Here is a 56155-nt window from a genome sequence, read left to right as displayed (position 1 = left end):
TCGCCATGATCGGGGGCATGCTCCCGCTCTTCCTGGCGCTGGGTGCCGGGGCCGAGATGCGCGCTCCCATGGCCCGCGCCGTGGTGGGCGGCCTCATCACCTCGACCCTGCTCACGCTCATCGTGGTGCCGGTGTTCTTCGAGATCATCGAAGACTTCACCCTGGCCAAAGTCTGGGCCTGGATCCGGCGGCGACTGGGGCGCACGGAATCGGAGCCCGAGGCCATCCGCCCGCTGGCGGAGGCGCCCGATGCCTGAGCCGCCGTTCTACGCGGCGGTGGAGGCCCGGCGCACGGTGCGGGATTTTCTTCCCGACCCGGTGCCCCAGGAGGTGCTGGACCGCTGCCTCGACGCCGCCCGGCTCGCGCCCAGCTCCAGCAACCTCCAGCCCTGGGAGTTCGTGATCATCCGGGATCCTCGGGTCCGGCAGGCGGCCAACGCCGCCTGCCTGGACCAGCTGCCGGCCAAGACCGCGCCCGTGCTCATCGCCCTGGTCACCCACCGCGACACCTGGCGGCGGAATCGGGACGAAATTTTGCGCGTCTTTGCCAGCCGGGGGCCTCTCCGCCCAAGCCAGGTGTCCTACTACCGGCGCATCATCCCCGTGATCTACACCGCCGGGCCCTTCGGCGTGCTGGGGCCGCTGAAGCGGGCCTTCAGCCGGATCACCTCCCTGTTCAAGCCCACGCCGAACCTCATGGCGCGGGAGGATGTCCGCATCATGGCCCACAAGAGCACGGCCCTGGCCGCCGCCACCTTCATGCTGGCCCTCCGGGCCGAAGGCTTCGACAGCTGCCCCATGGAGGGCTTCGACCCCTGGCGGGCCAAGGCCCTGCTGGGCCTGCCCCGGGGCGCCGAGGTGAACATGTTCCTGGCCGTGGGGAAGCGCAGCGAGAAGGGCGTGTGGTGGGACCGGGTGCTCATGCCGCGGGACTGGATGATCCGGGAAATCTGAGCGCTCGTCTCCGGGCCCCGCTTCAGGCACTCTGAAGAACGCCATGAATGTTGTCAGCCCCGACCTGAAGGATCTGCTGCGCCTCGCCGAGGCCCCCGCCGAGGTCCTCATCGCCTCCGGAGCGCGCCTCCGCTGGACCTCCCCGCCGGCGCTGGCGCTGGTGCTGGCCCGCTGGATCACGCGCGAAGGCCGCGTCCAGTCGCTTTGGGTGGACGCCCCCTCGGAGGCCGAGGCCCGCACCCTGGCCCAGGATCTCCAGGCCCTGCTCCCCGGGGCGGGCGTGGCTCATTTCCCCGGCTTCGCGGCCTACGCCGGAGGCGAGAGCAGCCCGCCGGGCATGGTGCTGCGGGACCGGCTCTCCACCCTGGTGGGGCTGCTGGAACGCCGCGTCCAGGTGCTGGTGACGGGGCCCCTGGCCGCCTGCGAGCGGCTGCCCCATCCCACCTGGTTCCAGAAGCAGAAGCTGGAGCTGCGCGTGGGTGCCGAGGTGCCCCGGGAGCTGCTGCTGGAGACCCTGGTGGCCCTGGGCTACCGGCGCACGGAGATGGCCGCGGCGCCGGGGGAGTTCAGCTCCCGCGGCATGGTGGTGGATCTCTGGCCCGACCACCTGGACCAGCCCCTGCGCCTGGAGACCTTCGGCGACGAGCTGGAGCGCCTGTCGCCCTTCGATCCCGACACCCAGCGCCGCACGGGCGAGGCCCTGGAATCGCTCACGCTCTATCCCCGCTTCGAGGGCGAGCGGGGCGATGGCCAGGCCCTGCTGGATGCGGTGGCTTCCCGCGCCGACCGCACCCTGGAGCCGGAGGACGACCAGGCCTTCCGCCGGGCCCGGCTGGCCACGCACGGGCACTTCCCCGGTGAGGAGCTGTTCCATCCCCTGCTGGCCCAGCCGAAGGGCCAGCTGATCCACTGGGTGCCCCCCTGCCTGCGGGTGCGCCTGGACGGGGCCTGGGAGGAGGCGCTGCGAGAGGCCGAGCGGGCCCGCATCGAGGAGGGCCTGGCGACCCTCCGCCGCGGCGGGGTGGTGTGTCCCGACTTCGAGGATCGCTTCCTGCCCACGGACCCCAGCCGCCCCACCCTCCACCTCACGGAATGGCAGAGCGAGGCCACGGTCCCCCTGGCGGCCCTGCCCCTGCGGGAATTCCAGGGCCGGCTCCTCGACCTCGCCACGCACGTGCAGGAGCTGGCGCTCACGGGTCACCGGGTGTTCCTCGCAGGCTCAACCCCCGGCATGAAGGGCCGCTTCGCGGAGTTCCTCCGCGACTACGACCTGCCCCAGGCCTATGGCACGGAAACGGGCTGCCGCGCCATCCAGCTGTCCCTGAGCGCCGGCGTCCATCTCAAGGAGCCGGGCCTCGTCGTCTTCACCGAGCGCGAGATCTTCGGCCGCAAGGCCATCCAGGCGGCGCCCAAGAAATCCCGCAGCGCAGCCTTCCTGTCGGACCTGCGGGACCTGAAGCCCGGCGACCGCGTGGTGCACCTGGACCACGGCATCGGCGAGTTCGTGGGCTTCGCCACCCTCACCGTGGGCGGCGAGGAGCAGGAGGTGCTCCAGCTGCGCTACGCCGACGGCGGCCAGCTCAACGTGAGCCTGGAGCGGGCGGACCTCGTCCAGCGCTACACCGGTGCGGAGGGTCACCTGCCGCCCCTGGACAAGCTGGGCGGCGCCTCCTGGGCCAAGGTCAAGCGCAAGGCCAAGAAGGCCATCCGGGACATGGCCGACGAGCTGCTGAAGCTCTACGCCCAGCGCAAGCTGGAGAAGGGCCATGCCTACCCGCCGGACGGGCCGGACATGGCCGCCTTCGATGCCAGCTTCCCCTTCACCCCCACACCGGACCAGATCGAGGCCATCGAGGCCGTGAAGGCGGACCTGGAGTCGCCGCGCCCCATGGACCGGCTGCTGGTGGGCGACGTGGGCTTCGGCAAGACGGAGGTGGCCATGCGCGCCGCCGCCAAGGTGGCGCTGGAAGGCCGCCAGGTGGCCGTGCTCTGCCCCACGACCGTGCTCTGCTTCCAGCATTTCCGGACCTTCCAGGAGCGCTTCGCGGGCTTCCCCATCCGCATCGAGATGCTGAACCGCTTCGTCGATCCCGCCGAGCAGAAGCGCATCCTCCAGGAGGTGGCCGACGGCAAGGTGGAGATCGTCATCGGCACCCACCAGCTGCTGGGTGCCCGCGTGAAGTTCGCGGACCTGGGCCTGGTGGTGATCGACGAGGAGCAACGCTTCGGCGTGGGCCACAAGGAGAAGCTGAAGAAGCTCCGCCTCAACGTGGACCAGCTGGCGCTTTCCGCCACACCCATTCCCCGCACGCTGCACATGAGCCTCACCGGGCTCCGCGAAATCAGCCTCATCGAGACGCCCCCCAAGGACCGCCTGGCCATCGAGACCGTGGTGGCTCCCTGGAGCGACGAGCTGGTGCAGACGGCCATCCAGTTCGAGCTGCGCCGCGGCGGCCAGGTCTATCTGGTGCACAACCGGGTGGAGTCCATCGTCTCCATCGCTGCCCGGGTGCGGGAGCTGGTGCCGGACGCCCGGGTGGGCGTGGGCCACGGCCAGCTGACGGACGAGGGGCTGGAGCAGGTGATGCTCGGCTTCATGGAGGGCCGCATCGACGTGCTGGTGGCGACCACCATCGTGGAGAACGGGCTCGACGTGCCCAATGCCAACACGCTCATCGTCCACCGGGCCGACGCCTTCGGTCTGAGTCAGCTCTACCAGCTGCGGGGGCGTGTGGGCCGCAGCGACGTGCCGGCCTACGCCTACCTGATGATCCCGCCCAAGCACGAGATCAGCGAAGACGCCCGCAAGCGCCTCCAGGCCCTCGAGGATTTCTCGGAACTGGGCTCCGGCTTCCGCGTGGCGGCCATGGACCTGGAGCTGCGCGGCGCAGGCAACCTGCTGGGCGGCGAGCAGTCCGGCCACATCCACGACATCGGCTTCGAACTCTACGTGAAGCTGCTGGAGGAGACGCTCCAGGAGCTGCAGGGCCAGCCCAGCACCGCCTTCGAAGTCAAGGTGGACGGCCTGGCGCCGGGCGCCCAGCTCAGCCGCCGCTGGATCGACCAGGCCGCCGAGCGGCTGGTGGCCTACAAGCGCCTCTCGCGGCTGCGCGAGGAGAAGGACCTGGAACTGTACCGCCTGGACTTGGAGGATCGCTTCGGCCATGTGCCCGAAGACGACGCGGACACCCAGCGCTTCTTCGAGGTGCTCAAGGTGAAGCTGCGGGCCCAGGCTTTGGCGGTCTCCGAAGTGGCCGTGGACAAGGGCCAGCTCAAGCTGCGCCTCAGCCCCCAGACTTCCGTGGACCCCGCGAAGCTCCTGGCCTGGGTGGGCGCCCAGAAGGGCGCCTCCCTCAGCCCCGACGGCGCGGTGCGCCTGCCCCTGCTGGGCGCCCAGGACGGCCCGGTGCTCCAGGCCCAGCGGGTGCTGGCGGAGTGGGCTTCGCTCGGCTAGATGGGCGGGCCGTCCACCGGCGCATCGCGTCCGTTGGCCGGTTCCCCGGGACTTCCGGTACCCGGCGCCCTACCTTGGTGGGGTGCCGCCCGGGGGTCCCCATGTCGTCCTTCCTGATGTCCGAATCGATCGCGCTGGTCCGCACGATCCAGGCGGTGGTGGCCTTCATCCTCTTCTCGCTCTTCGCACCCCTGGCTCTGCGCGGGGGCCAGGCAAAGCCGGAACCCCGCATCGTCTCCCTCAAGGGCTTCGAGGCCGCGGAGGTCCGTCAGCAGGGCTTCACCCTGCCGAGGGCCATGAAAGTCCACGTCTATGCCCGGGGCGGGGGGCTCCGGCGCGTGCTGCACGCCCAGGGCGACAGCCCGCTCTTCGCGTACGGCTGGATCCTCAACGCCGCCACTCGGGAGGTGGTCTGGCAGATGGACGGAGCCAACACCCGGCGCGACTGGGACTACCGGGTGGCCGACCAGTACCTCGACCTCCCCGCCGGCAGCTACGAAGCCTACTTCGCCAACCACGGCTTCGGCCAGAGCCTGCTCTTCGCGCAGTGGGCCCGCAACATCGACCGGCGCTCCCTCCAGGCGGAGCAGACCGAACGGCCCCGGGGCTTCCTGGCGGCCTTCGGCGCGGACCGGGCCAGCCTGCTGCGCCACTGGCGGGAGCAGGTGGGGAACTACGGCCTGGAGATCTACCTGCCGGGCGGCGACCCCGCGGAGGTGGCGACCTTCGAGGCCCCGCTGCGCTGGAGGAACATCGCCGTGTCCCTGGCCGCCACCACCGACAACGGCCACTGGGTGCAGGCCTTCCATGTCCGGAAGCCCGTGGCGCTCCACATCTACGCGGAGGGCGAGGGCAGCGGCCGGCGCATGCACGACTATGGCTGGATCACGGACGCCCGCACCCGCACCCGGGTGTGGGAGATGACCATGGACAAGGCCCGGTTCGCCGGGGGGGCACAGAAGAACCGCCGCCAGGTGGAGACGATCCAGCTGCCGGCGGGTGACTATGAGGCGGTCTTTGTCACGGATGATTCCCATGACCCGGCGGACTGGAACGCTGCGCCGCCCTGCGATCCGGGACTGTACGGCCTGACGCTCGCCGTGCCGTCGGATGCCGACCTGGCCGCGGTCTCCCTGACGAAGCCGCTGGCCTGGTCGGTGCTCGCCGAGCTGGTGCGGGTCGGGAACGACCAGGATCGCAGCGCGCCCTTCACCCTCGCCGCGGCCCATGCGGTGCGGGTCTATGCGATCGCCGAGGGGAGCGGCGAAGGCATGGCCGATGAGGCCTGGATCGAAGACGCGGCCGGGAAGCGCGTGTGGACCATGGAGCATGGCCGCACGCAGCCTGCCGGCGGGGCCGCCAAGAACCGCCTGGCCGACGAGGTGGTCAGCCTGCCCAAGGGTGCCTACACCCTGCGGTTCAGGACCGACGACAGCCACGCCTACGGCCATTGGAACAGCGATGCGCCCTGGGACCCCGAGCACTATGGCGTGACGGTGTACCGGCTGAACTGAGCCGAGGCGGCAGGGACCGGTCGGGACCGGGTTCCCTGCCGCCTCGGTGCGCGGGAAGGTCTAGGCGCGGAAATCGTCGGCCAGCTTGGCGATCACGGAGTTGATCTTGAGCTTGGCCATGCCGATGGAGGAGTCGCTCTTCAGGATGAGGACCAGGTGGATGTGGGCCTTGCCGGGCTGGGAGCGGAGGGGATCCGTGCCTTCGTTGAGGCAGCGCACGAGGATGTGGGCGTGTTCCGCTTCCACGTGCACCTGCTGGCCCCGGCCGGTGCCCATGTCCAGGGAGGCCTTCTGGGCGTTCATCAGCACGTTGTTGGCCAGAACCCCGATGTCCTTGAGGTTGACGCCTTCGGCACCGAGCATGGCGAGCGCCTCGCCGGTGGGGGTGAACAGGCCGCAGCCCGCGAACCCGTCGATCTGGGCCAGTTCTTTCAGTTTGTCAGCAGCAGCCATGGTGGGCTCCTTGTGGGAAGTGAGGGTGGGTGGAGGTGGTTGAGGGGACGGGGAATCTTCCAGATCCTCGGGGGAGAGGGGGACCGCTCCCGAAGTCGGATGGCTGGTGCCGTGAGGCCTGTGGGACTCGTCCTTGAGCCGGTAGGCCTCCATGAGCAGGGCCTGCAGGGGCTGCATGGCCTGTCCGGGCACGGTGGTGCGGACTTTCAGGAACTCGATGACGGGCTCGCCCCAGGCGAGGATGGCCAGGGCCGCGGCGTCCCCGGAGGTTTCGCCGGTCTCGGCCTGGATCAACTGGCCATCCCTGAAGTGGAGGAGCCCCTGGCCTTCCCGGGAACCCACGCGGACCGCGCAGGTCTTCCGCTCGATCTGGATCATCTGGAGGAAGGTGGCCAGGCTGATGCCGGTGAGGTGGCCGCTGGCCATGGCCGAGAGGCTGTCGGTGATCGCCTTCCGGAGCCGGGGGAAATCGAAGGGCTTGTCGAGCACACTGGTGACCCCCTGCTCGCGCAGGCGGCTTTCGATCTCCGGCGTTCCGAAGGCGGTCATGACGATGGCGGGAACGCCCGGGTGGTGCCGGCTCATGTGCGAAAGGAGCCCGTAGCCGTCCATCTCGGGCATCTTCAGATCGGTCACCACCAGGTCCACGTGGCGGGTATCGAGGATCTGGGCCGCCAGCCGGCCGTTCTTGGCCGTGAGCACCGTCATGTCGGAGGTCGAGTCTGCAAAGCCGTCCAGGGCCGTCCGCAGGAACAGCTCTTCGTCATCCACGACCAGTACGGTGGGAGGGGGGGTCATCGCAATCCATCCATGCCCCTCTCAATGCATGGGTGATGCCAAGGTGCTTTTTGATATAAGTTTATTAATGTCAATACGCAAAATGACGTACGGGAAAACGCCGGTTCAAAATGAACCAGTCGATTCGACCCGATCGGGTCAATCTGGACCGGTGACTGGAGGCCGCTTCACCCGTCGCTTCAAGGTGGACAGGGAGATCCCGAGGGCCCCGGCCGCCCGGGTGTAGTTGCCCTGGTACAGCCGAAGAGCCCGGTGCAGGTGGGCCTGCTCCACTTCCTCCAGGGTCGGGAAGGAGGCCGCCCCCGGCGTCCCAGCCTCCGGGCCGGGGTCTCCGCCCCCATCGCTCAGCAGGAAGGTGGAAGGCGGCGTTCCAAGCAGGTAGGCCCGCTCCAGGACGTTCTTCAGTTCGCGGACGTTTCCCGGCCAGCCGTAGGCCGCCAGCCGCGCCAGTTCCGGGTGGGCCAGGGGCTGGGGGACGCCGTGGCCGGTCAGGTGGGACTGGAGGAAGGCGCTGAGCTCGGGCAGATCTTCGAGGTGGTCGCGGAGCGGCGGCATCCCGATGCGCAGCACGTTGAGGCGGAAGAAGAGGTCCGCGCGGAACTGGCGGGCCTTGATGGCCTCTTCCAGCTGGGCATTGGTCGCCGCCACGATCCGCACATCGATCCGCTTCCCCACTCGGCCGCCCAAGGGGGTGACCATGCGGTCCTCGAGCACCGACAGGAGCTTGGACTGGAGGTGCAGGGGCATCTCCCCGATCTCATCCAGGAACAGCGTGCCGCCCTCGGCCATCTCCAGGAGGCCTTCCCGGGAGGCCACGGCCCCCGTGAAGGCCCCGCGCGTCCAGCCGAACAGCTCCGCCTCGATGAGGTTCTCGGGCAGGGCCGCGCAGTTGAGCGTCACGAAGGGGGCCTGCCCTCTGGGGCTGGCGTGGTGGATGGTCCGCGCCACCAGGTTCTTCCCGGTTCCCGTCTCCCCGGTGATGAGCACGGAGGCGTCGGATCCACCCGCGAGATGGACGACCCGCCGGACCTCCGCCATGCGCGGGGACGCTCCCACCAGGATCGCGCTGTGGCTGTCCGCCTCGGTGCGCCAGGCCTCCAGGCGGCCCGCCCGCTCGAGCACCGAGACCGACATCAGCCGGTCGACGGCATGGCCCAGGGCGGCCACCTCGAAGGGTTTCGACAAGTAGTCGTGGGCCCCGGCCTTCAGCGCCTTGACCGCATGCTCGAAGGAGGGATACGCGGTGACGTAGATGATCTTGGCGAAGGGATGAGCCTGCAGCAGGTGGCGGCAGAGGTCGAGCCCGCTGCCATCCGGCAGGCGCTCGTCGAGAATGGCCAGGTCGATGGCCTCCTGCCCCACGAACGCCTGCCCCTGGGCACAGGATCCCGCCTCCAGGACCTTGAACCGGTCGCCGAAGAAGTCGGAGGTCACCTTCCTGAACAGGGGATTGTCATCGACGACCAGCAGCTGCTTCCGGGGCTCCATGTCACGCGCCTCCGAGCGTAAAGGACACGCTGGTGCCCCGGGGCCGGACGGGCTCCATCCAGATCGTCCCGTTCATCCCCGTCACCATCTTCTTCACGATGATGAGGCCCAGCCCCGTGCCGTGTTCCTTGGTGGTGAAGAAGGGCGTGAAGATCCGCGGCAGGAGGTGGCGGGGGACTCCGGGGCCGTTGTCCTCCACGGTCACGGTGGCCCCTCCCGCGCTGGAGGCCACGCGGACATGGATGCGGGGATCCGCTTCCCCCTCCAGGGCCTCGGCCGCGTTCGCCACCAGGTTGATCAGGATCTGGTGCAGCGCGCGCACATCGGCGCTCACGAGCGGGAGCCCCAGACTGACCTCGATGTCGAACCCGATCCCCCGCGTGCGGAGATCCGGTTCGACCAGGGGCTTCAGCTGCGCGAAGAACGAGGCCAGATCCACAGCCTTCATCTCGGGCTGCTCGAAGAGCGAGAAGTTCCTCAGGGAGCGCAGGAGGTTCTCGGCGCGTCCCAGTTCGCTTTCGATGCTTTCGAGATAGTCGGCGACAGTCTCCTTCGGAAACCGGTCGAGGCCGTTCCGGAGCACACTCACCGCGGCCTTGATGGAATGGATGGGGTTGCCGAGTTCATGGCGCACGGCCGAGAAGATGAAGCCCAGGCTGTTCATCTGCTCCACGGATTCGGCGATGGCTTCCAGGCGCTGGCGCTCCGTGATGTCGAGCAGGAAGATCCAGACGAACCCGTCCGACCGGTAGAACGAGTACCCATAGAGCCGGCACCCCACCCGGACGGAGTCCCCCTCCACGTGATCGCCCAGCAGGCCTTCGAAGGTGCCGCCCCCCTTCATCAGGAGGGAGGCCAACCCCTGGTAGGAGTGGTCCCCCACCATATCGAGCAGCTGCCGGGCGACCTGGTTCTCGAACACGACCATGTGGCGCGACACGTCGAGGACGAGGATCCCGAGATGCATGGACTGCATCCCGTCGGCGAAGACACAGACCCCCGGGCAGGGCGCCTTGGAGAATGGACAGGAGTGGCTGTGCGCGCAGGGGAACTGGGTGAAGGAGAGTTCGCTCGGCATGGCTTCATCTTCCAGAAAAGGTCGCACCCGACGGGCCTCGGCCCAGTGTCTCCCGGTTCGGCAGCGGGGTCCCCGGACTTGATGGTAGGGCCATCGCCGTTCCTTCCGGCCTACCCTTCCTGGTTCTCCGTGGAGCCCAGGGTGCCGGGATCGTGGGGCAGGTTGCCCCGCGGCGAGCGGAAGTAGGCAAAGGGCGTGGCGTGCAGGAAGTTCGACACGCGGCTGGTATAGATGTCCGCATAGCGCTCGATCTGGCGGGTGAGGTGGCTCTTGTCGTTGCCGGCGCGGGTGAGCAGACCCCAGCGCGGATTCACCAGTTCGGTGCCGGCTTTGGCGAGAGGGCCGATCTCCGCATCGAGGGCCATCAGCTGGCCCCGGAGGTCATGGATGCGCGCCTCCAGGGTGGCCGCGTCCGCCGCGGGAGCAGGGCCGTAGCCCGCATGGAGGCGTTGGAGGCCCAGGCGGGCCTGGGAGAGCCGGGCCTCCAGCGCCTCCTTCTCCCGCATCCTGGCCATGAGTCGCAGTTCCGTCTCCCGGAAGGCCTCCAGGGCAGCCACCTCGGCATCCAGTTCGCGCAGCACCAGGGCCGTGCGCCAGCTGAGGGAGCGCTTGCTCACATGCACGTCGCCGAACATGTGGTCGCCCACGTAGAGAAGCTCGTCGCCGGCGATGCCCAGATCCCGCTCCACCTGGGCCGCACAGCCGCCCAGGTAGAGGCCGCCGGGGCGCAGGGGGCCCATGAGCGGACGCAGCAGGCCGGTCTCGTCCACCACTTCGAAGAAGGGCCCCCGCTCCGTGAAGAAGTCCGGCTTGCGGGCGGCCACGATCACCAGGTCGAAGAGCTGGCGCCAGGTCATGCCCTCCGGCAGGTGCCGGTCGTAGGCATGGGCCATCATCTTGGCGGTGAAACTCCACTCCGAATTGGTGATGAGCAGCAGCTTCTTCCCCGCGGCCTTCTGGTCCAGCAGGGCCAGGGCCGCCTCGGGATCCTGCACGACGTAACGCTCCGGCGCGGCGGCGATCTCGGCCTTCAGGTGGCCCTCAATGTGCTGGGCGTCCACCCGGGCCCGCACGTGGCGGTAGAGGCTGACGTATTCGAAGGGGCGGGGCAGGGCGCCGCGATCCAGCAGGTCCACGGCCTGCGCGAAGAGGCAGCCTTCCGACAGGGAGAACAGGGTGTTGAGGAACACCCAGCGAGGGTCGCTCAGATCCACCAGCGTCTGGGCGTAGGCGTCCCGCTGCTCGGCGTGTTCGAGCATCCGCGTGCCGTGCATGGCCCGCTTCACGAAGCCGAAGCGGTTGGCCTTCACGAGGTTGCCGAGCTCCGTGTCGATCACCAGGCCCCGGGCCACCATCCGCGGATCAAACGCCATGCCCTCCACGGGCCAGCCCTCCGAGGCGAGCCGCTCCCGGGCCTGGGCGTAGACCATCTGCTCGAAGGCCGCCACCCGGTAGTCCACCAGGGTGTAGTCCATGTCGTAGCCGATGGCCCGCACGGACCGCAGGTTCAGCGTCCGGTTGCAGTAGATACCGCGGCCGGGGGGAGGAATGCGGAGGCTGTCCAGGGTTTCCATGTCCAGGGCAGGATACCAAGGCGCGCCGTCAGCGGCGTACGGCCGCCAGAATCTGCTTGGCGTTGGCGAGGATGGCCGACACGATGGCCTTGCGCTGGTCCAGCAGATCCATCAGCTCCGGGGTGGCGGTGGCGGTACGGCCATCGTCCTCGCCCAGTTCCCTCAGCTCCGCTGGCAGGAGGAACCGGCGGCGGGATTCGCCCTGCTGCAGCCGCTGGACGCCATCCGCCGCCTGACGGCTCAAGGCGTCCCGCTCCTGGGATTCCCGGGTCTGCCGCAGGCGCCGAATGTCCATGTCCATCCTCAGCAGGGTCTTCTCCAGCCGGGCCAGGAAGTCCCCGGCCGCAGCCTCGTCGATGTTCCGCACATGCGAGGCGAGGGACTTCACCTTCCAGTCCACCAGCGCATCGTTGAGGACCAGCGCGGAACTCTCCGGCGCCATGGCTTCGGACTTCCCCGACATGAGGAAGGCCAAGGCGTCGGGCGCATAGGGCTCCAGTTCGAGACGGGTCAGGCGCCCTGCGCCGGGATCCCATGCCGCTTCGCGGATGCGGGCCGTCTGGCCCCCGAGAGAGAGGATCGCGCCGACGGCGCTGGAAGCCCCTGGAAGATCGCAGGTGGCCTCTGGTTTCGAACCCCTGGAATCAGGATTGAGAGCCTCCGCCCAGAATTCGAGCTGGAGGGGGCGCCCGGAACGGGAGGGACCCACCACCGCCCACTTCCGGCCGGCCCAGTCGACAACGAGGGGCTGGTAGGCCGGGTGGGCTGCGCGGAGGAAGAGGAGGCGCGCGGGGGCTTGTTTGAGCCACGCGCTAGCCTCGATGGGGATCGGTCCGTCCGGGTTGAAGGTGGCTGGCAGCTGGGCTGGCGTCTCAGTGCGAGCCACGCTCTGGACCCCACCGGTACCTCGTTTTTCGAAGAGCCGGTTCGGCACATACACAGGGAACACGGAGGCCGCCATATTCGACATCCGGTAATGGAACATGAAGACCCCAAGGGACAGGTCGGGGAGGACGGGATTGTAATGGTATTTGGCAGGGTCCTCGATGAAGTCCCCGACACCCCAGGAATGACTCCGGTCAATGCCCAGGTCGTCTCGGATGGCCGTGATCCGGGCCATGCCCTGGGTGTCCCCGGGCTCGGAGACCATCTCCAGAGACAGGCCGTGTTCGTAGGGACCCAGGCCGGCCGGGCCTTCCACCCGCAGCGCCCGCCAGCGCAGGCGTCCCTGGACATCGAAGCGCGTGGGATAGATGGCGAAGCGACCGAGGTAGGTCGTGAGCATGGCCCCGGTGAGGGGCGCCTCCGGGAGTTGAGATCCCCAGTGGGCTGGCATGGGTTCCTCACGGAAGTCATCCGCTTTCACCACAGCGGGGTAGCGCGGGATGGGCTGCTTCCACCCCGCCAGGAGCGGGAGGGAGAGACTGGCGACGAGCAGGAAGGCGGAGGTGCGGGTCATGTCAGCCTCAAAGCGGGGTTACATTGGAACCCAGCCCCTTGGGCCGGGCCTGGGCGGGGATCAGGTCCTCGGGTTTCACGCCCAGCTGGGCGGCGATCTGGGCGCGGGAGGCCTGGAGGTCGCGGATCATGGCCTCGAGGGGTCTCTTGAGGGCCTTCTGCTTCTGGAGGATCAGCGACACATCGCCCTGGCGTTCCAGGATGGCGCCCCAGCCATCCAGCTCCGCCGCCAGGTCCACGCTGGTGCCGATGATGGTCTTGCCCAGATTCCAAGTCGTGCTCACGGGCTTGAAGACCGGCGAGACGTTCTGAAGATTGGAAGCGATGAAGTCGACATTCTCCATGAGGGTGTGTTTGGCCTTGGGCCAGTCCAGGGCCTGCCCTGCGGCATCGTAGCGGTCCCCCAGGGTGGTCGTGAACTCGGTGTAGTCGTTGAGGTGCGAGCAGGCCTGGATGAGCCGGTTGAAGGTCTTGGGATTCTTCTTGAGGCGGGCCAGCCCAGCGCTGTTGCCTTCCGGAATGATGATGTCGGTGAGCAGGCTCGTGCCCCGCTCCATGCAGGCCTGGGTCGCCTGATCGATTCTCCAGCCCCAGAAGTCCATGTCCCGCTGGATGGCGCGGCCCTCGGAGCCAAGGCTGGCGGCCTGCCGCTTCAGCCGTTCCAATTGGGCTTCCAGCTCGTAGAACCGCTGGCCCAGCACGCGCAGGTCCCTGTTCTCCGCCATCATGGTCTTGAGCCTGGCCTGGGCGGCCTCCCGGCGCTTCAACAGATCGTCCGCCGAAATGGGCTTGGTGCGCTTGGTGCCATTGGCCTCTCGGAGGAGGCTGGGTGTGAAGGTCTGGCTCTGGCTCAGGTCCACCGCGGGTGCAGGATCGCTGAGGGCCCCAGCCAGGCCGCCCCCGGCAGCGGAATCGAAGCCGTCGGAAAGGGAAGCCCGAAGCCCCTCCAGGCTCTCCTTGTTCTGGGTCGTGCGCTCCTGTCGCTGGTGCGCGATGAGCCCATTCATCCGGGTGGCATAACTGTTGGTCCAGGCACGCAGCTCGGCTTGCTCCCGCTGAAGCGCGGCCTGCCGCTCGGCCTCGATGCGGGCGAGCTCCGCGGGACTGGGGCCAGTGGGCGACGTGGGCGCAAGGGCCTGACTCAGGAGGTTGCCAAAGATGCCCACCAGCATCGTGGTGGTCTGGCCGCTGGTCGTGTTGATCCACGGAACTGGTTTCAGCTTCGGGATCGCAGTCTTCTGGACCTTGAAGGAGGTCCCGACCTTGCTGCGGTCCACCTTGGTTTGGGTGAGTGACTCCAGAAGGCTGAGGGAATCCCCGCCCTGACTGCTTTGGGGTTTGGGGGGAGGGGCCTCATTGTGGAGACCGATCTGGGCCTGGAGCAGGGCCGGGAGGGAGATGGCGATGAGCGAAAGGGCGGGTCGGCGCATGCATCACCTCCGCAAGGTCGCAAGCGACTGCTTCGCGCTGCCCAGGATGGCCATGAGGATGGCCTTGCGCTGCTCCAGCAGATCCGCGAGACGCTCGCTCTCCGCAGCCGGAGTTGCCTGCGCCTGGGGTGCGGGCTGCCCGCCCTTGGCCGCGAGTTCCGCCTGGGCCTTGCGTTCGGCCTCGGCGCGGGCGGCGGCGTCCAGGCGGGCGCGGATGCCCTTGGCCTCGAGATCGAGTGCGAGGACGCCCTTTTCGATCCGGATCACAAGATCCTCCGCCGGTCCGAGGTTCTGTGCGGCCAGCAGGCCCGGCAGGGTGCGCGTCTTCCATTCCACCAGGGACTCATTGGCCAGGAGCTCGATGGATTCCTGGAGGGGAGGGGCGTTCAGCCCGCCCAGGTCCTTCGCCAGGGTGGCGCCACCCAGCAGCGCAGCGATGTCAGGCTCCCAGGAACGGAGCTCCAGACGGTCGAGGCGTCCGGTTGCAGGGTCCTGGCCGCTGGCCAGGATCCGATACCAGTGATCCTCGATCCGGATGGCCCTGCCAGGTCGGAGGCCATCCGGGGGCTCAGGCCAGAGGTCGAGGAGCCCGGTATCCCAAGCGCCGGTGAGCGGATCCTCCCGCCAGAATTCGACCACCTGGGATGCACCGGAGGATGGCTGCCCGGAGTTGCGGACCACCCAGATCCTGTGGCCAGCCAGATCGATGGGAAGCGGCGCGAATCGCGCCTGCCGTGACCGCAGGATGAGGAGGTCGCGCCAAGTCTGCCTGCCGTTCAACCATTCCTGGATCTCACTGTTGGCCTGGACGGGTTCGAGGGTCCCCTCGCCAGGATCCGCCGGTCTGTCCACCTTGCGCGTGGTGATCCGGAAGGTCTTCCGCGACGGCCCTCCGAACATCGGCAACTTCGCGGCGTCCACATTGATGACGGGGTTGTTGGAGATATGGAAGATGAGGGCACCCAGATCCCATCCGAAGTTGCTTCCATCGATGCCTTCAATGACCCAGCGCCCCTCCAGACCGGCTTCCTTCGCCGGGAATCCGTCCTGGGCGTTCAGGATGGCGAAATAGTTGGCGAACCAGATCGGATGGAGGACATCGTTCGGGGGTTGTTGTTGTGGATGGAATTGCAACTGGACTCCGAGCCGGTAGGGCCCCATGCCCGCCGGCCCGAGAATCCGGTAGAGCTGCGCCTGCACCTTGTGCGTGACGGGATGGAACCGGAGGCCGGTGAGCAGGATCTTGCCCGAGCGGGTGGTGGTCTGGAGGCCATAACCCGGAGCGCCCGGCGCCTTGGCCGCCAAGGCCGGCGCGGAGGGCTCGTACCCGCGGGAGACTGGCTGCGCGGGGGGTGGTTGGGCCTGCAGCAGACCCAGGAAGAGCGCAGCGATCAGCATGGTGCCTCCGGCACGGCGGATGGGTCGGCTGGAAAGATGAGTGCCCCCATGGTAGCCCCGCGCAAATCGAACATGATCACAAGGTCATCAGTTTCTTCTATGCGATGCTGAAGGGCTCCTTTGGAGGTTTTGTGCGCCTTTTTTGCCTCGTCCCAGCCACCGCCCTGCTGCTTGCGTTGCCCCTGAGGGCCGCTGAGAAGCGCGCCTTCACCATCGAGGATCTCTACCGTCTCAAGGGCGTGCAGCACCTGGCGTTGAGTCCGGATGGATCGAAGCTGGCCTTCGAGGTGTCCAGCCAGGACTTGAAGGCCTCGACGCGCAACACGCAGATCTGGCTGCTGGAAACCGCCACGGGCGCCACGCGGCAGCTCACCTTCTCGGGCAAATCGGATACGGCCCCTCAGTGGTCCAAGGATGGGAAGACGCTCTACTTCCTCTCCAGCCGTGCCGAGGGCAGCCAGCTCTGGGCGCTCGACCTGGCGGGCGGCGAGGCCCGCAAGGTGACCGCCTTCGAGGCGGGCGTCGGATCGCCCAAGGTGGTGCCGGGGGGGAACCAGGTGGTGTTCCAGGCGACGGTCTTCCCCGAGGCCCTGGCCGACGGGGCGAAGCAGAAGGAGCTGGCGGACAAGCTGGAGAAGGGGCCCGTGCAGGCGCACCTGGCGGACACGCTCCTCTACCGCCACTGGACCGAGTGGCGCGACTTCCAGTACAGCCACCTCTTCACCGCCACCTTCGAAGGCAAGGTGGAGGCGCTCACCTCCGGGAAGCAGGACTATCCGGCGGACGCCACGACGCCGAGCTCCCAGAGCTTCGACCTCAGCCCGGATGGCAAGGAGGTCTGCGTGGTCACCAACACGGATCCCGTGCCGGCCCGCTCGACCAACCAGGACCTCTTCCTGATCTCCCTGGCGGGCGACCACACGCCCCGCCGCATCACCGACAACCCGGCCTACGATGGCGATCCCAAGTATTCGCCGGACGGTCGCTACATCGCCTACAAGTTCCAGACCCGCCCTGCCGTGGAGTCCGACCGCTTCCGTCTTGCCGTCTACGATCGCCAGACGAAGGCGCGGAAGGTGCTGACCGAGGCCGTCGACAACTGGGTGGACAGCTTCCAGTGGTCTGAGGACGGCAAGGCCCTCTGGTTCACCGTGCAGGAGAAGGGCCGCTGGCCACTGTTCCGTGTGGAGGTGGCCACCGGGAAGACGGCCCGCATGCTCGAGGGCCAGAGCATCCGCGAGTTCGTGGTGAGTCCCGACCAGAAGGCCGTCTACCTGGCCAAGACCCGCGTGGGAGAGCCCGTGGAGATCTGGCGCTACGCCTTCGAGACGAAGGCGTTGAAGCGCCTCACGGCCTTCAACCAAGCCCTGGCCGACGAGGTGGACATCCGGCCCGCCGAGGAACAGTGGGTGAAGGGTGCCGACGGCAGGGACATCCACGTGTTCCTGGTGAAGCCGCACAACTTCGACCCCGCGAAGAAATATCCCCTCATCCTCAACGTCCACGGCGGCCCCCAGATGATGTGGTCCGACACCCTGCGCGGCGACTGGCAGGTGTATCCCGGCGCGGGCTACATCGTGGCCTTCCCGAACCCGCACGGCTCCACGGGCTACGGCCAGGCCTTCACGGACGCCATCAGCGGCGACTGGGACGGCAAGGTCCAGACGGACATCGCGAAGGTGGCCGACCACCTCGCGGCGCTGCCCTACGTGGACAAGGACCGCATGGGTGCCATGGGCTGGAGCTGGGGCGGCTACGCCATGATGTGGCTGGAGGGCCACACCACCCGCTTCAAGGCCATCGCCGCCATGATGGGCGTCTACGACCTGCGTTCCATGCACGGCGCCACCGAGGAGCTGTGGTTCCCCGAGCACGACCTCACGGGCACCCCCTGGGACAAGGCCGCCGCCTACGACCGCATGAACCCCAGCAGCCACGTGAAGGCCTTCAAGACACCCTGCCTCGTCATCACCGGCGAGCGGGACTACCGCGTGCCCTACACCCAGAGCCTCCAGTTCTTCACGGGGCTGCAGGAGATGGGCGTCCCCAGCCGCCTCATCGTGTTCAAGAACGACGGCCACTGGCCCGACGGCCTGAAGTCCATGCCCGTCTACTACAACGCCCACCTCGAGTGGTTCCAGAAATACCTGGGCGGCGGCGGCGCCCCCTGGAAGACCGAGGACCTGGTGCGGAACCTGGCGTTCGGAACAGCCGGGAAGTAGCATCAGGTCCATTCCCGGAGGCTCCATGCGTCGATCGGCCCTGCCTGCCCTGATGCTCGCCTGCCTGCTGGCCTGCGCCGAGAAGGAGACGCCAGCGCCAGCGCCAGCCACAGCTCCGGCGGCTGGCACCCCCGCGGCCCAGCCAGCCGCGGCTGCGACCAAGGCAGAGCCCGCCGCTGCCCCGGCCCCCGCCCAGGCGCCCAAGGCTGCTGAGACCACGGCCGCCAAGCCGGCCGTTCCGTCCACGACGGTCACCCCACCGGCTCCGACTCCCGCGGCTTTACCCGTGCCTGCGCCTGCGCCCACGCCGGTGGCGACTCCGGCGCCCGCCCCCGCGCCAGCGCCATCCGTGGGGCCCATGCCCACCCTGGCCAACAACGGCCACGCCGCGGTGGGGGCCGGAGCCTGCCGGATGTGCCACCGCATCCAGCACGACTCATGGTCGGCTTCAGCCCACGCGAAGAAAGGGCTCGACTGCGAGGCCTGCCATGGCAACGGCGCCGACTACAAGGCCATGCCCGTCATGAAGAACCTGGCGGCGGCGAAGGCCGCAGGCCTGGTCATGCCCGGCCCCGACTTCTGCCGGAAGTGCCACGGTGCCAAGGCGGACGCCGCGCTCCTGCCCCGGGCGCACGCGCACAAGGCTTAGAGCGGTTGGCAGAGCCGCCTGGCTGGGCCGATGGACAGACTATTTCTTCTTCTTGGCCGGAGTGAAACCCGCCGGCGCCACGGGCGCGGTCAAGCGGCTGGACAATTCCGAACCTCGGGAGGTGGCTCCATGCACGACGGGAGGCTTGGCCTTCTTGGGTTTCTTGTCGTTGGACATACATCCTCGTTTCGGGGGTCCCGGGCAGGTCGAGCCGGGATCCGTCGCGAGCATGGGCGCAATACCTGGAATCCCTTGAATTATTTTCGTCAGGGCCTCGCGGCCTTCAGCTTCCAGTAGCTTCCAGTTCCGGCGACATGCGGCTCCAGGCCGCGGCGGGCCGCCCGGAGGCCGTCCAGGAGCACCCGGCGGATGTCGCTGATCACCGGTGGGGCCGTGGCGAAATACGAGTGTTCGAGGAAGCTGGTGTCGAGCCCCGAGGCGTCGATGGTCTCGATTCCGGGCACCACGACGATGCCCTCGGCGGTGTCGCCGGCCCGGGGATAGCCGTGGACCTTCTTGGAGGCCAGGAGGGCGTTGTCCCCATCCGAGGCATAGAGGGTGATGCGGTTGCAGCCGGCCGCGAGGGCCGGGGCGATGTCCCGCTTGAAGATCTCTGCATCGATGTCCGGGGCGGTGAGGATGATCTCCTTGAAGCGGCCCTTGAGCCCCGGCCGCTCCGCGAAGAGCTGCCGCAGGGCGCCGGTGAGGGCGCGGTTCCCCATGGAGTGGGCGATGAGGTAGATATCCTTCACGCCGCTCTTCTGGGCGAAGTCCGTCAGGAACCGCTTCAGGTTCGCTTCGCTCCACTGCACGTTGTTCTCGTCGGTGGTGTAGCCCTGGAGGGTGCCCTGGGAGGGCCAGCTGTAGAACACGGGCACGCCGCGGTAGTCGAGGTCGTAGGTGATCTGCGCCGTGCGCCGGGCCGCATCGCTGAAGGACACGTTGTAGCCGTGGACGAACACGAAGCTGGAACCGGAGGAACCCTGCGCCTGGACCTTGGCCTTCACGCGGTTCAGGAATCCCAGCCGGGTGTGCGGGGTCCAATCCAGGATGGTCATGTGCTTGCGGGGATCCTCGCGGAATTCCAGCTTCCAGAGGGACGGGGCCTCCATCTCACCTGTCTTGTGCCCATGCGGGACGCTGACGATGACCTCGCCGTAGGAGATCCCGGTCCCCCGGCCGCCCCCGAAGCTTCCGGTGCGGGGGTCCAGCTTCCGGTCGGTGCCGAACATCACCGACACCCGCGCGTAGGCCGCCTCGCGCTCGACATTGGGATTGGCCCCCACGGGCGTCGGGCGTGGCGCCAGGGGAGGACGGGATGAGGTCTCCCTCCGCGGCATCTCAGCCCTTTCCTCCATCCGGGGAGCCTCGCGCTCCCGGGGTGGCTCCAGATCCGCCGGTGGCCGGGGAGGCGGGGCAGGGGCGGGAGGCACGGATGCCGCCGGTGCCGGGGGTGGCGGCGCCGGCTGGGCCACCGGCGGGCGGGTGGAGCAGGCCGCCAGGAGCCCGGCGAACACCGCTGGCCACAAGCCCCGGAAAGACATCGGTCGGTGCTGGGGAAGGAGCATGGCATCCTCGGCGCGGATCGCTCTGGCATCAGGGAAGGGAATTCCAGACTTTCTCGGGATGACCGGATTCTACGACCTGGGCTTTGGTTTGGACCAGGTTTGTCCGGTCCGCCGGGAGGGCCTGAAATCCCTGTTCACACAGGTGCAGGGGGGCCATGATGGAGGTCCTTCCAGGCCGATCAGTCCTTTCGCCGTTCTGACGGCCCGCCCATCCGTTCCTCACCACGCCTGCAGGGAGGTGGCATGCCGAGCCCCATGGATCCAGGCCGCGACAGGGACTTCATCCGGGTCCGGCCCTCGGGCATCCACGGCACCGGCGTCTTCGCCAAGCGGCCGATCCCGAGGGGGACCCGGATCATCGAGTACGCGGGCCGGCGCCTGATCAAGGTCGAGCTGCTGGAGGCGGCGGCGCGGGGCGAGCGGGAGCTGACGTATGTCCTGAACCTGGACGAGGACCTGGCCATCGACGGCGCGGAGCAGGGCAACGACGCCCGCTTCGTCAACCACAGCTGCGAGCCGAACTGCGAGATCTACATCTTCGACGGGACGCCCTACCTCTACGCCATGCAGGAGATCGCCGCCGGGGTGGAACTGACCTTCGACTACAAGCTGCAGTCCGCCGGTGCCCTCCGCATCTCCCGTGCCCTGAGCCGCGAGCTCTTCCCCTGCCACTGCGGAGCCCCGATGTGCCGGGGCACGCTGGTGGCCCTGCCCAAGCGGCGCGCCAGGACCGGGCGCGCCACCCCCGCTCAGCTTTCCCCGCCGCAGGATTGATGCGGCATCACCCCAGAAGGAGGACCCATGAAGCGGAAACCCAGCAGCAAGTCGCAGTCTCCGGCGGTCGCCATGCTTTCCGCCGGGATGCTCCTGACCACCGGGGCTGCGGCCCAGGCCCCCAGGCCCCAGCCCACAGGCGCCAAGGCTCCCGGGCCGGCCCAGGCGCTGCCGGCCGTCCAGCAGCCCCCGACCCACCGTGAGGCTGCGGCCTTCACCATCAAGTTCGCCGGCACCTTCATCAAGTGGCGGGGCAGCCTGTCCGTGGCGGGGATGCTGAATGGCCGGCCGGTCTTCAAGACGCCCCAGGGCGAGTACTTCCAGGTGGAGCCGAACACCGGCGACCTCCAGTACCACAGCGCCGAGTCCCTGGGCTACCTCAAGCTCGCGCCCGCCCCGGGCCGGGCCATGGCGACAGGCCGGGCGGGCTACCTCAAGTTCGACGGCATCAAGGGCGAGCAGCGCGTCTCTGTGGCGGGCGTCGACGCCCAGGGCCATGTGATCCAGGAGAATGCCCGGGGGGAGCGCTTCTACCTCAACCCCATGGGCGACATGGTGTTCGTGAAATAGGCCCGTTCAGGGCCGCTGGCTGGCGGGGGCCGCACCGGAGGTGTGTGCGGCCACCCACCGGTCGATGGCCTGGCGGACGGCAGGCAGGGCCTGCTGGGCGGCGACGATGCCTGCCTCCATGCAGCGCTTCTTCTGGGTGAAGTCCAGGGTGCCGACATCGCCGATGGCAGGCGAGATGAGGACGTCCGCATCCTTCTTCGAGTGCTCCACATTGAGGGCGAACATGATGTTGGCCGCCTGGAGGCTCACGCCCAGCAGGTTGGTGATGTCCGTGTTTCCCACATTGGCGCTGATGTCCACGGCGATGACGATGTCGGCGCCCTTGGCCCGGGCCACGGAGATGGGGATGTTGTCCACCACGCCGCCGTCCACCAGGATCTTCCCCTGGTGCTGTACGGGCTGGAACACACCGGGGATGGCGGAACTCGCGCGAACGGCGCGGGCGACGGAGCCCCGGTCGAGCACGACCTTCTGCCCCCAGTTGAGGTCGGTGGCCACGGCGGCGAAGGGGATCTTCAGCTGCTCGATGTTGGCCGGCTTGATGTGCCCCTTGACCCAGGTCTCGAGCTTGTCGCCCTTGGCGAAGCCCATGCCCGCCACGGTGGAGAGGACGCCGAAGTCGAAGAGGTCCTCCTTCTGCAGCTGGAAGGCGGTCCACTCCAGCTCGAAGCTGTTGCGGTCCGCGGCGTAGATGGCGCCGATGAGGCTGCCCACGCTGGTGCCCACCACGAGATCGACGGGGATCTTCTCCTGCTCCAGCGTGCGGATGACGCCGATGTGCGCGAAGCCCCGGGCGGCGCCGCCGCCCAGGACCAGGGCGATCTTCGGTTTCGGCGGGGGGCCCTGCGGCTTCGGCGCCACCACCACCGGGGGCGGCGGCACCACCAGGGGCGCCGGCGGCTGGCAGGCCAGGAGCAGGCCAAGGCCCAGCAGGGCGCCAAGTCGAGCCATCCGGATGGTCAGGGACTGGGTCATGCTCTGAGAATACCCGAGGCCCTGGGCCCTGGATCCAGTCTGCCTCGTATTATGATGATAGGGTAGACAATGAACCTCCAGGAGCCCCCATGCGCACCGCTTCCGCTCTGGCCGCCCTCATGACCCTGCCCGCGCTCGCCGCCGATCCGGCCCCTGCCGCCAACCCGTTCTTTGCGGAGTGGAAGACGCCCTTCGGCGTGCCGCCTTTCGCGGAGATCAAGGAGGAGCACTTCCTTCCGGCCTTCCGGGAGGGCATGGCCCGCCAGAAGGCGGAGGTGGCGGTCATCGCGGACGCGAAGGAAGCCCCCACCTTCGCCAACACCATCCTGGCCCTGGACCTGTCCGGCCAGTTCATGGACCGGGTGGGCTCCGTGTTCTTCAACCTCACGGGCGCAGAGACCAATCCCAAGCTCCAGGCCGTGAACCGGGACGTCATGCCCCTGATGGCCGCGCACCGCGATGACATCAACCTGAACCCGAAACTCTTCGGACGGGTGAAGGCCGTGTGGGACGCCCGCGCCACCCTGAAGCTCGACTCCGACCAGGCCCGCCTGCTGGAGCGCACCTACAAGGGCTTCGTCCGCTCGGGGGCTGCGCTCACGGCGGATCAGCAGACCCGCATGCGCGCCATCAATGCCGAACAGTCGAAGCTGGGCGTGGACTTCGGGGATCGCCTCCTCAAGGCCACCAAGGCCTTCCAGCTGCTGGTGGAGAAGCCCGCGGACCTCGCCGGGCTGCCCGAGGGCGTGCGCATGGCAGCGGCGGCCGCCGCCAAGAAGGCGGGCAAGGACGGCCAGTGGCTGTTCACCCTCGACGGTCCCAGCATCTGGCCCTTCCTGGAATACGCCCAGAACCGCGAGCTGCGGAAGCGGATCCTCACCGGCTATCTGGAACGCTGCAACCAGGGCGGCGACACTGACACCAACGCCATCGTGGCCAAGGTCGCGGCGCTGCGCGTCGAGAAGGCCCAGCTGCTGGGCTACCGCACCTGGGCCGACTTCGTGCTGGAAGAGAACATGGCCAAGGACCCCAAGGGGGTCTACGGCCTGCTGGACCAGATCTGGAAACCCGCGCTGGAGGTGGCCAAGAAGGAGCGGGCCGAGTTGCAGGCCATGATGGCCAAGGATCTCCCGGGGCAGAAGCTGGAGCCTTGGGACTGGCGCTACTACGCGGAGAAGGTGAAGCAGGCCAAGTACGACTTCGACGAGGAATCGGTGAAGCCCTACTTCGCCATCGACGCCGTGCGCCAGGGCGCCTTCACCCTCGCGGGCCGGCTCTACGGCATCACCTTCACGGAGCTGAAGGACATGCCCGTCTACCAGAAGGACGTGCGCTGCTTCGAGGTGAAGGAGCAGGATGGCCGCCATCTGGGCCTGATCTACGTGGACTACCACCCGCGCCCCGGCAAGCGCGGCGGCGCCTGGATGAGCAGCTACCGGCCCGCCTGGGTCAAGGACGGGAAGCAGGTGGATCCCGTGGTGGTGAACGTCTGCAACTTCACGGCCCCGGCCGGCGACCGGCCCGCGCTGCTGACCTCGGACGAGGTGCGCACCCTCTTCCACGAGTTCGGCCACGGCCTGCACGGCCTCTTCTACAAGGGCCGCTACCGCGGCACCGCCGGCACCCCGCGGGACTTCGTGGAGCTGCCCAGCCAGGTCATGGAGAACTGGTCCATGGAGCCGGAGATGCTGAAGCTCTACGCGAAGCACTACCGGACCGGCGAGGTCATCCCCGATGCCCTGGTGGCCAAGATGAAGAAGGCCGCCACCTTCGGCCAGGGCTTCGCCACGGTGGAGTACATGGCGGCCTCCCTGCTGGACATGGACTGGCACACCCTCACCACCCCCAAGCCCCAGGACACCGCCGCCTTCGAGAAGGCCTCCCTGGCCAAGTGGGGGCTCATCGCCGAGATCCCGCCCCGCTACCGCAGCCCCTACTTCAACCACATCATGGGCGGCTACGCGGCGGGCTACTACAGCTACATCTGGAGCGCCGTGCTGGACAGCGACGCCTTCCAGGCCTTCAAGGAGAAGGGCAACCTCTTCGATCCCGCCACCGCGGCCGCGTTCCGCGCCGAGGTGCTCTCCAAGGGCGGCATGACCGATCCGGCCCAGCTCTACCGGAACTTCCGCGGCCGCGATCCCAAGGTCGAGCCGCTGCTGGAGAAGCGGGGCCTGAAGTAGCTGAATGCCTCGGGACCGGCGGGCCCACCACCCTTGCAATCCTGAAGGGCATCATCCGTCCATCGCCAAGGAGGGCCGTATGGCCGAAGTCACCAAGTTCCAGGAAATGAACGGCTGCTCCGCCTGCATGCACGCGGCAGAAGCCGATCCCGCCGGAACGCCCGCCAGCGTCCACGGGAAGGGCTTCTGGTGCAAGCCGCTCGCCCGGGCCGTGGATTCCAAGGACGGCAGCCACTGCGACAAGTGGGCGTACGAAGCCTAGGGGCCTCCGCCTAGTACTTGTCCACGATCCCGGCCCAGCGACCCTGGGCCTTGAGGATCCGTTCGGCGACCTGGCGCAGCACGCCGTGGCCGCCCTGGACGGGTACGGTCCACTGGCAGGCGGCCTTCACCTCGTCCACCGCATCGATGGGACAGCAGGCCAGGCCCACGCGCCGGAGCAGGGCCAGGTCCGGCAGGTCGTCGCCCAGGTGGGCCACCTGGTCGTAGGTGAGGCCGTACTTGGCACAGAGCTGGTCCAGGACCGGCAGCTTCTCCAGGTGGCCCGCGAAGCAGTCCTCCACCTCCAGATCCCGGGCCCGGTTCACGGTGGCGCCGGCGTCCAGGCCCGAGATGAAGGCCACGGGGATGCCGGCCCGCTGCAGGTGCTTGATGGCGGCTCCGTCCCGCACGTGGAAGGCCTTGGTGTGGCCGGGCTCGGGGCCATAGTGCAGGGCGCCGGTGGTCAGGACCCCGTCGATGTCGGTGCAGAGCAGGCGGATCTTGGCAGCGCGCAGGTCCAGGTCGTCCACGGGAATCTCCATCGCCTGCCAGCCTAGCAACATTGCGCGGCAGGATGACGCTGGTCACGATCCCCCCCGGAACGGGGTGAATCGCGGAATGTCGGGTTGCCGGATGCTCCGATAGGTATACAGTTTCCTGGGGCTGGTCATTTTCCGGTTGACAGCAGTTGAAACTGGATGATCATAGTCGCATGGAGTTGATTCCGTGAACCACCAGCTCAGCAATCCGATGATCGACGAAGTGAGCGGCCTCTTCAGCGCCCTGGGGGACGCCTCCAGGCTGAAGATCCTGCGCTCTCTCCTCGACAGCAAGGCCCCTCTGAGCCAGGGCGCCGTGGCCGAGGCCTCCGGCCTGTCCCAGGCCAATGCCTCCAAGCACCTGGCCTGTCTGGTGCGGGTGGGCCTCGTGAGCCGCGACCCCGAAGGCAACGCGGTGTACTTCACGCCCGTCATGCCCCTGGTGGGCGAGCTCTGCGACCTGGTCTGCGGCCATGTGAGCGATCGTGCAAAGATGACCTACAAGGCGCTTAAATGAACGAATGCTTCTATATGTAGTTGCTTTTTTTTGCCTAGGAGTATTCCTTTATGAACATTAAAGCCATAACGGGGTTGAGTTTGGCGCTGCTCTCCGGGGGAAATCTCCTGGCGCAGGATGGCTTGTCCGTGGCCGACAGCATCCGGAAGGCCTGGCGGGATCAGGCCGGCCTTCGCGCCGGCCAGGCCATGGTGGAAGCCCGCCAGGCGGAAGCCGAGGGCTACCGTGACCTCCGCCTGCCGAGCCTCACGCTCCAGGCCCAGGGCGTCCGTACCAACGAGCCGATGATGGCCTTCGGCATCAAGCTGAACCAGGCCCGCATCGGCATGGCGGACTTCAACCCCGACAGCCTGAACCACCCGGATGCCATCGGCGCCTATGGCGGCTCGGCCGTTCTCCAGCAGCCCCTCTACACCGGCGGGCGGATCACCTCGGCCCGGCGGGCCGGGGACTTCATGGCCCAGGCGGAGGTGGCCAGCCAGGCGCGCCGGAAGCAGGAGACCGCCCAGGCGGTGGTGGAGGCCTACTTCGGCACCCAGGTGGCCGAGCAGGCCCTCAGGTGGGTGGAGGACTCCCGGACCTGGATCCAGGGCATGGAGGACTTCGTGGGGGCCCGCGTGAAGCAGGGCCTGATGCTGGAATCTGAACTCCAGCGCCTGAAGGCCTTCCACGCCCAGATCGACGCGCAGAAGGCCGAGGTCACCAAGCAGGTGCATTCCGCCCGCTCGGGTCTGGGTCTCCTCACCGGCACGGGCCCCGTGGAGGGCCCCCTGGCCACGCCGCTGATCCTAGATTTCGAGGGGCGCATCCGCCCCTTGAAGGAGCCCACGGACCCGGAGGCTGGGTTGCCCTCCGGCCGGCGGGGCGACCTGCTGGCGGCCGACCTCCAGGCCAAGGCTGCGACGGAAGGCGCCAAGGCCGCCAAGGGCAGCCTGCTTCCCGAAGTGGGCCTGGAGCTGGGCGCGGGGACCCTCCATCATTCCTGGTCCGAGAAGGGCAACTGGACCTGGGCCGGCGTGGGAGTGAAGTGGAAGGTGTTCTCCGCCCCCGACCAGGCCAAGGCCCGGGCCGCCCGCGCCCAGGAACGCGCCGCCCGCGAGATGCGGGACTTCAAGCAGCAGCAGGCCGAGCACGAGATCCGCGTGGCCAGGGAAGGCGTTCTCGCCGCCCGGGCCCGCTACGCGGCGGCGAAGGAATCCCTGGCCGCCGCCGAGGAATCCAAGCGCCTGCGGGAAGCCCGTCACAAGGAAGGCCTCGCCCCCCTCATCGAAGTCCTCGACGCGGAAGCCGCCGTCCAGGGCGCCCGCACCCTCATTCTCCAGAGCCTGTTCGATCTTCGCGTGAGCCGCGCCAGCCTTGATCTCGCGACCGGCACCCCCATCGAAGGAGTGAAGCCATGAAGACCACCCTCTCCGCCCTGGCCCTGTCGGGCGCGCTCCTGGGGACGCTGGCCTGCAGCCACAAGGAGGCCCGCCCCGAGGCGAAGGATCTGCCCAAGGTGGCCGTCTCCCTGGTGGCCGATGGCGGCCCCGAGGGCGGCGCGTGGGTGGCCGCCACCCTCCAGTCCACCCGCACGGCCATGATGTCCACCCGCATGGCCGCCCAGGTCAAGCGCGTGCTCGTCCAGGAGGGCCAGCGGGTGTCCGCCGGTACGCTGCTCATCGCCCTGGGCGACGAGGACCTCCAGGGCCAGCTGAAGGCCGCTGAAACCGGGCTCGCCACCGTCCAGGCGTATCACCGCCGCATCCAGGCCCTCCAGGCCCAGAAGGCCAGCACGGCCGTCGAACTCGAGCAGGTGGAGGCCCAGGTGGCCCAGGCCCAGGCTGGCGTTTCCTCGCTGAAGGCCAACATCGCCTACACGCAGATCCGCGCACCGTTCTCCGGCGTGGTGCAGTCCCGCAAGGTGAGCGAGGGCGACTTCGTCGGGCCCGGCATGCCCCTGCTGGAGCTGGTGGGCGATGGCGAGCAGGAGCTGGTCGCCACCGTGTCCGAGGAGGAGGCCAAGGGCCTCAAGGCCGGCTCGAAGGTGACGTTCGAATCAGAGGGCGCCGAAGGCGAGGCCCAGATCACGGGCCTTGCGCCCGGCGGCGACCCGTACAGCCACAAGGGCACCCTGCGCGCCAAGGTGCTCAAGCCGAAAGGCCTCCGGCAGGGCTCCTTCGCCCGCATCCTGGTGCCGGGGCGGAAAGCCGATCCTCTGGGCTTCTCCGTGCCCCGCAGCGCCCTCGTCCATCGGGGCGAGCTCACGGGTGTCTTCATCGCCAGGGACGGCCATGCCGAACTCCGCTGGCTCTCCCTGGGCGAGGGCGAGGGCAGCTACCTGCCCGTGCGCTCGGGCCTGAAGGCGGGCGAGAAGGTCATCGACCACCCCGGCGCGCTCCAGGACGGCCAGCCCGTCGAGGTCTCCAGCGGGGTGAGCCATGGCAAGTGAGCCCAAGCTGGGATTGGCCGGCCGCCTGGCGAAGGGCTTCCTCCGCAGCAAGCTGACGCCACTCATCGTCCTGGCGTCGCTGCTGCTGGGCATCCTCGCCGTGGTGCTCACGCCGCGGGAGGAGGAGCCCCAGATCATCGTGCCGATGGTCGATCTCTACGTGCCCTATCCCGGCGCGAGCCCCAAGGAGATCGAGAGCCAGGTCACCACACCCCTGGAGCGCCGCCTCTGGGGCATTCCGGGCGTGGAGTACCTCTACAGCATGAGCACGCCGGGCATGGCGCTCATCACCGTCCGCTTCAAGGTGAACGAGCCTCAGGAGCCCAGCCTGGTGAAGATCTACCAGGAGCTGGCGGCCAATCCCCAGATCCTGCCGCCCGGGGCCATGAAGCCCATCATCAAGCTCCAGACCATCGATGACGTGCCCTTCCTGGTGCTCACGCTCCATGGCAATGAAGGCTCGGCTCAGACCCCCGGCCAGCTCCGGAGGCTGGGCGAGGTCCTGGCCCAGGAGCTGTCCGACGTGCCCAGCACCGCCCAGGTGAAGGTCATCGGCGGGGCCCGGCGCATGGTCCGCATCGAGCCGGACCCGGACCGCCTGCGATCCATCAACATGTCCATCGGCGAGCTCCAGCCGGCCCTCCAGGCCGCCGAGGCCCAGCTGCCCGCGGGCGCGCTCGTGGACCACGGCAAGCGCACGGAACTCGAGGCCACCGGCTTCGTGCTCCAGGCCTCCGAACTGCGCCGCCTCGTGGTGGGCGTGCGGAACATGAAGCCCGTCTACCTCGCGGATGTCGCCAAGGTGGTGGACGCTCCTGAACCTGAGCCGCCCATGGTCCTCTATGCGGACGCGGCCCGGCCCGGCTTCGAGCCGGCCGTGAGCATCGCCCTGTCCAAGCGGGCGGGGACCAACGCCACCGCCCTGGCCGAGCAGGTCCTGGCCAAGGTGGAGGTCCTCCGCGGCAACCTCATCCCCCACGATGTCACGGTGACCGTCACCCGGAACTACGGCGAGACGGCCGGCGACAAGTCGAACGAGCTCATCGAGCACCTCCTCATCGCCACCCTCAGCGTCATCGCACTGATCCTTCTCACCATGGGCTGGCGCAGCGCCGTGGTGGTGGGCGTGGCCGTGCCCGTCACGCTGGCCCTCACCCTGCTCATCACCTACCTGTTCGGCTACACGCTGAACCGGGTCACGCTGTTCGCGCTCATCTTCTCCATCGGCATCCTGGTGGACGACGCCATCGTGGTGGTGGAGAACATCCACCGCCACATGCACCTGCCGGGCCTCCGCAAGAGCTTCGCCACCGTGGTGGTCGAGGCGGTGGACGAGGTGGGCAACCCCACGATCCTGGCCACCTTCGCGGTGATCGCGGCCATCCTCCCCATGGCCTTCGTGCGGGGCCTCATGGGCCCCTACATGCGCCCGATCCCCATCGGCGCCAGCGTGGCCATGATCTTCAGCCTGCTCATCGCGTTCGTCATCAGCCCCTGGGCCAGCCTGAACGTGTTCAAGAAGGAGGCGCACCTCCCGGACACGGACGAATCCGGCCTGCATCCGGCGACCCCGGAGACGGCGGCGCCCGAGCCCGAGCACGACTGGCAGGACAAGAACCCCGAAGTGGCGCCGGACACCAAGTTCTCCGCGCTCTACCGCAAGGCCATCCGGGCCCTGATCAACCAGCCCAAGGTCCGCTGGAGCTTCTTCGGCGGGGTCGTGGTGCTGCTCCTGGCGGCCATGTCCCTGGTGGGCTTCGGTGTGGTGAAAGTGAAGATGCTGCCCTTCGACAACAAGTCGGAGTTCATGGTCCAGCTCGACCTGCCCGCCGGCACGCCGAGGGAGGACGCCCTCGCCGCCGGCCAGGACGTGGCCCGCCGGCTGCTCAAGGAACCCACCGTCCGCAACGTCCAGGTATACGCCGGAGAGGCCGCGCCCTTCACTTTCGTGGGCATGGTCCGGCACAGCTTCCTCCGCCAGTCGGCCGAGATGGTGGATATCCAGGTGAACCTGGTGCCCAAGGGGGACCGCAAGGAGCAGAGCCATGACATCGTCGTGCGCCTGCGCCCCGAGCTGGAGAAGATCTCCAGGCCCGCCGGGGCCCGCATGAAGCTGGTGGAGATCCCGCCCGGCCCGCCGGTCATGGACACCATCGTGGCCGAGGTCTACGGTCCCTCTGATGCCGAGCGGGCCCGGCTGGCCGGAGATGTGCTCGGCGCCTTCAAGAGCGTGGACGGCATCGTGGACGTCGACTCGACCCTGAACGAGACCTCGCCGAAGATCAGCCTGGTCCTCGACCGGGAGAAGTCCGCCCTCCACGGCGTCGCGCCCGCCCACGTGATCCAGACGCTCTACATGGCTGGCTATGGCCACACCGCCGGCACCTTCCACGTGCTGCGTGGATCCAGCCAGGTGCCCGTCGTGGTGCAGCTCCCAGCCGAGAAGCGCCAGCGGCTCGACCAGATCCTCCAGCTCTACGTTCCGGGCGCCCGGGGCATGGTGCCCATCCGTGAGCTGGTGACGGTGAAGGACGGTGCCGAGGAGCCGGTCATCCACCACAAGAACCTGATGCCCGTCGCCTACGTCTTCTCCGACCTGGCGGGCACCATCGAGAGCCCGGTCTACGCCCTGGCCGCGCTCAACAAGAAGATCGACGCCATGAAGGGCACCGGCGGCGCCGAAGTGGTCCGGCTCGGCCTCGCCCATCCCGAGAACACCGAGAACCTGATCATGAAGTGGGACGGCGAGTGGCACATCACCCTCGAAGTCTTCCGGGATCTCGGCATGGCCTTCGCCGCCGTGCTGGTGCTGATCTTCGTGCTGGTGGTGGGCTGGTTCGAGAGCTTCGAGATCCCCTGGGTGATCCTGGTGCCGATCCCGCTCTCCCTCATCGGCATCATCCCCGCCCACGGCCTCTTCGGCGCCTTCTTCACGGCCACCAGCATGATCGGCTTCATCGCCGGGGCCGGCATCATCGTCCGCAACAGCATCATCCTCGTGGATTTCATCGAGCTGAAGCTGCGGGAGGGGATGCCCCTGGCCCTGGCCGTCGAGGAAGCCGGCGTGGTGCGCTTCCGGCCCATCCTCCTCACCGCGGCGGCCGTGATCGTGGGCTCCCTGGTGATGCTGGCCGATCCCATCTTCCAGGGGCTGGCCATCAGCCTCATGGCGGGATCGGTGGCGGCCACCCTTCTGTCCGTGCCTTCCATCCCAGTCCTCTACTACCTCGTCGCCCGCCGGGGCCGGGCCGCCGACCTCCAGCGCGAGGCCTCCACTACCGTCGATGAATAGGAGCCATCCATGAACGTCGATCGCATCGTCCACACCGTCGCGGGAACCTTCATCCTGCTGAGCCTGGTCCTGGCCCGGGTCCACAGCCCCAACTGGTACTGGTTCACGGCCTTCGTGGGCGCCAACCTGCTCCAGAGCGGCCTCACCAACTGGTGCTTGATGTCCACCATCCTGCGCAAGCTGGGCGTGCCCGAAGGGCAGGGCGTGGGATGCTGCCGGTGAAGCCCATGGCCCTCCGCATCCTCCTGGGCCTCGCGGTCGGCGGAGTCCTGGGCTACGCCTACCAGCGGCTGGTGGGCTGCAGCACCGGGACCTGCCCGCTCACGGCCACGCCCCTCCGCGCCATCACCTACGGCGCCGTGATGGGCCTGCTCTGGGCCGCAGCCAAGTAGGGCCCGCGTGAACGGCCGCATTTCCGTCTCCTCTTCCGTCCATTTCCGGAGTCGCCATGCCTGAAGTCATCCATCTCACCACCGAGGCCTTCCACAAGGTCTCCTCTCACGAAAACCCCGTGCTCATCGACTTCTGGGCCCCCTGGTGCGGACCTTGCCGCATGCAGGGCCCCATCCTCGACGATGTCGCCAAAGCCGCGGGGGACAAAGCCATCATCGCCAAAGTCAACGTGGACGAGGAGCCGCTGCTGGCGGGCCAGTTCGGGGTGCAGAGCATCCCCACGCTGCTGGTCCTCAAGGACGGCCGCATCCAGAGCCGCATGGTGGGCGTCCAGCCCGCGCACACGCTCCTGGCGGCCCTCCAGCAGGCAGGCGCCTGATGGCCGAGTACTGGATCTACCTCATCCCCGTGGCCGCCATCGGGTACCTGCTCTGGAGCCGCCGCTCGGCCTCCACGGCGGACGTGAAGGCCCTGCTGGAGCGGGGGGCCCAGATCGTGGATGTGCGCGCCAAGGCGGAATTCCGCATGGAAGCCCACCCCAAGGCCATCAACATCCCGCTCGACCAGCTCGAGCAGCGGGCAGGCGAGCTGGACCCCGCCCGGCCGGTCCTCCTCTGCTGCGCAAGCGGGAGCCGCAGCGGCTTCGGGGTGGCCGTGCTCAAGCGCAAGGGCTTCAAGGAAGTCCACAACCTGGGCTCCTGGCGCCGGATCCAATCCTTCCTCGCCTGAACCGGAGCCTGCCATGGAAGCCAACGTTCGCTGGGAATCGGGGCTGACCTTCCAGGTGGATCAGGAAGGCCACCGCTATTACATCGATGTGCCCACCGAAGCGGGCGCGCCGACCCGGGGGCCCCGACCCAAGGGGCTGCTCCTGGCCGGGCTGGGCGGCTGCACGGCCATCGACGTGGTGAGCATCCTCGAGAAGATGCGGGTGAAGCTGGACGGTCTTGAGGTGCAGGTGAGCGCCGAAGCCCGGGAGGAGCATCCGAAGATCTTCACCGGCATCCGCGTGCGCTACGTCTTCCGGGGCAGGGATCTGCCCATGGACAAGCTCGAGCGCGCCGTGCGGCTGTCCGAGGAAACCTACTGCGGCGTATCCGCCATGCTGAGGCCCACGGTGCCCATCTCATCGGAGATCGTGGTGGAGAATCCGCGCGACTAGAGGCTTCCGGGGCCCAGAAAAACGGCGGGCCCACCCCGGGCCCGCCTCCCCTACCCCTGAGCTTTCCGGGCCGGCAAGCGGTCCGGTGCTGGGATGAAAGTAGAATATGACTAAATAGTGATTCACGACTAGCGAAACCAATGTGATTCCCATCACCCTGCGTATTCTCCTTTGGTTTCAAGTCTTTGGATGCTCTCATCCGCGCCCGCGTGGGATACTGGCCGCGCGACACGGTTTCCGAAACACCGCAGAGCTTTCATTCCGGGAGAAACCATGGGTGATCCGCTTTTCTGGCACAGGCTTCAGTTCGGGTTCACGGCGACCTACCACTACCTGTTCCCCCAGCTGACGATGGGGCTCGCCCTCGTCATCGTGGTGCTGAAGGCCATGGGGCTGCGCACCGGCGAGGCGCGGTACAACGATGCGGCGCGGTTCTGGATCAAGATCTTCGGCATCAACTTCGCGATCGGCGTGGTGACGGGCATCCCCCTGGAGTTCCAGTTCGGCACCAACTGGGCCGCCTTCTCGCGCTTCTCCGGCGGCATCATCGGGCAGACGCTGGGCATGGAGGGCATGTTCGCCTTCTTCCTGGAGAGCAGTTTCCTGGGGATGCTGATCTGGGGTGAGAAGAAGCTCTCGCCGAAAGGCCACTTCGGAGCGGCGCTGGCCCTGTGGATCGGCAGCTGGCTCTCCGGCTACTTCATCATCGCCACCAACGCGTTCATGCAGCATCCCGTGGGCTACACCCACGCCGCCGACGGCAGCCTCCAGCTGGCCAGCTTCTGGGCCTTCCTGCTCAACCCCTGGGCCCTGGGGCAGTACGCCCACAACATGATCGCCGCGGTGGTGACGGCCTCCTTCGTGGTGGCGGCCATCGGGGCCTACTGGACCCTCAAGGGCCTCCATCCCGAGCAGGCCCGGCTGAACCTGCGGACCGGCACGATCATGGGCCTGATCTTCAGCGCCCTCGTGGCGTTCCCTACGGGGGACATCTCCGGCAAGCTCGTGGCCAAGTACCAGCCCATCACCCTGGCCGCCATGGAGGGGCGCTTCGAGAGCGGCCCCCGCGCCAACCTGACCCTCATCGGCCAGCCGGATGTCGCCCGGCGGAGGATCGAGAATCCCATCCAGCTGCCCGCGGTGCTGAGCTTCATCGCCTATGGCAGCTTCTCCAGCAACGTGAAGGGGCTGCTCGAGTTCCCCGAGGACCAGTGGCCCCAGAACATCGAGCTGCTCTACTACAGCTTCCACATCATGGCGGGCCTGGGCACGATCATGATCGCGGTGATGGGCCTCGCGGCCCTGCTGCTCTGGAAGAACCGCCTGGACACCGCGCGGCCCATGCTGTGGGTGCTGATGCTGGCCTTCCCCTTCCCGTACATCGCCACGGCCGCGGGCTGGGCCGTGGCCGAATTCGGCCGCCAGCCCTGGCTCATCTACGGTCTGCTGCGGACCCTCCAGGGCGGATCCCCCACCGTGAACGCGGGCCACACTGCCTTCACCACCCTCGGGTTTGCCGGGATCTTCGTGGTGCTGAGCGTCCTCTGGCTCTTCCTCATCGGCCGGGAGATCTCCCACGGCCCCGTCTCCCATTCCCCGAAGGCCTAGGAGGCTGCCATGGAAATGCTCTGGTTCTGGCTGGTCTCGGTGATGGTGGCCATCTATGTGGTGATGGACGGGTTCGACTTCGGCGCCGGCATCCTGCATCTCGTGGTCGCGCAGACGAATGAGGAGCGCCGCCAGGTGCTGGGCGCCATCGGCCCCCTGTGGGACGGCAACGAAGTCTGGCTGCTGGCCGGAGGCGGGTCGATGTTCCTGGCCTTCCCCAAGGTGCTGGCCTCGGGCTTCTCCGGGTTCTACCTCGCCATCTGGCTGGTGGTCTGGTGCCTGATGCTCCGGGGCATCTCCATCGAATTCCGCTCCCACCTGGAGGATGGCCTCTGGCGGCGGTTCTGGGATGGCACCTTCGCCCTCTCCAGCGTGCTGCTGCCGATCCTCTTCGGGGCCGCGCTGGGCAACGTGCTCCGCGGCGTGCCCGTCGATGGCACCGGCTACTTCGAGATGGCCCTCTGGACCGATTTCCGGGTCGGCGGCACGCCGGGGATCCTGGACTGGTACACCGTGCTCATCGGGGTGTTCGCCCTGGTGACGGTGGCCGCCCACGGCGCCTTGTTCCTGGCCTGGAAGACCGGTGGTGCCGTGCACGACCGCGCCAAGGGCCTCGCCCTGAAGCTATGGGGCGCGGTGCTGGTGCTCTGGATCGTGGCGAGCTTCGCCACCTCCGCGGTGAACCCGGACATCTTCCATCGCCTTCCCCAGGCGCCCCTCGGCTGGGTGGCCTCGCTGATCTTCCTGGCAGGTCTGGGCCTGGTGTTCGTGGGCATCAAGCGGGAGCGCTTCCTGCTGGCCTTCCTGGGATCGGGGGCCTTCATCCTCGGCATCCTCGCGGCCAGCGCAGCCTGCGTCTATCCCGTGATGCTGAAGTCCACGCTCGGCCCCCAGTTCGACCTGACGGCGCACAACGCGGCCGTGGGCGCCCACGGCTTGCGGGCTGGCCTGGTGTGGTGGCTCATCGGGTTCCCCATCGCCATCGGCTACCTGGCCTTCCTCTTCCGGTTCAACCGGGGGAAGGTGAAGGCCGCGGCGGAGGGCGAGGGGTACTGAAGCCTTCCGGATTCAAGCAGACGGCCCGGATCACCCGGGCCGTCTGCTTTCACGCCGGCGTGGGACGGTGCCGCCACCGCCAGGCCAGCCAGCCCCAGCAGGCCGCCATGCCGAGCCAGCCGAGGGCCCGGAGGCCCGCCGCCAGGGAGGCGTCCTGGGCCAGCAGTCCCCAGCGCCCGAGGAGGTCGGCCCAGTCGTGCTCGCCGCCACCCACCAGTGGCAGCACCTGGGCCCTGGCGTCGCCGACGTAGCGGGCGATGTTCAGCAGGTTCTCGAAGCCCCAGAGACCGGCGAAGGCGGTTCCCGGGGCTTCCCGCCGGAGCCAGAAGGAACCCGCCACGAGCAGCGGAACCAGCAGCTGCATCAGGGTGCCCCCGAGGATGGTGAGGGTCTCCCAGCCGAGGAGGCCGAAGAGCGGATGCCCGGCTTCATGGAACACCAGGTTCACGCCGTCCAGCAGCGGGATCCATCCGGGTTCCGAGGCCAGGGCCACCCCGCCCACCAGGAGCAGGGCGACGCTGACGCCCACCAGGGCCGAGGTTCGCACGGGCAGCCATTCGGCCTCCCAGGCCTCCTGGACCGGACCGGGGAGCGGAATCACGGGTGGGCCAGGTGCCGGGCCACGATCCAGTCCACCACCTGCTCGAGGCTGAGGTCGCTGGAGTCGAGGGCCACGGCGTCCGCGGCCTGCCGGAGGGGGGCCACGGCGCGGGTGCTGTCGGCCTCGTCGCGGCGCCGCTGGTCGGCGAGCACCTCCTCGAGCACCGGAGCCTGGCCCTTGGCCTCCAGTTCAAGGAAGCGCCGCCGGGCCCGGGCCTCGGGGCTGGCGGTCAGGAAGATCTTGCAGCAGGCGCCGGGGAAGACCACGGTGCCGATGTCGCGGCCGTCCACCACCCAGTGGCCGGAGGCGCCGATGCGGCGCTGCTGCTCCACGAGCACCTCGCGCACGCGGGCGTCGGCGCTCACGGGTGTGACGCGCCGCGTGACCTCCTGGCTGCGGATGGCCTCGCTCACGTCCTCGCCTGCCAGGAAGATGCGCATGCCCTGCTGCGCGAGGTCCAGGCCCGCCAGGAGCCGCTCCAACCCGGTCCGGTCTTCCAGCGCCAGGCCGGCGCGATGAAGGGCCAGGGCCGCGGCGCGGTACATCGCGCCGGTGTCGAGGTACTGCCAGCCCAGACGCGAAGCGACCCGCCGGGCTGTGGTGGACTTCCCCACCCCCGACGGGCCGTCGATCGCGATCAGGGAAAGGGCGGCAGCGGTCATGCCTTCATTCTGCGGGACCGCTCCCACCCATTCCATCACTTCATGCCGAGATCCTTGAGGACCTTGGGATCCTTCTCATCCTGGGCGAGGATCGTGTGGCAGGTGTCGCAGTCGCCCTTGATGGTGCGGCCATCGGCGGCCGTGTGGCTGCCGTCGTGGCAGCGGAAGCAGCCGACGGACTCCTCGTGGCCGATGTTGTTGGGATGCGTGCCCCAGAGCAGCTTCATCTCGGGGAACACGTTGCGGAGGTAGATGGCCTTCACGGCCTCCGCGGCGGCATCGACCTGGGCCCGTTTGTGCTTGAACACCTCGGGGTAGCTGGTCCGGTAGAACTCGTTGATGCCCAGGACGATCTTCGAGGCCGCCTCCTGCTGGCTGGCGTACTCGACCTTCAGGAGCTCCACCGCCTTCTTCTTGATGTAGGGCAGTTCGGCGCTCATGCGCTTCTGGTTCAGGGCCTTGTCGACCGCGCGATCGGGCAGCTCGAAGGCGTGGGTGGGCCGGTTGTGGCAGTCCACGCAGTCCATCTTGCGCTCGGTGGCCTTGGCGAGCTGATCGGGGGTCAGCTTCTTGAAGTCGTCGGTGACGTACTCCACGAGCTGGCCGTTGTCATCGCGGTAGGTGACCTTGGGGATCTCCTGGCGGCGGTGGTCGGTGCTGATGTAGCTGATGCGCTCCATGGCGTCGAGGTGGCGGCCGTGGATGCCCGTGGTGCCGTTGGCGGTGTGTCCGCCGATCTTCAGCAGGAGGATGCTGGTGGAGGGCGTGTTGGCCTCGTCATCGGCGTACTTGGTGCGGATGAGCAGCTTGTCGTCGGTGAACTTCTGGGGCCAGTGGCACTGTTCGCAGGTCTCGCGGGCGGGGCGCAGGTGTTCGACGGGGCTGGGAATCGGGCGGGAGTAGGTGCCGAAGGCCACCGCGAAGAGCTGCCGGGTGCCGGAGATCTTGGCCCGCACGAGGGCGGGGGCGCCGTGGCCGATGTGGCACTGGGCGCAGCCCACGCGGGAGTGGGGGGAGTTCAGGAAGGCGGTGTACTCGGGGGCCATCACGGTGTGGCAGGTGAGGCCGCAGAAGCGGTTGGAGTCCATGTACTCCACGCCCTTGAGGCCCGCGGTGCCCAGGATGCCGACGTTGATGAAGGTGAGCGCGCCCACCACCAGCAGCAGGCGGCGGATGCCGGGCTGAGTGAAATCGACCTTCTGGAGGGGCGTGATGGGCTCGCCCGCCAGCCGGCGCTTCCGGCGCGTGCGCAGGATGCCGACGGGGATGAGCACCAGGCCCGCCAGGAAGAGGGCGGGAAGGGCGAGGAAGAGGACGATCCCGAAGTAGGGGTGGACGGCCCTCGGGCTGGTCAGCTCCATGAACCAGAACCAGACGAGCGTGAAGGCAGAACTGGTCGTCAGGGCCACGCCCAGCAGGGTCATCCAGTTGTTGCCCATCTGGAAGGCGAGCCTCACGAGGTCCCTGATGCGTTCTTTCAAGCTCATGTATCCACCTCCGCTACGTGGGGAAAAGACAAATGACAACCGAGTGTGTAATGTCCCTTTCCACCCTAAATTCCCCAGGCGTCCCAGACAAGGCCGCCCCGGGGGCATCGTGGTTTATCTCCATTGATTTCAATCAGGGCGATTCCAGGTTGTGACAGAGGTCCCCGACCGCGCGGGTCGGCTCAATGCGAGATGCCGCGCAGCAGCCGGAGGAAGGTCTCGCCGTACTGCTGAAGCTTTTTCGGCCCCACACCGCTCAAGGCTAAGAATTCGGCTTCGGTGGCCGGCTGGAACCGGGCCATCTGCTGGAGGGTGGCATCGCTGAAGATCACATAGGCGGGCACGCCCTTGGCGTCGGCCAGCTGTTTCCGGAGGGCCTTCAGATCGCGGTAGAGCGCCTCTTCCCCGTCCGCCGGCCCCTCGGGCAGGGCGGGGCGGGTGCCGCGGGGCGAGCCCTTCTTGGCCTTGCCGGGCTTCGGGGCGGCTTCCAGCGGATCGGCCCCGGAGCAGATGTCGCAGGAGGCCCCGCAGGGCTCCATGCGCTCGCCGAAGTGGGCCAGCAGGGCCTGGTGGCGGCAGCGGAGGGACTCGGCGAGGCGGAAGAGATCGCGCGTCTGCCGCTGCTGCCCCTGGGCCAGGCTTGCGTCGAGACCGTCCGTGAAGCGGTCGTAGCTGAGCACGTCGCCCCAGCTGTAGAACATCACGCAGTCCGCATCCGCGCCATCCCGGCCCGCCCGGCCGATCTCCTGGTACCAGCCTTCCACGCTCTTGGGCATGTCGCGGTGGATGACGTAGCGGATGTTGCTCTTGTCGATGCCCATGCCGAAGGCGACGGTGGCCACGATGACGTCCACGTCATCCCGCTGGAAGGCCTCCTGGGCTGCGGACCTGGCCTCGGCGTTCATGCCTGCGTGGTAGGCCGCGGCGCGCAGGCCCTCTCCGGTCAGGAAGGCCGCCGTGGCCTCCACGGCCTTGCGCGACAGGCAGTAGATGATGCCGCTCTCCCCGCGCCGCGCCAGGACCAGACGCAGGAGGGCCTCTCGCACCGGCGGCAGGCCTTCGACGCCCTTCCGGTAGGCGCTGATGCGCAGGTTGGACCGGAAGAAGGAACCCTGCACCTCGACAGGATTCCGCATCTCCAGCTGCTCTGCGATGTCCCGGCGGACTTCGGGCGTGGCGGTGGCGGTGAGGGCCAGCACGGGCACACCCGGGAAGCGCTGCTTGAGGCCGGCGAGGGTGCGGTAGGCCGGGCGGAAGTCATGGCCCCAGTGGCTGATGCAGTGGGCCTCGTCCACGGCGATGAGGCGGAGGTCGACCTCCCGCAGCAGGTCCGCCAGGTAGAGATCGAGGCCCTCCGGGGCGGCGTAGACCAGTTCCAGGTCGCCGTTCTTGAGGGCGCGGATGCGCTCCCGGCGGGCTTCCGCGCCCAGGCTTGAATTCAGGAAGGTGGCGCGGAGGCCGGCTTCCGTGAGGGCATCCACCTGGTCCTTCATGAGGGCGATGAGGGGCGACACCACCAGCGTGACGCCGCCCAGGAGGCGGGCGGGCAGCTGGTAGGTGAGGGATTTCCCGGCTCCGGTGGGCATGATGCCCACCACATCCCGGCCCGCCATGACGGCTTCGATGATGGCCCGCTGGCCGGGGCGGAAGGCGCCGTAGCCGAAGGTGGCCTTGAGGGCCGATTCCAGGTCGGGGACCTTCTCCAGATCCGTGGCGAGGGCTTTCAGGGCGGCGATGGCGCCCTGGTCGAAGGCGGAAGGCTCCTGGCGGTAGCGGGCCCGCAGGGCATCGAGGCCCTGCCGGCAGGCGGCGCGGTCACCTCGTTCCAGCAGGCCCCTCAAGAGGCCGATCTCCTCCGGTACTGGGGCCAATCAGCAGCCGCCGTCGAGCAGGGGGCCGGCCGCGGCCCAGAAGGCCTGCATCTCCTCGGGCCTGCCGAAGGTCACGCGGATGTGGTTGGGCAGGCCGTAGCCCTGCATGGGCCGCACGATCACGCCGCGCTTGAGCAGTTCCCTGAACAGATCCGCTGCGGGGAAGGCGGTCTCCACGAGGATGAAATTGCCGGAAGTCCCCGAGAGCTGGCAGCGGTGCCGGGCGGCCTCCTTCTCGAAGGCCGCCCGCGCCTCGGTGTTCTTCTGGCGGGAGAAGGCCTCGAAGGCCAGGTCCTGCACGGAGACCTCCGCGGCGACCTGGGCCAGGTGGTTGGTGTTGAAGGGGCTGCGCACCCGCTCGAGGAAGCCCATCAGCTCCTTCGAGCCCAGGCCGTAGCCGATGCGCAGGGCCGCCAGGGCATGGATCTTGGAGAAGGTGTGGAGCACCAGCAGGTTCGGGCGCTGATCCAGGTAGGCCGCGGCGTCCGGGTAGCTGTCGGGCTCCTCGTACTCGGCGTAGGCCTGGTCCACCACGAGGACGATGTCCTCGCGCAGGTTCCGCACCAGACGCTCCAGTTCGGCGCGCTCCAGGCGGATGCCCGTGGGGTTGTTGGGATTGCCGAGGTAGACCAGGCGCGTGTCGTCCGCCACGGAGCGGAGGATGTCATCGGCGTCGAGTTCCGTGGCGGAGGCCCGGGACTCGATGACGCGCCCGCCGGCCGTCTGGGTGGCGATGCCGTAGATGGCGAAGCTGTGCTTCGGGATGACGGCGCTGCCGCCCTCCAGGAAGGCCGCCTTGGCCACCATCTCCAGGATTTCGCTGCTGCCATTGCCGAGCACCACGCGATCGAGGGAGAGGCCCTTGCGCTCGGCGATGCGCTGGCGGAGGTAGTAGCCGTCGCTCACGGGGTAGAGCCCCAGTCCCTCGAATTCGGAGCCGGCCACGACCGCGCCGACGCGGGCCTTCACGGCCTCCGTGGGGCCCCAGGGGTTCTCGTTGGACGCCAGCTTGACGATGGAGGTGAGGCCCAGCTCGCGCTGGACTTCCTGGATGGGCTTGCCGGGGACGTAGAGCGGGATCCGCGCCAGGTGTTCGAAGGCGGGGAGGGCGGAAAGGCTGCTGCTCATCAGGCGGGCCGCTCCGAAAGGACCTTGTCGACGATGCCGTATTCCAGGGCCTCTTCGGCACCCATGAAGAAGTCGCGGTCCATGTCCTTGATGACCTTCTTCAGGGGCTGGCCCGTGTGCTTGGCGAAGGTGGCGGCCAGGTTGTCCTTCAGGCGCTGGATCTCCTTGAAGGTGATCTCGATCTCCGTGGCCTGGCCCTGGGCGCCGCCGCTGGGCTGGTGGATCATGATGCGGGCGTTGGGCAGGGCGAAGCGCTTGCCCTTGGTGCCGGCGGCCAGCAGGTGGGCGCCCATGGAGGCGCACTGGCCGATGCAGTAGGTGACGATGTCGTTCTTCACGAACTGCATGGTGTCGTAGATGGCCAGGCCCGCGGTGACGCTGCCGCCGGGGCTGTTGATGTAGATCTGGATGTCCTTGTCCGGGTCCTCGCTCTCGAGGAACAGCATCTGCGCGACGATGGCGTTGGCCACGTTGTCGTCGATGGCGGTGCCCAGGAAGATGATGTTGTCCTTCAGCAGGCGCGAATAGATGTCGTAGCTGCGCTCGCCGCGCGGGGTCTGCTCGATGACGATGGGGGGATAGTAGCTGCTGGGCATGGGCCCTCCGGCTGGCTCATCAGGATAGCAAGAAGGCGCCTTGCGGCGCCTTCTCATCAGCGGCGCAGGCAGACCACTACTTCTTGGCAGCAGGCTTCTTGGCCTTGGGCTTCTCTTCGGCGGGCTCATCCTTCTTGGCGGCGGCCTTTTTGGGCTTCTCCGCAGCGGGCTCGTCCTTCTTGGCGGCCTTCTTGGGCTTCTCCTCGGCTTCCGGTTCGGCCTTCGCGGCCTTCTTGGCGGCGGGCTTCTTGGCCGGGGCGGCCTCGGCGTCGTGGTCGTGATCGTGGTCACAGTCGGGGCCGTGGACATGGCCGGCGGGGGCCACGGCAGCGGGTTCGCCACCTTCCTGGCCTTCCAGTTCGCCGCCCTCCAGGCCGCCCGCGTCGAAGCGGTTGACGGGGAGGCCAGCCTCGCGCTTGCGCTCCAGTTCGACCAGGGCCTCGAAGGCGGCCTTGTCCAGCAGCTCCTCGGTGACCTTGGCGGTGCTGAGCAGGTGGGTGAAGATGCGGTCGGTGCGGAGGCGGCCCTTGATCTCAGTGGCGTTGCCGCGGCGCTCCAGCTCGGCCTTGAAGGCCTCGAAGGGCTGCTGCACCTGGTTTTCGGCCATGAAGGTCCGGATCTCGGCGTCGATGTCGGCCTCGGGCACTTCGATGGACTCGGTGTTGCCGATGGCCTGGAGCAGGTAGCCGCTGCGCACGGCCCTCTCAGCATCGTTCAGGCGGTACTGGCGGTAGCCCTGCCAGTTCACCTTCTTGGGATCCATGCCCTGGCGGGCCACGTGCTGGGCGAACTCCTGGCAGTAGTCGTCGAGCTGCAGGGCCACCATGGAGCGGGGCACCTCGAAGGGCACGGCATCCAGCAGGGTGTCGAGCATGGTGGCGTGGAGACGGGCCACGGCGTCGCGCTCGGCGGCCTCCTCCAGGTCCTTCTTCACGGCGGCCTTGAGGGCCTCCAGGTTCTCGAAGGCGCCCATGTCCTTGGCGAACTCGTCGCTCAGGGCCGGCACTTCCTTCCGGCGGATGTCCTTGATCTGCACCTCGTAGGCCAGCGTCTTGCCGGCGAGGACCTTGTTGGCGTCATCGTCGGGATGGGTGAGGTTGAAGGCCTTCTTCTCGTCGGCCTTCATGCCGAGGAGCTGGGCGTCGAAGGGGCGGGTCCCGTCGATCTCCAGGACCTGGTCCTGGTAGGACTGGGCCTTGAGGCCCTGGGGCTTCACACGGATGTCGCACGTGGCGATGAGACCCTGCGCCACCACGCCGTCCTCGACGGGCAGGAGCTTGGTGGCCCGCTGGCGGAGGCCCTCCAGGTGCTCGGCCACGGTGGCCTCGTCGATGGCCCGCTTCTTCTTGGTGAGGACCATGGTCTTGTAGTCCGGCAGCGCCACCTCGGGCGCCACGTCGAACTGGGCGCGGAAGACGGCATCGGCGCCTTCCTTCAGGTCCAGCTTCTCCAGGGAGGGGTGGGAGATAGGCAGGGCGCCCGCCTCCTGCGCGGCCTTCCAGAAGTGCTTCTCCACGAGCTGCTGGGCCACATCCGACTGGATCTCGCGGGCGTAGCGCTGCATCAGGACGGGCCGGGGGGCCTTGCCGGGGCGGAAGCCGGGGATGCGGACCTTCGGCGCGATCTTCGCCACCACCTCGTTGAAGGTGGCGCTCACCTCGGCGGCGGGCACCGTCACTTCGACGGCCTTGCGGGTGGGGGACTGGTGGTGCAGGGTGGCGGACATGGATGCTCCGTGTGATGCGAGGGACGTGCGAAGTGGTGCGAACGGTCGGACTCGAACCGACATGGTGTGAACCGCTGGAACCTAAATCCAGTGCGTCTACCAGTTCCGCCACGCTCGCAGGGATGCCAAGTTGTCAGTCCGGTGGTGCGCCCAGAGCGACTCGAACGCCCGACCCTCAGGTTCGAAGCCTGATGCTCTATCCAGCTGAGCTATGGGCGCGCACCGAATCCCCTAGTCTACCTGGATCGTCCGGCCGCTTCGACCCCTGGGTTGGCTGGATAGAGCGCCGGATGCTGAAGGCCCTATCCAGCATCGCCCATGGCCTATCGGACGCGCCTTCTGGCGCGTCCTCCCGCTCGCCTCGCTCGCGGAGGCCGGAGCCGGGCCCGCACCGAATCCCCTAGTCTACCTGGATCGCCCGGCCGCTTAGACCCCTGGCTTCGCTCAGGGCAGGAGACACCAGGCATCTTCGGCTCCGTGCCGGCGCAGGGCGGCCAGGGCGGTGTCATCGAGGCCCAGGGAGCGGGCCGCGGCGGTTTCGGTGGCCAGGTCGCAGGGGATGACGCCGGGGTCGTCCGTGCCGAGGGCGCAGCGCACCCCGGCGCGGAGCATGCGGGGCAGGGAGTGGGGCGTCACATCGGCCGCCAGGGCTCGGTTGGAGCTGGGGCATATGTCCACGGGGATGCGGCGCTCGGCCAGCAGGGCCAGGGTGGCGTCATCGGCCCGGATGCCGTGGACGATGCGGGCGACCCCGCCGTCGAGGACGGCCTCCCGGACATTCGACCCGGGGCCGTTTTCGCCGGCGTGAGCGGCGATGCGCAGGTCCGCGGCCCGGGCGCGGTCGAAGACGGGGGCCCAGTCCCGGAAGGGACGGCCTTCTAGTCCGCCGGTGGAGAAGCCTTTCACGAAGGGGGGCAGGTCCGGCAGCACGAGATCCAGCACCGCGTGGCCATGCTTCGGGCCGAAGTGGTTCACGGCGTCCACCACCACGCAGCCCCGGAGCCCCTTGACCCGTGCCTCAGCCAGGCCCTCCTCCAGCCCCCGCCAGAAGGCGTCGAGGGTGATCTGCCCGCGATGTACTACCAGGAAGTGCGGGGAAGCCCAGAGGTCGAAGCCTGCGCCGCCGCAGGCCCGCGTGCGCTGCGCCACGGCCCGGACGGCCGCCCGCACGGCCTCGCGGCTGTCCAGCAGGGCGGCGCCGAAGAGGAAGGCCTCGATGAAGCCCTCGAAGGGCACGGGGGCGCCGGACCACAGGGCTTCAAGGGGCCCGGGCAGCGTCAGGCCGCGGCGCGTCGCCTCGTTCCGGACCCAGGCTGGATCGAGGGAGCCCTCGAGGTGGGTGTGGCGATCAACGAGAGGGTGGCTCGACGGATCGTTCATCCCCGGCCCCTCCCGGAAGGCCGCTTTCCTCAGAGTGAGTGAGCGCAGCTCATTCGCTACTCGTCGTAGTCGTCCATGCGCAGGTCGCCGGGATCGAAGCCCTCGCCGCGGCCCCGTTCGATGGGCACGCCGCTTTCGCTGAAGGCCTCTTCGAGGTTCTCGGCCTCAGGCTCGGCGGTGAAGTCGTCCTCGATGACATGGACGCTCTTCTCCTTCTTCACGGCGCGGGGTTTGGCGGGGGCCGCCTTCTGGTTCGCGCCGCATTTTGGACACACCGCCTCTGGCTTGCCGAAGTCATAGAACTTCGTCGCGCACTGGAAACAGGAAAACTTCTTGCCGAGATCCGCCATTGACTTGTTCCTCGCCCATACCCAAAGGAACAAGGTTCTACCAGAGTCGACCCTGATTGTCACCCCTTCTGATGGAGGACCTCAGGCCCAGGGGGCCCCACCCAGCTTGGAGGCATCGCCATCACACAATTGATGAACGACGGTGCTGGTGAAAATCCGGTGCTGGACCTCGACATCTTCCCCGAAGCGCTCCACGAAGGTGGCCCGGCTCCGTTCGAGCTCATCCCGGAGCAGACCATAGAGGTTGCCCTGGCTGTGGGCCTGGGCGACCTTCCCCGGGAAGTACAGCTCCACGTCGCCCACCAGGACGCGGGCCAGCCGCTCGGCGGCGGCACGGGTCTTGGGGTCCAGGTCCGCCGGCGGCGGCGCTTCGATGGTGTCGGGCACCATCTGCGTGGGGGCGCTGGACTGGTGGCTGGCGCTCGCCTGGAGCAGGGGATGGGGCATGGCCTGGGGGGGTTCGTCCTTCCCTGCCGCCAGGCTGCCCAGGGAGGCGGAGGCCGCCAGCACGAGGGCCCGCACCAACTCCGGGTGATCCAGCTTCTGGCGCAGGCCGCTGTCCACCAGCAGCAGGGCCACGGCCTTCCGCTTGTGGCGGATGGGCAGGATGACCAGGTCGGTGGCTTCGTAGGGGCTGAGGACCGCGAGCAGGGCCGAGTAGCCGGCCCCCTTCTTGCGCAGCGACCGGCCCAGGCCCTGGATCACGGCCTCCAGGTCGGGCGGCGGCACCACGGCCCCGGGTTTCAGGGGGGCGCTCGCCTCGAAGCCGCGCTGGGCATACAGGGAGGCCAGTCCCTGCTTGAGGATGAACAGGGCACTCCGCTCGACGAGAGGCTCCAGGCCGTCCAGCAGGCGCTTGAGGAGATCGCCCTGGGAGGGCGCGCCCTCCACGAGGTCCAGGGCTCCCGCGAAGGCCGCCATGGCATCGCCGTGGTCCGTGGAGGCCGCCGCCGGGCCGGGCAGGGCCTGGCGGAGCCGGTCCAGCAGCGCCTCGTCGGGATGGAATCGCTCCATGGCCAGCTGCCAGGTGGCGATCACCTCCTCAAGCAGGCTCTGGTTCTTCTGGTTCAGCCAGGCTTCCAGGGGCCCACGGAGGGCTTCATGGGTGGGCTGGTCCTCAGGGCGTGTGGCGCTCATGGGGGGGCTCGGTCGAAAGGTTCGGATCCAGGGTATCCCAGTTCGGGCCGCTCACTGGCAATTGCCCGGTGGAACCGATAGGATGGCCCAGGTTCCTTGGAGATGGCGGATGGCGGATCTTTCCATTGCGGTGAGGCAGGCTGGCGACGTGGCGGTGCTCCTCCCGGCCGGTTTCATCAACGCCCATACCGTGCGCGAGTTCGAGGAGGCCCTGGAGGGGCTGGTCCGGGACGGGCGCTACACCATCCTCCTCAATTGCAAGAACCTGAACTACATCAGCTCGGCCGGGCTGGGGGCCATCATGGGCCTCATCGAGACCGTCCGCGAGCACCAGGGCGACATCCTGCTGTCCGACCTCCAGCCGAATGTCTTCGCGATCTTCGACACGTTGGGCTTCACCCAGCTCTACCGGGTCTTCGGCGATGAGGACCAGGCTCTGGCCGCGGTCACGCCGGAGCGGAAGGGGTGAGCGTGGCGGTCAGCATGGAACCAGCGCAGTTCCGGCTCGTGATTCCGAGCCAGACCCGCTATCTGAACCTGGTGACGGGTCTGGCCAAGCGGGCCTCCCTGGTGGCCGGGCTCGATGACGCCACGGCCGCCAAGGTGAGCATCGCCGTGGACGAGGCGGTGACCAACGTGATCCTCCATGCCTACCACGGCGAAGGCGAGCACAGTGTCGAACTGGAGCTGCGCTTCACGGAGGAGGCCCTGGAGATCCACATCCTCCACTCGGGCCAGGGGCTTCGCGGCGACCAGATCGTGCTGCCCGATCCGAAGGAATACATCAAGCATCCCCGGAAGGGCGGTCTGGGCCTGCTGCTCATGAGCCGGTTCATGGACGAGGTGCGGTTCAAGGCGGACGAGGCCTCCGGCCGGAACGAGTGCTGCCTGATCAAGAAGCTGGATTGAAGCTTCAGGTCCGCCCACCATGCCGACCAATCCCTTCGACCGTCTCCGCCAGCTGGCGCTGAAGATCCCGGAAGGCGCCCAGGAACTGCTTCCGCTCATCGACTTCCTGGAGACCTTTCCGGACCAGGGCACCGAGGAGGATCTCATCCACCTGGTGGGCGTGACCGTCATGGGCCTCGGAAAGACCGGGCAGGGCGGCCTGTGGGATGGCGGCAAATGGCTGTTCCTGCGGGGAGCGGCGCCGGCCTTCCCCACCCATCCGGGAGAGGGCTGGCAGGTCCTGCCCTGGGCCTACGGGGACGAGGTCTACGGCCACCTGGTCCTGCGGGCCGATGGGCTTCCCGATGCGGTGCCCCTGCTGCTGTCCATCAGCGCGCCCCTGCTGGCCTGGCGCCGGGCGGAGGCGGTGCGCAGCACCCAGAACCAGGCCCTGGCCCTGCAGCTCTCCCGTCTGAACACGGTCTTCGAGCTCACCCGCAACCTGGGCCAGGTGGAGACCCGGCAGGATCTCGTCCGGCTCATGGCCAACACGCTCATGGGTGAGTTCCGGATCATGCGCCTCCTCGTGGTGGATGCCCAGGGCGCCGTGCTGCACGCCAAGGGGCTCGGGTCGGTTCCGGAGCTCCTGGAGGGCGATGCCCTGCACGAGCTGGTGGAGGCGAAGGGCCTGGTCCACGCCGTCGAGCTGCAGGACCAGAACCACAGCCATGGGTTCGCCTATGCCGCGGACCCGGCGGTGGGGAAGCTGTCCGAGGATGACGAGGTGTTCCTCCATACCCTGCTCAACCTCACGTCCTCCCAGCTGTCGAGCCTGGAGTTCCGCGAGGCGCGGCTCCAGGCCGAGCGCATGGAGAAGGACCTGGATCTGGCCCGGGACATCCAGCGCCGCCTGCTGCCCAAGACGCTGCCGGAGCCCGCGGGCTGGCAGTGCGCCGCCGCGAACCTGCCCTACCAGGCGGTGGGCGGCGACCTCTACGACCTTTGGCTGGCCCGTGACGAGGAACTGGGCGAGCGGCTCCACATCGCCGTGGGCGACATCTCCGGGAAGGGGTTGCCCGCCTCGCTGATGATGACTCAGCTCTCCGCCTTCATCCGGGCTCTGGGGGGGCGGCGGGTGCCGGACTGGGGCAAGCTGGCCGAGCGCCTGAACCGCCGCATGAACGACGTGCGCGACGGCAACCGCTACACCACCCTGTTCGCCGCGAGTCTCAATCCCATCACCGGCGACCTCCGGTTCGTCAACGGGGGCCACAACCCGCCCCTGGTGGTGCGGGCCGATGGCGAGGTGGCCCGGCTGGCCCCCACGGGGCCCATGGTGGGCCTGCTGCCCGGCGCCACCTTCGCCGAGGGCCGCGCCGCCATGGAGCCCGGGGATGTCCTGGTGATCTTCACGGACGGTCTCGTGGAGGCCGAGAACGCCGCAGGCGAGGAACTGGGCGACGGCCGCCTGGCTGAGGTCATCCGCCGGCGCCCCCGGGCCGGGGCCGACGAGTTGTTCGAGGCCCTCCTGGTGGAGGCCTTCCAGCACCTGGAAGAGGGCCGCTTCAGGGATGACGTGACCCTGGTGGTCGTCAAGCGCATGGGCGCTTGATCCCCTTCGTATCCTGGTACCCGGAGGAAGCTTCATGAACCAGGCGAAAACCCTTCTCATCATCGTGGCCATGACCGGGCTGCTGGTGTGGATCGGCGGTTACATCGGGGGGCAGTCCGGCATGGTGCTGGCCCTCGCCATCGGCCTCGTGATGAACGGGGTCAGCTACTTTTTTTCGGACAAGATCGTGCTGGCCAGCTACGGCGCCCGGGTGGTGGACCAGGCGGAAGCCCCGGAACTCTATGCCATCGTGGCGAACCTGGCCCAGCGGGCCGGCCTGCCCACGCCGCGCATCGCCATCATCCCGGAGGACACGCCCAACGCCTTCGCCACGGGCCGGGATCCCGAGCATGCCGTGGTGGCCGTCACCGAGGGCATCATGCGCATCCTGAGCCGGCCCGAGCTGGAGGCGGTGCTCGGCCACGAGCTGGGCCACGTGAAGCACCGGGACATCCTGATCGGCAGTCTGGCGGCGGTGCTGGCCCAGGCCATCATGTTCCTCTCCCGCATGGCCCTGTGGATCAGCCCCCGGGACGAGGAGGGCCGCTCCAACCCCCTGGCGGGCATCGCCATCATGATCCTCGGGCCCCTGGCGGCCATCCTGCTGCAGATGGCCGTGAGCCGCTCCCGGGAGTACCTGGCCGACGACTACAGTGCCCACCTTACGGGCCGTCCGGACATGCTGGCCTCGGCCCTGGAGCGGCTCCAGGCCTACAACCAGCAGCTGCCCATGGCCTCCGCCCAGCCCGCCACGGCCCACATGATGATCGTGAACCCCCTCAGCGGGGGCGGCCTCATGAGCCTCTTCTCCACCCACCCCCCCATGGAGGTGCGGGTGGAGCGCCTGCGGCGCATGCCCATCGAGGCCCGGTAGCGCCTCTCAGACGTTGAACAGGAAGTTCATCAGGTCCCCGTCTTTGACGACGTAGTCCTTGCCTTCCGTCCGCATCTTGCCGGCATCCTTGGCGCCCTGCTCGCCCTTGTACTGGATGAAGTCCTCGTAGGCGATGACCTGGGCCCGGATGAAGCCCTTCTCGAAGTCCGTGTGGATGACGCCGGCGGCCTGCGGGGCTGTGTCGCCCTTGTGGATGGTCCAGGCGCGGACCTCCTTCACCCCGGCGGTGAAGTAGGTCTGGAGGCCCAGCAGGTCGTAGCTGGCGTGGATGAGGACGTTCAGGCCGGGCTCGGACAGGCCGGCCTCCTCCAGGAACAAGGGGCGGTCCTCCTCGGGCAGGTCCTGGATCTCGGCCTCCAGCTTGGAGCAGATGGGGATGCAGGGGGCCTGGCGCTCGGCGGCCAGCTCCTGGAGTTTCCGGTAGTGGGCGTTGCCCTCGGGGTTCCGGATGTCCTCCTCCCCGATGTTGCCCACGAAGAGGGTGGGCTTGAGGGTGAGCAGGCCGTAGGACTTGATCAGGGCCTTGTCCTCGGTCGACAGCCCCGCGGTGCTGGCCCACTTGCCGTTATCCAGGGCGGCGAAGACCCGCTCCAGGACGGCAACCATGGCCAGGGACTCCTTGTTGCCGGTCTTGGCGACCTTGCGGTGGCGCTCCAGGCCCTTCTCCACGGCATCCAGGTCCTTGATGACCAGCTCGGTCTCGATGATGCCCAGGTCCCGCTCGGGGCTCACGCCGCCCTCCACATGGGTGACATTGCCATCCTCGAAGCAGCGGACCACCTGCACGATGGCATCGGTCTCCCGGATGTGGCCCAGGAAGGCGTTGCCCAGGCCCTCGCCCTTGCTGGCGCCGCGGACCAGGCCGGCGATGTCCACGAATTCCTGGGCCGCCGGCAGGATGCGCTGGGGCTTCACGATCGCCGCCAGGGCCGCCAGCCGGGGATCCGGGACGTCCACCACGCCCGTGTTGGGCTCGATGGTGCAGAACGGATAGTTGGCCGAAGCCGCGCCCGCACGGGTGAGGGCGTTGAAAAGGGTGGACTTTCCCACATTGGGCAAGCCCACGATGCCACAGGCGACGGCCATGCAATCCTCCAAGCCTTCCAGTATCACCTACCGGACATGTGACGAAAAGAACGGCTTCCGGGACTTGCGCGGGGGCCCCGGGCGCCATACTCTCCCGGCCAAGGTCACAGATGGGCCAGGGGAGGCAGCATGATCGTGCGGGCGGAATGGCCGGGCTATGTGGTGGACGTCCTCGTCCGCCCCGGCCAGGAGGTGGAGGAGGATGAGCCCCTGATGATCCTCGAGGGCACGGATTCCTCCCGCACCGCCTTCTACATCAATGCCCCCGAGTGCGGGAAGGTCCGCGAGATCCTCATGGAAGAGGGTGACTTCGCCTACGAGGACGACGACTTGGTGGTGATCGGCGATTCGGACAAGGACGAATAGCGGGCTAGACTGGAGCCATCTTCTGCGAGGTGGTGGATGGCCCTGGTGCGAGCCGAGATGGCGGGCAAGGTTCTGGAAGTCTGCGTGGCCGAAGGCGACGCCGTCGGCGAGGACCAGGATCTGGTGATCATCGAGTCCATGAAGATGCAGATTCCCGTGGGCAGCCCCGAGGAGGGGACGGTCAAGAAGGTCTTCGTGACCCCCGACCAGTTCCTGAACGAGGGGGATTCCATCGTCGAGTTAGGTTGATGGAGGTCCGGCTCGAACGCCTCCGAGGGGACGATACCGGCATCGTCCTGCTGGGCCTGGACCGCCCCGCCGCGAAGAACGCCCTGGGCCGGCAGCTCATGGCTGAGTTCCGGCAGGCCCTCGCGGACCTGCGCTTCGACCCCGCCGCCCGGGTGGTGGTGGTGCACAGCCTCGTGCCTGGCGTCTTCTGCGCCGGGGCCGACCTGAAGGAGCGCGCCGGGATGTCCCAGGGCGAGACCGTGACCTTCGTCCATGGCCTGCGGGGGGCTTTCACCGAGCTGGAGGATCTGCCCATGCCCGTGATCGCCGTGCTCGAAGGCGCGGCCTTCGGGGGCGGGCTGGAACTGGCCCTGGCCGCGGACCTCCGCGTGGCGGGGGCGGAGGCGAAGCTGGGCCTGGTGGAGACGGCCCTGGCCATCATTCCGGGCGCCGGGGGCACCCAGCGCCTGCCCCGGCTCATCGGGGCCTCCCGGGCCAAGGAACTGATCTTCACAGCCCGGCGCATCGGTGCCGCCGACGCGGAGCGGCTGGGCCTGGTGGACCGGGTGGCGCCCGCAGGCGGGGCCCTGGACGCGGCTCTCGCCTTGGCGCGCGAGATCCTCCCCAACGGGCCCGTGGCGCTGCGCATGGCAAAGCTGGCGGTGAACCGCGGGGTGGCCTTGGATCGGGACTCCGGCCTGGCCTTCGAACAGGCCTGCTATGCCCAGGTGATCCCCACGAAGGATCGCCTGGAGGGGCTGGCCGCCTTCCGGGACAAGCGGAAACCCCAGTACCGGGGCGAATGATGTCGGACCATCACCACCATCACGGGCCCAGCACCACCGGGCGCCTGGCCTGGAGCGCCGGGATCTTCTTCCTCAGCTTCGTCCTCCAGGGGCTGGGTGGCTGGTGGACCGGATCCATCGGCCTGGTCAGCGACAGCCTGGAGAACCTGAACGATGTCCTCGTGAACAGCCTGGGCATCCTGAGCCTCTGGCTGGCCAACCGGCGCGATCCCGACGACCGCTGGACCTTCGGCTGGCATCGCCTCGAAGTCTTCAACAGCCTCGTGGGTGTGGGGTTCCTGCTGTTCCTCGCGGGGGCCGTGGGCTGGGAGGCCCTGGCCCGGTTCCGCCACCCCGTACCCATCCAGACGGGCTGGGTGCTGGTGTTCTCCGGCATCGGCCTCCTCCTGAACATCGCCGCCACGGTGGTGCTGGTGCCCCGGGACCGCAGCCTGCTGGAACGGGACGCCAACCTGAAGGCCGCCTATCTGCACGCCTTCGCCGACAGCCTCACCAGCGTCTCCCTGGTGGGGAGCATGGTCCTCATCCGTCTCACTGGCTGGCGCTGGGTGGATCCGGCCATCGCCCTGGTGATCCTGGCGGTCATCCTGCGGGGCGCTGTGCTCCTGCTGCGGGATGCGGTGGGCATCCTCATGCACCGCGCCGCCTTCGAACACGAGGCCGTGAAGGCCGAGCTCATGAGCCTGCCAGGCATCCTCGGCGTGGAGGACTTCCGCAGCTGGAAGATGTGCAGCCACCTCACCATCGCCACGGCCCACATCATCGTGGAAGGCGACCGGCTGGGGGATACCGAGGCCCACCTGGAACGCATCGAGCATCTGCTGTGGGAACGCCACGGCGTCCGCCACCTCACGGTCCACTTCGAGACCCGGGAGATGGCGGATCACCACCACCACCGGTTCATCCACCAGCACGAGGCGGAGGGGGAGCATCACCATTAGGGGCCGGTCTTCAGTCCCCAGTCTCCAGTAAATGCAGGAAAGAGCGGCCGCAGCCGCCCTTTCCTGAGGACTGAGGTCTGCCCTCAGTTGCCCATGCCATGCTTCTTCATGATGACGGCGCGCTGGGCGTCGTACTCGGCCTGGGTGATGAGCTGGCCGTCGAAGAGCTCCTTGAGGTCCGTGAGCTCATCCTTGAGCGACTTGGCGGGGGCGGCAGGCGCGGCGGGAGCGCTGCCGGCGGGGAAGCCCTGCTGGCCCATCTGCTGGGCGGCGCCGGTCATCTGCTGGCCCATCATGTTGCCCATGCCGAAGCCCAGGCCCACGCCCATGCCCATGCCGGCGACGCCGCCGGGGTTCTGGGCGGCGAGCGGGATGCTGTCGGCCACCTGCATCTGCGTGTAGGCGCCCATGACGGGGGCCATCATGCCCACGCCGGTGCGCTTGTCCATCATGGCTTCCACTTCCTCGGGGAGGCTGATGTTCTCCACGAAGAACTTGGACAGTTCCAGGCCCATGGTCTTGAACTCGTCCTGGAGCTTCTGCTTCACCAGGTCGGAGATCTCGTCGTACTTGGCGGCCAGGTCGAGGGCGGGGATCTTGGCCTCGCCCAGGGTGTCCGTGAAGCGGCTCATGATGGTCTTGCGCAGCTGCTCGGAGATGTCGGGCACGGTGTAGACGCCGTTGGTGCCCACCAGCTGCTTGAGGAAGGTGCCGCTGTCCACCACCTTGATGGAGTAGATGCCGAAGGCCCGGATGCGCAGCATGCCGAAGTCGGCGTCGCGCAGCATGATCGGGTTCGAGGTGCCCCACTTCAGGTCGTTGTAGAGCTTGGTGGAGATGAAGTAGACATCGCTCTTGAAGGGGCTCTCGAAGCCGTACTTCCAGCCCTTCAGGGTGGCGAGGATGGGCAGGTTCTGGGTGGTGAGGTTGTGCGTGCCGGGCTTGAACACGTCCGCCAGCTGGCCCTCGTTGACGAAGACGGCTTCCTGGCTTTCCCGCACGACGAGCTTGCCGCCGTTCTGGATCTCCTGGCCCCGCATGGGGAAACGCCAGGCCAGGGTGTCGTTGGAGTCATCCAGCCATTCGAGGATGTCGAGGAATTGGGCTTTGCCCCAGTCCATCAGACCCATGTGTCGTTCTCCTTGCGGCACTGGCCGCAGGTACGATTCTAGGCCGGGCTGTCAAGCCAGGCAGGCCGCGCGCTGGGAAAAACCGGTGAATGGTCGCCGGGGATCGGGGAGCCCCCGTCAGCGGCTGCCCTTGACCATGCGGACGGGGCCGTCGGCCTTGCCCTTGGCGCCGGGCTGGTCGATGCGCGCCTTGCTGTGGACCATGTGCGTGTCCGAGTCGAGGATGCAGCGCCAGCCGCGCTCCTCGCCGGGCATGCGGAGGTCCACCTCCCAGCCGCCCGAGGCGCCATTCAGGGGGATGCGCCGGGCGCTGACGGCCTTGCCGCCGGTTTCCCGCTCGGCGATGGCCTTGGCCTCCTTGGCGGAGCTGATGGGCCCGGTCGCATGATGCCGGCGGGGTTTGGTCGTTCCGGCAGACAGGGCAAGGGCTGGGAGCAGCACCAAGGCGGCGCCGAGGATCATGGAACGCATGGAGACTCCGGGGTTTGGCTGGATTCTAGCCTTCCCGGCCGCGAACCTGCAATCCGCCCGCGGCTCCTTCCTGGAGCAGGTCCGGCCGGAACGATGGGGGCGGGACCCTCACCTCGACCCGGTTTCGGCCCAGCGCTTTGGCCCGGTAGAGGCCCTGGTCGGCCTGATCGAGGAGGGCGGCGAAATCCGCGGAGCCGTTCCCGTCGTAGACGGCCAACCCCAGGCTGACGGTGAGCGGAAGCAGGGCGCCATTCAGCGGCACGGGGTTCGCACCCACGTGGATGCGCAGGCGCTCGGCAGCCAGCCGGGCCAGGTCGCCCTGGGTGCCGGGCATGAGGATGCAGAATTCCTCTCCGCCGTACCGGCCGAACAGGTCCGAGGCCCGGAGCTGGGAGCCCACGAGCGCCGCGAAGTGCCGGAGGGCGCCATCCCCTCCGGCGTGGCCGTGTGTGTCGTTGAAGCGCTTGAAATGGTCCAGGTCGGCCATCAGCAGCGTGCAGGGGAGCCGCTGCCGCTGGCAGATCTGCAGCAGCCTCGGCGCCTCTGCGTCGAGTCCCCGCCGGTTGAGGATGCCCGTGAGCCCATCCACCCGGGCGACGCGCCGGAGTTCGGCCAGCAGGCGCTGGTTGAGCATGACCGCCAGTCCCAGCACCTCGAAGGTCCCGATGGCCAGGCCGGCGAGGTACTGGGTCACTTGCGTCGCCTGGATCAGGCCCGGGTCGGACTGCCGGGCTCCGATCAGGTTGGGGACGATCAATCCCATGCCGATGGCGGCGTCGGTGAAGAACAGGAAAGACACAAGCCGGGTGCTGCTGGTGAGATCCGGCGGTCCGTGCCGGTAGAGGGTCCAGGCGGAGGCCAGGTTCCAGATCGTGGAGGTCAGGATGACGTTGATGCTGCGCGCCTCGAAGGAGGGGTGCCCCCACAGGAAGATGGCCTGCACGGCCAGACAGGCGGCGGTGACCCCGAACACCGGGCGGAGGTCCTGGGACAGC

General features: G+C 68.3%; 54 protein-coding genes and 2 tRNA genes (2 of these 56 cut by a window edge). 29 read left to right on the top strand and 27 right to left on the bottom strand.

From position 1 onward, the window contains the following. The 4 genes from MLE43_RS12715 to MLE43_RS12700 all read left to right on the top strand — a co-directional run. On the top strand, positions 1–257 hold the final stretch of the coding sequence (locus MLE43_RS12715) for an efflux RND transporter permease subunit (RefSeq protein ID WP_243304599.1). 2944 nt of this gene lie to the left of the window's left edge; the window shows 257 of its 3201 coding nt (coding positions 2945–3201); the start codon falls outside the window, past its left edge; the stop codon is at positions 255–257. Continuing rightward, positions 250–954, top strand: coding sequence for a nitroreductase family protein (locus MLE43_RS12710; protein WP_243304597.1), 705 nt, complete (start codon positions 250–252; stop codon positions 952–954). The genes MLE43_RS12715 and MLE43_RS12710 overlap by 8 nt, the downstream gene beginning before the upstream one ends. Before the next feature lie 43 nt (positions 955–997). Beyond that, entirely contained in the window at positions 998–4408 is a 3411-nt protein-coding gene (gene mfd, locus MLE43_RS12705) for a transcription-repair coupling factor (protein ID WP_243304595.1), read from the top strand. A 101-nt stretch (positions 4409–4509) separates the two neighbouring features. Next, on the top strand, positions 4510–5922 hold the full coding sequence (locus MLE43_RS12700) for a hypothetical protein (protein ID WP_243304593.1): 1413 nt from the start codon (positions 4510–4512) through the stop codon (positions 5920–5922). Between the two features lie 60 nt (positions 5923–5982). On the opposite strand, the gene MLE43_RS12695 is transcribed toward MLE43_RS12700, so the two are convergent. From MLE43_RS12695 to MLE43_RS12665, 7 genes are all read right to left on the bottom strand, one after another. After that, the gene (locus MLE43_RS12695; protein WP_243304591.1) at positions 5983–7173 is read right to left on the bottom strand and encodes a response regulator; all 1191 of its coding nucleotides are present in this window, start codon (positions 7171–7173) and stop codon (positions 5983–5985) included. Between the two features lie 138 nt (positions 7174–7311). Continuing rightward, positions 7312–8661: a sigma-54-dependent transcriptional regulator gene (locus MLE43_RS12690; protein WP_243304590.1), complete on the bottom strand. Its 1350-nt coding sequence runs from the start codon at positions 8659–8661 to the stop codon at positions 7312–7314. 1 nt (position 8662) lies between these two features. Next, complete coding sequence (locus MLE43_RS12685) at positions 8663–9739, bottom strand: sensor histidine kinase (RefSeq protein ID WP_243304588.1); 1077 nt, start codon at positions 9737–9739, stop codon at positions 8663–8665. A 110-nt stretch (positions 9740–9849) separates the two neighbouring features. Beyond that, the gene (locus MLE43_RS12680) at positions 9850–11313 is read right to left on the bottom strand and encodes an HAD-IG family 5'-nucleotidase (RefSeq protein WP_243304587.1); all 1464 of its coding nucleotides are present in this window, start codon (positions 11311–11313) and stop codon (positions 9850–9852) included. Positions 11314–11341: 28 nt separating this feature from the next. Next, positions 11342–12772 (bottom strand): hypothetical protein, encoded by a 1431-nt coding sequence (locus MLE43_RS12675; protein WP_243304585.1) that lies wholly within the window; start codon positions 12770–12772, stop codon positions 11342–11344. Between the two features lie 7 nt (positions 12773–12779). After that, the gene (locus MLE43_RS12670; RefSeq protein WP_243304583.1) at positions 12780–14201 is read right to left on the bottom strand and encodes a hypothetical protein; all 1422 of its coding nucleotides are present in this window, start codon (positions 14199–14201) and stop codon (positions 12780–12782) included. A gap of 3 nt (positions 14202–14204) precedes the next feature. Next, the gene (locus MLE43_RS12665; RefSeq protein ID WP_243304582.1) at positions 14205–15599 is read right to left on the bottom strand and encodes a hypothetical protein; all 1395 of its coding nucleotides are present in this window, start codon (positions 15597–15599) and stop codon (positions 14205–14207) included. A gap of 131 nt (positions 15600–15730) precedes the next feature. Here MLE43_RS12665 and MLE43_RS15005 point away from each other — a divergent pair, with 131 nt between their 5' ends. Then, the gene (locus MLE43_RS15005; protein WP_243304581.1) at positions 15731–17821 is read left to right on the top strand and encodes a S9 family peptidase; all 2091 of its coding nucleotides are present in this window, start codon (positions 15731–15733) and stop codon (positions 17819–17821) included. 25 nt (positions 17822–17846) lie between these two features. Further along, positions 17847–18470, top strand: coding sequence for a hypothetical protein (locus tag MLE43_RS12655; RefSeq protein WP_243304578.1), 624 nt, complete (start codon positions 17847–17849; stop codon positions 18468–18470). 39 nt (positions 18471–18509) lie between these two features. On the opposite strand, the gene MLE43_RS12650 is transcribed toward MLE43_RS12655, so the two are convergent. Continuing rightward, entirely contained in the window at positions 18510–18647 is a 138-nt protein-coding gene (locus MLE43_RS12650; RefSeq protein WP_243304575.1) for a hypothetical protein, read from the bottom strand. An 89-nt stretch (positions 18648–18736) separates the two neighbouring features. Continuing rightward, a complete protein-coding gene (locus MLE43_RS12645; protein ID WP_243304573.1) occupies positions 18737–19810 on the bottom strand; it encodes an alpha/beta hydrolase in 1074 nt (357 codons plus the stop codon). Positions 19811–20281: 471 nt separating this feature from the next. Here MLE43_RS12645 and MLE43_RS12640 point away from each other — a divergent pair, with 471 nt between their 5' ends. Further along, positions 20282–20812: an SET domain-containing protein gene (locus tag MLE43_RS12640; RefSeq protein WP_243304571.1), complete on the top strand. Its 531-nt coding sequence runs from the start codon at positions 20282–20284 to the stop codon at positions 20810–20812. A 27-nt stretch (positions 20813–20839) separates the two neighbouring features. After that, positions 20840–21382 (top strand): hypothetical protein, encoded by a 543-nt coding sequence (locus tag MLE43_RS12635; RefSeq protein WP_243304569.1) that lies wholly within the window; start codon positions 20840–20842, stop codon positions 21380–21382. A gap of 6 nt (positions 21383–21388) precedes the next feature. Here MLE43_RS12635 and MLE43_RS12630 read toward each other — a convergent pair whose 3' ends face one another. Beyond that, the gene (locus tag MLE43_RS12630; protein WP_243304567.1) at positions 21389–22357 is read right to left on the bottom strand and encodes a patatin-like phospholipase family protein; all 969 of its coding nucleotides are present in this window, start codon (positions 22355–22357) and stop codon (positions 21389–21391) included. 89 nt (positions 22358–22446) lie between these two features. Between MLE43_RS12630 and MLE43_RS12625 the strand changes: the two genes are divergently transcribed. Both MLE43_RS12625 and MLE43_RS12620 read left to right on the top strand, forming a co-directional pair. Then, positions 22447–24540: a M3 family metallopeptidase gene (locus tag MLE43_RS12625; RefSeq protein ID WP_243304566.1), complete on the top strand. Its 2094-nt coding sequence runs from the start codon at positions 22447–22449 to the stop codon at positions 24538–24540. A gap of 79 nt (positions 24541–24619) precedes the next feature. Then, entirely contained in the window at positions 24620–24802 is a 183-nt protein-coding gene (locus MLE43_RS12620) for a hypothetical protein (protein WP_243304564.1), read from the top strand. Between the two features lie 10 nt (positions 24803–24812). Here MLE43_RS12620 and MLE43_RS12615 read toward each other — a convergent pair whose 3' ends face one another. Further along, positions 24813–25331 (bottom strand): KdsC family phosphatase, encoded by a 519-nt coding sequence (locus MLE43_RS12615; RefSeq protein ID WP_243304562.1) that lies wholly within the window; start codon positions 25329–25331, stop codon positions 24813–24815. A 196-nt stretch (positions 25332–25527) separates the two neighbouring features. On the opposite strand from MLE43_RS12615, the gene MLE43_RS12610 reads away from it, so the two are divergent. The 11 genes from MLE43_RS12610 to cydB all read left to right on the top strand — a co-directional run bounded on the left by MLE43_RS12610 (position 25528) and on the right by cydB (position 35799). Continuing rightward, on the top strand, positions 25528–25857 hold the full coding sequence (locus MLE43_RS12610) for an ArsR/SmtB family transcription factor (protein ID WP_243304559.1): 330 nt from the start codon (positions 25528–25530) through the stop codon (positions 25855–25857). A 128-nt stretch (positions 25858–25985) separates the two neighbouring features. Beyond that, positions 25986–27257, top strand: coding sequence for a TolC family protein (locus MLE43_RS12605; RefSeq protein WP_243304557.1), 1272 nt, complete (start codon positions 25986–25988; stop codon positions 27255–27257). Further along, positions 27254–28288 (top strand): efflux RND transporter periplasmic adaptor subunit, encoded by a 1035-nt coding sequence (locus MLE43_RS12600; protein ID WP_243304555.1) that lies wholly within the window; start codon positions 27254–27256, stop codon positions 28286–28288. Before MLE43_RS12605 ends, MLE43_RS12600 begins: the two co-directional genes overlap by 4 nt. Then, the gene (locus MLE43_RS12595; RefSeq protein ID WP_243304553.1) at positions 28278–31580 is read left to right on the top strand and encodes an efflux RND transporter permease subunit; all 3303 of its coding nucleotides are present in this window, start codon (positions 28278–28280) and stop codon (positions 31578–31580) included. Before MLE43_RS12600 ends, MLE43_RS12595 begins: the two co-directional genes overlap by 11 nt. Before the next feature lie 9 nt (positions 31581–31589). Further along, on the top strand, positions 31590–31802 hold the full coding sequence (locus MLE43_RS12590) for a YgaP family membrane protein (protein ID WP_243304551.1): 213 nt from the start codon (positions 31590–31592) through the stop codon (positions 31800–31802). Between the two features lie 5 nt (positions 31803–31807). After that, complete coding sequence (locus MLE43_RS12585; protein WP_243304550.1) at positions 31808–31972, top strand: DUF6132 family protein; 165 nt, start codon at positions 31808–31810, stop codon at positions 31970–31972. 56 nt (positions 31973–32028) lie between these two features. After that, positions 32029–32352 carry a thioredoxin gene (gene trxA, locus MLE43_RS12580; protein ID WP_243304547.1) on the top strand — a complete coding sequence of 108 codons (324 nt, stop codon included), beginning with the start codon at positions 32029–32031 and terminating at the stop codon, positions 32350–32352. Next, complete coding sequence (locus MLE43_RS12575; RefSeq protein ID WP_243304545.1) at positions 32352–32702, top strand: rhodanese-like domain-containing protein; 351 nt, start codon at positions 32352–32354, stop codon at positions 32700–32702. The genes trxA and MLE43_RS12575 overlap by 1 nt, the downstream gene beginning before the upstream one ends. A 13-nt stretch (positions 32703–32715) precedes the next feature. Continuing rightward, entirely contained in the window at positions 32716–33135 is a 420-nt protein-coding gene (locus MLE43_RS12570; protein WP_243304543.1) for an OsmC family protein, read from the top strand. 273 nt (positions 33136–33408) lie between these two features. Further along, positions 33409–34743: a cytochrome ubiquinol oxidase subunit I gene (locus MLE43_RS12565; protein ID WP_243304542.1), complete on the top strand. Its 1335-nt coding sequence runs from the start codon at positions 33409–33411 to the stop codon at positions 34741–34743. Between the two features lie 9 nt (positions 34744–34752). Beyond that, positions 34753–35799, top strand: coding sequence for a cytochrome d ubiquinol oxidase subunit II (gene cydB / locus MLE43_RS12560; protein WP_243304538.1), 1047 nt, complete (start codon positions 34753–34755; stop codon positions 35797–35799). Positions 35800–35848: 49 nt separating this feature from the next. Here cydB and MLE43_RS12555 read toward each other — a convergent pair whose 3' ends face one another. The 12 genes from MLE43_RS12555 to MLE43_RS12500 all read right to left on the bottom strand — a co-directional run bounded on the left by MLE43_RS12555 (position 35849) and on the right by MLE43_RS12500 (position 46737). Then, positions 35849–36400 (bottom strand): hypothetical protein, encoded by a 552-nt coding sequence (locus tag MLE43_RS12555; RefSeq protein WP_243304537.1) that lies wholly within the window; start codon positions 36398–36400, stop codon positions 35849–35851. Beyond that, positions 36397–37062, bottom strand: a complete 666-nt coding sequence (gene cmk, locus MLE43_RS12550) for a (d)CMP kinase (protein WP_243304534.1) — start codon at positions 37060–37062, stop codon at positions 36397–36399. The genes MLE43_RS12555 and cmk overlap by 4 nt, the downstream gene beginning before the upstream one ends. A gap of 35 nt (positions 37063–37097) precedes the next feature. Continuing rightward, positions 37098–38549, bottom strand: coding sequence for a NapC/NirT family cytochrome c (locus MLE43_RS12545; protein WP_243304532.1), 1452 nt, complete (start codon positions 38547–38549; stop codon positions 37098–37100). 182 nt (positions 38550–38731) lie between these two features. After that, a complete protein-coding gene (locus MLE43_RS12540) occupies positions 38732–40390 on the bottom strand; it encodes a RecQ family ATP-dependent DNA helicase (RefSeq protein ID WP_243304530.1) in 1659 nt (552 codons plus the stop codon). A gap of 30 nt (positions 40391–40420) precedes the next feature. Then, a complete protein-coding gene (gene hisC, locus MLE43_RS12535; RefSeq protein ID WP_243304529.1) occupies positions 40421–41548 on the bottom strand; it encodes a histidinol-phosphate transaminase in 1128 nt (375 codons plus the stop codon). Further along, on the bottom strand, positions 41548–42144 hold the full coding sequence (gene clpP, locus MLE43_RS12530; RefSeq protein WP_243304527.1) for an ATP-dependent Clp endopeptidase proteolytic subunit ClpP: 597 nt from the start codon (positions 42142–42144) through the stop codon (positions 41548–41550). The genes hisC and clpP overlap by 1 nt, the downstream gene beginning before the upstream one ends. A gap of 76 nt (positions 42145–42220) precedes the next feature. Beyond that, entirely contained in the window at positions 42221–43870 is a 1650-nt protein-coding gene (gene tig, locus MLE43_RS12525; RefSeq protein ID WP_243304525.1) for a trigger factor, read from the bottom strand. A 33-nt stretch (positions 43871–43903) separates the two neighbouring features. Further along, positions 43904–43988 (bottom strand) — tRNA-Leu (locus tag MLE43_RS12520). A 24-nt stretch (positions 43989–44012) separates the two neighbouring features. Further along, positions 44013–44089, bottom strand: a tRNA-Arg gene (locus tag MLE43_RS12515). 225 nt (positions 44090–44314) lie between these two features. Continuing rightward, on the bottom strand, positions 44315–45250 hold the full coding sequence (locus MLE43_RS12510; RefSeq protein WP_243304523.1) for an adenosine deaminase family protein: 936 nt from the start codon (positions 45248–45250) through the stop codon (positions 44315–44317). 56 nt (positions 45251–45306) lie between these two features. Further along, positions 45307–45600, bottom strand: coding sequence for an FYDLN acid domain-containing protein (locus MLE43_RS12505; RefSeq protein ID WP_243304521.1), 294 nt, complete (start codon positions 45598–45600; stop codon positions 45307–45309). A gap of 81 nt (positions 45601–45681) precedes the next feature. Further along, entirely contained in the window at positions 45682–46737 is a 1056-nt protein-coding gene (locus tag MLE43_RS12500) for a hypothetical protein (RefSeq protein WP_243304518.1), read from the bottom strand. A gap of 109 nt (positions 46738–46846) precedes the next feature. On the opposite strand from MLE43_RS12500, the gene MLE43_RS12495 reads away from it, so the two are divergent. The 4 genes from MLE43_RS12495 to htpX are packed head-to-tail and all read left to right on the top strand — an operon-like array spanning position 46847 to position 50111. Then, positions 46847–47206 carry an STAS domain-containing protein gene (locus MLE43_RS12495; protein WP_243304516.1) on the top strand — a complete coding sequence of 120 codons (360 nt, stop codon included), beginning with the start codon at positions 46847–46849 and terminating at the stop codon, positions 47204–47206. 14 nt (positions 47207–47220) lie between these two features. Then, positions 47221–47646 carry an ATP-binding protein gene (locus MLE43_RS12490; protein WP_243304514.1) on the top strand — a complete coding sequence of 142 codons (426 nt, stop codon included), beginning with the start codon at positions 47221–47223 and terminating at the stop codon, positions 47644–47646. A 19-nt stretch (positions 47647–47665) separates the two neighbouring features. Beyond that, the gene (locus tag MLE43_RS12485) at positions 47666–49237 is read left to right on the top strand and encodes a PP2C family protein-serine/threonine phosphatase (RefSeq protein ID WP_243304512.1); all 1572 of its coding nucleotides are present in this window, start codon (positions 47666–47668) and stop codon (positions 49235–49237) included. 34 nt (positions 49238–49271) lie between these two features. Next, on the top strand, positions 49272–50111 hold the full coding sequence (gene htpX / locus MLE43_RS12480) for a zinc metalloprotease HtpX (protein WP_243304510.1): 840 nt from the start codon (positions 49272–49274) through the stop codon (positions 50109–50111). 6 nt (positions 50112–50117) lie between these two features. Here the strand turns inward: htpX and ychF are convergent, their stop codons facing one another. Beyond that, a complete protein-coding gene (gene ychF / locus MLE43_RS12475; protein ID WP_243304508.1) occupies positions 50118–51218 on the bottom strand; it encodes a redox-regulated ATPase YchF in 1101 nt (366 codons plus the stop codon). Positions 51219–51347: 129 nt separating this feature from the next. Here ychF and MLE43_RS12470 point away from each other — a divergent pair, with 129 nt between their 5' ends. Genes MLE43_RS12470 through MLE43_RS12455 form a run of 4 tightly spaced genes read left to right on the top strand, consistent with a single transcriptional unit; the run spans position 51348 to position 53559 of the window. Beyond that, positions 51348–51584 (top strand): acyl-CoA carboxylase biotin carboxyl carrier protein subunit, encoded by a 237-nt coding sequence (locus MLE43_RS12470; protein WP_243304506.1) that lies wholly within the window; start codon positions 51348–51350, stop codon positions 51582–51584. Between the two features lie 36 nt (positions 51585–51620). Further along, entirely contained in the window at positions 51621–51833 is a 213-nt protein-coding gene (locus tag MLE43_RS12465) for a biotin/lipoyl-containing protein (protein WP_243304504.1), read from the top strand. Then, a complete protein-coding gene (locus MLE43_RS12460; RefSeq protein WP_243304502.1) occupies positions 51833–52618 on the top strand; it encodes an enoyl-CoA hydratase-related protein in 786 nt (261 codons plus the stop codon). The genes MLE43_RS12465 and MLE43_RS12460 overlap by 1 nt, the downstream gene beginning before the upstream one ends. Then, entirely contained in the window at positions 52618–53559 is a 942-nt protein-coding gene (locus MLE43_RS12455) for a cation diffusion facilitator family transporter (protein WP_243304500.1), read from the top strand. Before MLE43_RS12460 ends, MLE43_RS12455 begins: the two co-directional genes overlap by 1 nt. Positions 53560–53642: 83 nt before the next feature. Here the strand turns inward: MLE43_RS12455 and MLE43_RS12450 are convergent, their stop codons facing one another. From MLE43_RS12450 to MLE43_RS15000, 3 genes are all read right to left on the bottom strand, one after another. Beyond that, complete coding sequence (locus tag MLE43_RS12450; protein ID WP_243304498.1) at positions 53643–54689, bottom strand: SPFH domain-containing protein; 1047 nt, start codon at positions 54687–54689, stop codon at positions 53643–53645. A 117-nt stretch (positions 54690–54806) separates the two neighbouring features. Beyond that, entirely contained in the window at positions 54807–55160 is a 354-nt protein-coding gene (locus MLE43_RS12445) for a hypothetical protein (protein ID WP_243304497.1), read from the bottom strand. 25 nt (positions 55161–55185) lie between these two features. Next, positions 55186–56155, bottom strand: the 3' portion of a protein-coding gene (locus MLE43_RS15000) for a GGDEF domain-containing protein (protein ID WP_243304495.1). Its footprint extends 263 nt past the window's final position; only the last 970 of its 1233 coding nucleotides appear in the window; its start codon lies beyond the right edge, outside the window; the stop codon is at positions 55186–55188.

Source organism: Geothrix oryzisoli (genome assembly GCF_022808865.1).
In the GTDB taxonomy this organism is placed as follows: Bacteria; Acidobacteriota; Holophagae; order Holophagales; family Holophagaceae; genus Geothrix; species Geothrix oryzisoli.
Note: the sequence above shows the minus strand (reverse complement) of the source record. Positions and strands in the feature narration are given on the sequence as shown.

Coding starts and splice junctions, on each gene's coding strand:
- MLE43_RS12490 (WP_243304514.1), top strand. CDS start 47,221: ATGGAACCAGCGCAGTTCCGGCTCGTGATTCCGAGCCAGACCCGCTAT.
- MLE43_RS12495 (WP_243304516.1), top strand. CDS start 46,847: ATGGCGGATCTTTCCATTGCGGTGAGGCAGGCTGGCGACGTGGCGGTG.
- MLE43_RS12590 (WP_243304551.1), top strand. CDS start 31,590: ATGAACGTCGATCGCATCGTCCACACCGTCGCGGGAACCTTCATCCTG.
- MLE43_RS12455 (WP_243304500.1), top strand. CDS start 52,618: ATGTCGGACCATCACCACCATCACGGGCCCAGCACCACCGGGCGCCTG.
- MLE43_RS12670 (WP_243304583.1), bottom strand. CDS start 14,201: ATGCGCCGACCCGCCCTTTCGCTCATCGCCATCTCCCTCCCGGCCCTG.
- MLE43_RS12570 (WP_243304543.1), top strand. CDS start 32,716: ATGGAAGCCAACGTTCGCTGGGAATCGGGGCTGACCTTCCAGGTGGAT.
- MLE43_RS12595 (WP_243304553.1), top strand. CDS start 28,278: ATGGCAAGTGAGCCCAAGCTGGGATTGGCCGGCCGCCTGGCGAAGGGC.
- htpX (WP_243304510.1), top strand. CDS start 49,272: ATGAACCAGGCGAAAACCCTTCTCATCATCGTGGCCATGACCGGGCTG.
- MLE43_RS12690 (WP_243304590.1), bottom strand. CDS start 8,661: ATGGAGCCCCGGAAGCAGCTGCTGGTCGTCGATGACAATCCCCTGTTC.
- MLE43_RS12585 (WP_243304550.1), top strand. CDS start 31,808: ATGGCCCTCCGCATCCTCCTGGGCCTCGCGGTCGGCGGAGTCCTGGGC.
- MLE43_RS12575 (WP_243304545.1), top strand. CDS start 32,352: ATGGCCGAGTACTGGATCTACCTCATCCCCGTGGCCGCCATCGGGTAC.
- MLE43_RS12645 (WP_243304573.1), bottom strand. CDS start 19,810: ATGCCGCGGAGGGAGACCTCATCCCGTCCTCCCCTGGCGCCACGCCCG.
- MLE43_RS12620 (WP_243304564.1), top strand. CDS start 24,620: ATGGCCGAAGTCACCAAGTTCCAGGAAATGAACGGCTGCTCCGCCTGC.
- MLE43_RS12635 (WP_243304569.1), top strand. CDS start 20,840: ATGAAGCGGAAACCCAGCAGCAAGTCGCAGTCTCCGGCGGTCGCCATG.
- MLE43_RS12465 (WP_243304504.1), top strand. CDS start 51,621: ATGGCCCTGGTGCGAGCCGAGATGGCGGGCAAGGTTCTGGAAGTCTGC.
- MLE43_RS12680 (WP_243304587.1), bottom strand. CDS start 11,313: ATGGAAACCCTGGACAGCCTCCGCATTCCTCCCCCCGGCCGCGGTATC.
- trxA (WP_243304547.1), top strand. CDS start 32,029: ATGCCTGAAGTCATCCATCTCACCACCGAGGCCTTCCACAAGGTCTCC.
- MLE43_RS12665 (WP_243304582.1), bottom strand. CDS start 15,599: ATGCTGATCGCTGCGCTCTTCCTGGGTCTGCTGCAGGCCCAACCACCC.
- MLE43_RS12600 (WP_243304555.1), top strand. CDS start 27,254: ATGAAGACCACCCTCTCCGCCCTGGCCCTGTCGGGCGCGCTCCTGGGG.
- MLE43_RS12470 (WP_243304506.1), top strand. CDS start 51,348: ATGATCGTGCGGGCGGAATGGCCGGGCTATGTGGTGGACGTCCTCGTC.
- MLE43_RS12505 (WP_243304521.1), bottom strand. CDS start 45,600: ATGGCGGATCTCGGCAAGAAGTTTTCCTGTTTCCAGTGCGCGACGAAG.
- MLE43_RS12695 (WP_243304591.1), bottom strand. CDS start 7,173: ATGACCCCCCCTCCCACCGTACTGGTCGTGGATGACGAAGAGCTGTTC.
- mfd (WP_243304595.1), top strand. CDS start 998: ATGAATGTTGTCAGCCCCGACCTGAAGGATCTGCTGCGCCTCGCCGAG.
- MLE43_RS12700 (WP_243304593.1), top strand. CDS start 4,510: ATGTCGTCCTTCCTGATGTCCGAATCGATCGCGCTGGTCCGCACGATC.
- MLE43_RS12545 (WP_243304532.1), bottom strand. CDS start 38,549: ATGAGCTTGAAAGAACGCATCAGGGACCTCGTGAGGCTCGCCTTCCAG.
- MLE43_RS12710 (WP_243304597.1), top strand. CDS start 250: ATGCCTGAGCCGCCGTTCTACGCGGCGGTGGAGGCCCGGCGCACGGTG.
- MLE43_RS12655 (WP_243304578.1), top strand. CDS start 17,847: ATGCGTCGATCGGCCCTGCCTGCCCTGATGCTCGCCTGCCTGCTGGCC.
- MLE43_RS12675 (WP_243304585.1), bottom strand. CDS start 12,772: ATGACCCGCACCTCCGCCTTCCTGCTCGTCGCCAGTCTCTCCCTCCCG.
- MLE43_RS12640 (WP_243304571.1), top strand. CDS start 20,282: ATGCCGAGCCCCATGGATCCAGGCCGCGACAGGGACTTCATCCGGGTC.
- hisC (WP_243304529.1), bottom strand. CDS start 41,548: ATGAGCAGCAGCCTTTCCGCCCTCCCCGCCTTCGAACACCTGGCGCGG.
- MLE43_RS12630 (WP_243304567.1), bottom strand. CDS start 22,357: ATGACCCAGTCCCTGACCATCCGGATGGCTCGACTTGGCGCCCTGCTG.
- MLE43_RS12565 (WP_243304542.1), top strand. CDS start 33,409: ATGGGTGATCCGCTTTTCTGGCACAGGCTTCAGTTCGGGTTCACGGCG.
- MLE43_RS12685 (WP_243304588.1), bottom strand. CDS start 9,739: ATGCCGAGCGAACTCTCCTTCACCCAGTTCCCCTGCGCGCACAGCCAC.
- ychF (WP_243304508.1), bottom strand. CDS start 51,218: ATGGCCGTCGCCTGTGGCATCGTGGGCTTGCCCAATGTGGGAAAGTCC.
- MLE43_RS12485 (WP_243304512.1), top strand. CDS start 47,666: ATGCCGACCAATCCCTTCGACCGTCTCCGCCAGCTGGCGCTGAAGATC.
- tig (WP_243304525.1), bottom strand. CDS start 43,870: ATGTCCGCCACCCTGCACCACCAGTCCCCCACCCGCAAGGCCGTCGAA.
- MLE43_RS12460 (WP_243304502.1), top strand. CDS start 51,833: ATGGAGGTCCGGCTCGAACGCCTCCGAGGGGACGATACCGGCATCGTC.
- cmk (WP_243304534.1), bottom strand. CDS start 37,062: ATGACCGCTGCCGCCCTTTCCCTGATCGCGATCGACGGCCCGTCGGGG.
- MLE43_RS12510 (WP_243304523.1), bottom strand. CDS start 45,250: ATGAACGATCCGTCGAGCCACCCTCTCGTTGATCGCCACACCCACCTC.
- MLE43_RS12445 (WP_243304497.1), bottom strand. CDS start 55,160: ATGCGTTCCATGATCCTCGGCGCCGCCTTGGTGCTGCTCCCAGCCCTT.
- cydB (WP_243304538.1), top strand. CDS start 34,753: ATGGAAATGCTCTGGTTCTGGCTGGTCTCGGTGATGGTGGCCATCTAT.
- clpP (WP_243304527.1), bottom strand. CDS start 42,144: ATGCCCAGCAGCTACTATCCCCCCATCGTCATCGAGCAGACCCCGCGC.
- MLE43_RS12500 (WP_243304518.1), bottom strand. CDS start 46,737: ATGAGCGCCACACGCCCTGAGGACCAGCCCACCCATGAAGCCCTCCGT.
- MLE43_RS12450 (WP_243304498.1), bottom strand. CDS start 54,689: ATGGGTCTGATGGACTGGGGCAAAGCCCAATTCCTCGACATCCTCGAA.
- MLE43_RS12650 (WP_243304575.1), bottom strand. CDS start 18,647: ATGTCCAACGACAAGAAACCCAAGAAGGCCAAGCCTCCCGTCGTGCAT.
- MLE43_RS12625 (WP_243304566.1), top strand. CDS start 22,447: ATGCGCACCGCTTCCGCTCTGGCCGCCCTCATGACCCTGCCCGCGCTC.